The following is a 55,387-nucleotide window of genomic DNA, read 5'->3' as shown; positions in this document are numbered from 1 at the left end:
GGAGGGAAGACGGCGAGTAGCGCAGGAACGAAGCGAACCATTCAACACCGTGAGCGGGAGCGACGCAGCGTTCGCCGTCTGGACCGACGATCGCGCGCAGGCGCGCCAGCGCCGAGCACGCGACGAGGGAAGACGGCGAGTAGCGCAGAAGCCAAGCGAACCAACCAACACCGCGAGCGGAAGCGACGAACCATGAGCACCGTGACCCGCACCCGGCCCAAGCGGCTCGCGCCCGGCAGCACGGTCGCGATCGTCGCGCCGGCCGGCCCGCCGCAGCCCGAGCTCGTCGACCGCGGAGTCGCGGTGCTGCGGGACTGGGGACTGCGCGTGCGCGTCGGTGCGCACGTCCTCGACCGGCATCCCGAGCTGCCCTACCTCGCCGGCCTCGACGCGCACCGCGCCGCCGACCTGCAGCGCGCGTGGTGCGACCCGGAGGTCGACGCGGTGGTGTGCGCCCGCGGCGGCTACGGCGCCATGCGGGTCCTCGACCTGCTCGACTGGGACACGATGGCCGAGTCGACGGCGCGGGCCGGGCCCAAGGTGTTCACCGGCTCCAGCGACATCACCGCTTTGCACGCCGCGATCGGCGAGCGCCTCGGTGTCGTGACGGTGTTCTCCCCCATCACGGCGGGCGAGTCGTTCGACCAGACCGCCCAGAAGTACCTGCGCACCACGCTGTTCGAGCCGGAGTCGATGCTCACGCTCACCGGGCCCGCGGTCGCCACGATGAACCACGGCACCGCGACCGGGATCGTCGTCGGCGGCAATCTCAGCCTGCTGTCGTCGTGCGTCGGCGCGGCGGACCGGGCGCCCGACGGCTCGATCGTGTTGCTGGAGGACGTGCACGAGGAGCCCTACCGGATCGACCGGATGCTCACCCAGCTGCTGCGGTCGGGCTGGTTCACCGGCGTGTCCGGCATCGCCCTCGGCTCGTGGACGGGCTGCGGCGAACCGTCCGATGTGTACGCCGTGTTCGCGGACCTGCTGGGCGGGCTGGGGATTCCGATGGTGTGGGAGCTCGGCTTCGGCCACGTCCCGGCACAACTCACCATCCCACTCGGCGTGACGGCGACCCTCGACGCGGACGCCGGCACACTCACCCTCGCCGAGCCCGCCCTGAGCTAGCCGCGCCGACCGTACGATCGCGACATGTCCGTCTTCCGCACGCCTCAGGTCATTCTCTTCAGCGAGGACCTCCCGCGGGCCGTCGCCTTCTACGCGCGGCTGGGCTTCACCGAGACATTCCGGGTGCCCACCGACGGCGAGCCGATTCACGTCGACCTCGCCCTCGACGGATACCAGATCGGCATCGCCTCGGCGGTCTCCACCCCGCGATGACCATGGCCTGGATCCCATGACCGAGGGCCAGCGTGCGGCGGTCGTCCTCTGGACCGACGACACCGCATCGGCGTACGGCGACCTGGTCGCGAGTGGTGCCACTCCCCTGGCGTCCCCGCACGTCTGGCTCGATCGTCTGCTGATCGCGTGGATCGCCGATCCCGACGGCAACCCGATCCAACTCGTCCAGTCGCTGTGAGGATCCTTGGCTCAGGCGACGGGATCGCGCGGGCGGTGGTTCGCCACCGCCTCCCGGAGCGCCGCGCCGGCGTCCGTGACGAGCGGATCGCCGTGGCCGAAGCACGCCGTCTCGACGTCCAGCTCCGCCAGCCGGCGGAACGCGGCCAGCTGCCGGTCCTCGTCCTGGTTGAACACGCCCAGTATCACCTCGCCCGCCGGGCTCCTGGCGATCGTGTCGCCGGTGAACAGGATCCGGTGCCGGCAGGTACACGGCGACGCTGCCGGGCGTGTGTCCCGGGACGGCCAGCACCCGCGCCCCACCACCGAAGTCCTGCTCCTCCCCACCGGTCAGCGCAACGTCCACTGTGGTCGGTGGGGTCGGCGGGAGACCCAGCGCGCCGATCTGATCCCACAGCGCCGCGTCGAACTCCGTGAGCACCGGCTCGGGGCGTCGTGCCTTTCCGGTGACGAACGCGGCGTCGGCCTCGTGCACAATGGACCGGGGCGCCGTGCCACGCGCGGACCTCCGCCGCGGCGCCGGCATGATCCTCGTGCCCGTGCGTGATCACGATCCACTCGACCGCGGCTCGGTGATCTCCATGCCCCCCGCTAGCGGTCCGCCGATTCGCCCCTCGGTTCGCTGTCAGCGCATACGATCGCGGGATGGACGTCCTGCGCCGCCGCAGCCTGCTCACCGCCGGACTCGTCACGGGCGCGGCCCTCAGCGGCTGTACCGCCGAGGCGCGGCCGGGGACCCGGTCCGCCGCGTTCGACCCGGACGACTGGGACTCCGTGCGCGCGCAGTTCCCGCTCGACCCGGACCTCGTCCACCTCGCGGCGTTCGTGCTCGCGGCGCACCCGAAGCCGGTCGGTGACGCGATCGACCGGCACCGCGCCGGGCTCGATCGGGACACCGCGCACTACGTCCAGGAACAGCACCAGGCCGAGGACGAGGTCCGCCGCGCCGCCGCCGGCTACCTCAACACGGAGCCGGCGAACATCGCGCTCACCGACAGCACCACGATGGGGCTCGGCCTGCTCTACTCCGGCCTGAAGCTGCGCCCCGGCCAGGAGATCCTGACCACCGAGCACGACTTCTACGCCACCACCGAGGCCCTGCGCCTGACGAGCGAGCGCACCGGTGCCACCGTCCGCCGCATCCGGCTCTACGACGAGCCGTCCGCCGCGAGCGAGGCCGAGATCGTCGCCCGGCTCCGCGCCGCGATCGGGCCGCGTACCCGCGTGGTCGCGGTGACCTGGGTGCACTCCGGCACGGGCGTGCGGCTGCCGATCCCGGCCATCGGCGAGGCCGTCGCCGAGGCCAACGCCGGCCGCCCGCCCGCCGACCGCGCGCTGCTGTGCGTCGACGGCGTGCACGGGTTCGGCGCGGTCGACACCGACATCGGCGACCTGCGCTGCGACTTCCTCGCCACCGGTACGCACAAGTGGCTGTTCGGGCCGCGCGGCACCGGGCTGCTGTGGGGCCGGGAGTGGGACGCGCTCGCCGCGCTCATCCCGACCTTCTCCGGCGACGCGGGCGGGCCCGGTGCCGCGTTCACCCCCGGCGGGTACCACTCCTTCGAGCACCGCTGGGCGGCCCGCGAGGCGTTCGAGTTCCACGGCCGGATCGGCCGCGACCGGATCGCCGCCCGCACCGCCGAGCAGGCCGGCCAGCTCAAGGAGGGCCTCGCCGGGATCGACGGCGTCCGGCTCGTCACACCCGCCACACCGAGCCTGTCCGCCGGGATCGTCTGCTGTGAGCTGTCCACGATGGACGCCTTCGCGGCGACCGCGGCGCTGCGCCAGGAGCACCGGATCGCCGCGAGCGTCACGCCCTACGCGCAGCAGTACCTGCGGCTCGGGCCGAGCATCGTGACCACCCCGGAGCAGATCGACCGGACGATCGAGGCGGTCCGCACGCTCGCCTAGACCGCCCACCGTCCACTTCGGTCACTACGCGTGCGCCGGCTCGGGCAGCGGCGCGCCGGTCTCCAGCAACGTCTTCATGCTCGCGATCAGGTGCGGCCAGCCGCCGCTCTGCTCGAGCCGGCCGCTGACGGCCTTGTACATCTCGGTTTCGCCGGCGAAGCCGTCGTGCGTCACGGTCAGCCTGACCACCGGCCCGGCCTCCTCGATGTCGAACGCGATCTGCGTCTGCGGCTCCTCCCGCAGCTCCGCGAGCCGCTCCGGCGACCAGCCGAACAGCTCCGCGTGTTCGGGCTGGTACTTGTGCCAGCTGTACGCGAGCCGGCGGTGGGGGTCGGACTCGAGGACGACCTGGCCCTGGTCCGTGGCCTGCTCGTCCGGCCCGTGCCGCAGCAGGACCGGCGAGCCGACCCGCCAGTCCGACACGAGCTCGAGGCCGCTCCAGTACCGGCGGGTGAACTCCGGCTCGGTCAGGGCGCGCCAGAGCCGCTCGGGCGTGGTGTCGATGAACGTGGTGTAGACGAACGTGGGATCGCCCATGGGTTCTGCCTCCAATGCGGTCTTCAGGTCGGCCAGCGCGTGCACGCGATCCCGGTCGTAGCGGTGGATCCAGCGTTGTGCGATGGCGTTGATCGGCTCCGCGTTGAGGTAGTGCAGCTTCTCCCGGCCGCGCCACACGACGGACACGAGGTTGGCGCCCTCGAGCACCGCGAGGTGCTTGCTCACCGACTGCCGGGCCAGGTCCAGCCCCGCGCACAGCTCGCGCAGGCTCTGCCCGTTGCGGTCGTTGAGCCGGTCCAGGAGGCGCCGCCGGCTCGGATCGGCCAGCGCCCGGAACACGTCATCCATCAGCCACCTCAACATGCAGCCATTTGACTGCATGACTATAGGCAGCCAATTGGCTGCACGTCAACGGTGGCGGCGAGAAGGTGGCAGCGACGACGGCAGCTGGAATGGGAAGGTGGACCGGTGAGCGAGCCGACCCCGCGCCAGCGGATCCTGGCCGAGTGCGCTCGGCTCGGCCGGCCGGAGGTGGTCGCCCGTTGCGTGCGCCTCCTCGAGGGCGGCGACGTGGCGGACGCGTTCGTGCGCGTGCTCGCTGGCCGCACCGCGTCGTGGTGGCTCGCCCGCCGTGAGGACGAGGAGCTGCGCTACTGGGCGCGGGTGTGGAGCGCCCGCGGGTTGCTGTGGGCGTGGGAGGCCAGCGCACTCCCGGCGTTGCGCATGGCTCTGCACGACCCGGCGTGGCGGGTGCGCGAGATGGCCGCGAAGGTCGTCGCCCACAACGTTCTCGGCGACGCGTTCGACGACGTGGCCCGGCTGCGGACGACCCGGTGCGCCGGGTCCGGGCCGCGGCGACCCGAGCGATCACGACCCTCACGGCGAAGGGCGCGTGAGCACCGCGGGGCACGGCGACGAGCCCGTGCGGCGTGCTCGCGTCGCCGTCAGATGAACGTGCGGTGCGACCAGCGCAGCGGGTCCGGGCGGACCAGCGACACCGCGGCCAGCACGGAGGCCGCGACCGCCAGGAACACCCAGCCCCACACGTAGAGCAGCTGCTCGCCGTCCGCCGAGTACGGCGCCACCATGAACACCGAGATCGCCACGAACACCGCCAGCTGGCGCGGCTTCCACGGCAGTCCGGCCGCCAGCACCAGGCCCCACGACAGGTACCAGGGCAGCAGCGTCGGCGACAGCACCGACACCGCGAGCAACCCGAACGCCGCCAGGCGCACCGCGCCCGGCCCGCCGTCCCGGGCGCGCCACCACATCCGGATGAGGAGCACCAGCAGCACGGTCTGGCCGATGAGGCGGGTGACCGTGATGACCCAGTCGGCCGGCACCTGGATCGCGATGCCGAGGACGCTGTGCAGGATCTCCCCCGACGCGGTCGACATCGACAGCCAGTTCACCAGCTTCGCGGACGCGTTGATCTCGCGGATCCAGCCGTAGTCCACCCCGGCGAGCAGCGAGACCGACCCCAGCACGACCACGAACGTCGCCACCGCGCACGTGCACGCCCGCGCGAAGTTCCGCCACCGCGTCGAGTTCAGGTGCCCGGCCCACACCCACACCAGGAACGGCAGCGCCACCAGCGCGCTGGCCTTCACCCCCACCGCGAGGGTCGCCAGCGCGAAGCCCGCCACATGCCGCCCGTCCAGCATCAGCAACGTGCCCGCAGCCAGACACCCGATCAGCAGTAGGTCGTTGTGCGGGCCACCGACCAGGTGCACCACCGTCAGCGGGCCCGCCAGCATCCCCCACGCCGCCACCGGCAGCCGCCCGCCGAGGTGGCGCACCAACCCGGGCAGTGCCCACAGCAGGAGCCCGAACCCGGCCACGAGCACCAGCCGCATCAGCAGCGCGCCGCCCAGGATGTTCGGGCCCGTCAGCCACACGGTTCCCTTGGCCAGCAAGATGAAGAAGGGTCCGTACGGCGCGGGCTGGTCGAGCCAGAACGGGTGCACGTTCTCGATGAGCTCCGGTGAGCTCAGCACGGTCGGGTCGGCCCGGTACACGTCGAAACCCGCCAGTGCCGTGGCGCCCTGCGCGAGGTAGGAGTACACGTCCCGGGTGAACATCGCGGGCGCGAGCAGCATCGGCGCGATCCAGCACACGGCCGCCCAGACGACCGGCCGGGTGCCGACGCGGCCGGCGAGGACCAGCCTGCCCAGGCGCACCCATGCCCACACCAGCAGCACGACGCCCGCGTAGACGACGACCGTGGAGAGCATCTTCCCGTGCCCGAAGCGCAGCCACGAGATCGGACCGTCCGACATGAACGGGTCGTTCACCGCGCCGGCGGCCGCTCCGAGCCCGCCGAGCAGCATCATGACCGAGCCGACCGTGCCGAGCGCGATCGTGCGTCTCGGGGTGGTCGATCGTTCGGGGGTCGCCGGGGTGTCGCCGGTGGCGCGCTCGATGTCGGCTCCCCCGGGTGCGGCTTCGATTTCCGTGCTCAACGTGCGATTCCAACCGGTGTGAGTGGTTCGTCGTAGGGCTTGAAGACTTTCAATGGATCCGGCCGCAGCAGCGAGACGCCGGCCAGCACCGACACGCCGACCGCGAGCCCGATGAACAGCCAGTCGTAGAGGGCGTCGTCGCCGGCCGGGGTGTAGGTCAGCACCAGGAACACGGCGATCGACACCTGCACGGCGAGCTGGCGGCGCCTCCACGGCAGCGCGGCGGCGAGTACGAAGCCCCAGGTCAGGTACCACGGCAGCGTGGCGGGCGAGAGGATCGCGACGGCCAGCAGCGCGATCGCGGCGCGCTTGACCGCGTCCGGGCCGCCGTCGCGTGCGCGCCACCACTGCTTGACCAGGATGACGACCAGCAGGACGCCGCCGGCGATCCGCAGTGCGTTGACGAAGTACACCTTCGGCAGGTCGATCGCCAGGCCGACGACCTGGTGGACCAACTCACCGGTCCCGGTGGGCAGCGACAGCCAGTTGACGATCGCGGTCGGCGCGTCCAACGCGGCGATCCAGCCCAGGTCCACTCCGGACACGAACGTCGCCACGGCGAACGTGACGACGAAGATTCCGACCGAGCTCGCACAGGCCCGCGTGAAGTTGCGCCATCTCGTGGAGTCGAGGTGCCCGGCCCACACCCAGACGAGGAACGGCAGGGCGATCGCGGCGGTGGCCTTGACCGCGACCGCGAGCGTCACCAGCACGATGCCAAGCACGTGCCGCCGGTCGAGCATCAGCGCGGTGCCGGCGGCGAGGAAGCCGACCATCAGCAGGTCGTTGTGCGGACCGCCGATGAGGTGCACGACGGTCATCGGTCCGGCGATCGCGAGCCACATCGCCACCGGCAGCCGGCCGCCGAGCTGGCGCACCAGCATCGGCATCGCCCACAGCAGCAGGACGACGCCGATCACCAGGCCCAGCCGCATCAGCAGCACGCCGGCGATCATGTTCGTCCCCGTGACCGAGACGACGCCCTTGGCCAGCAGAATGAACAGCGGGCCGTACGGCGCCGGGGTGCTCTGCCAGAACGAGTCGACGTTGTCCACCACCGGCTCGACGTCGAGGTTGCCCGGGCCGACCGCGAACGGGTCGAACCCGTGCAGCGGCAGCGTGCCGTAGGCGATGTAGAGGTAGGCGTCCCGGCTGAACACCGGTGGCGAGAACAGCATCGGCACGATCCAGCACCCCGCCGCGACGAGCACCGGCCGCGTGCCGACCCGGCCGGCGAGCACGTGCCGGCCCAGCCGCATCCAAGCCCAGACCACCAGGAGGAATCCGAAGTAGAGGATGATCGTGGCGAGCATCCGCCCGTGTCCGTACCGGACCCACGACATCGCGCCCCGCCCGATCAGCGGGTCCTGCGCCAAGATCGCCCCCGCACCGAGCGCGCTGACCAGGATCAGCACGCTGCCGATCGTGCCGAGCGCGATCGTGCGCACCGGCAACGGGTGCGTGCGCACACCGGGCTCCGCGTCGGTCGCGTCGACGATGGTCACAGGAGGCGCCCCGGGGGTGGCATCGGTGGTGGTGAACATGGCGGTTCGAGATTACACAGGGGCACTGGTCTGTTTGCCGCAACCGGCGCTTTTGGCGCACGAGGCGTGCCGGACGTGGCACCGCGGGTAGCGATCAAGCCTCGGTCGGTTGAGTCGTCGGGAGGGCGGCCAGCAGCGATCGGGTGTACTCGTGCTTCGGGTCGCGGAGCACGTCGTCCACCGGTCCCACCTCGACCAGCTCGCCGCGGTACATCACGGCAACCCGATCCGCGACGTTCCACGCCAGGCCGAGATCGTGCGTGATCACCAGCCCGGCGAGGTCCAGATTCGCCCGCAGGCGCAGCAGCAGCGCCAGGATCTCGCCGCGCACCGAGGCGTCCAGCGACGCCACCGGCTCGTCGGCGACCAGCAGCGCCGGCTCCAGCGCCAGCGCGCCCGCGATCACCACCCGCTGCCGCTGCCCGCCGGAGAGCTGGTGCGGCAGCAGCGGCATGAACTCCTCGGGCGGGCGCAGCTCCGCCGCTTCCAGCGCGGCGGCCACCTTCTCCCGCTCGCTGCCCGCGACCCGGTGGATGCGCAGGCCCTCCGCGACCGACTCGTACACCGAGTGCCGCGGGTTCAGCGCGCTCGTCGGGTCCTGCAGCACGAGCTGCACCTGCCGCCGGTAGGCCTTCAGCCCACGTGTCGACGTGGGAGCCGCCGCGCCGTCGTAGATCACCCGCCCGCCGGTCGGCTGCTGCAGGCCGAGGATCGTGCGCGCCAACGTCGTCTTGCCCGAACCGGACTGGCCCACCAGCGCCACGATCTCGCCGCGCCGCACGTCGAGATTCACGCCCGCGACCGCGTGCGTGAACTCCCGGCCGCGGCCGGTGAACGTCACCCGCAGATCCTCGGTGCGCAGCAACGGTTCCCCGGACGCCTCCCCCGCCACCGGCGGCTCCGGCAGGCCCAACGGGCTGCTCGTCGCCGGGGCGTAGCGGTAGTCCGGATCGCCGACGGTCGGGAACGCGGCGGCGAGCGCCTTGGTGTGCGGGTGCTCCGGCTCGGCGATGATCGACGCCGCGACGCCCTCCTCCACGATCCGGCCCTCGTACATCACCGCGAGCCGCTGGCAGGTCGACGCGAGCACGGCCAGGTCGTGGCTGATCATGATCAGCCCGATGTCCTGCCGCGCCACCAGGCCGGTCATCAGGTCGAGCACCTGTGCCTGGACGATCACGTCGAGCGCGGTGGTCGGCTCGTCCGCGATGATCAGCCGCGGCTCGCACGCCAGCGCCATCGCGATCATCACCCGCTGCTTCTGCCCGCCGGACAGCTCGTGCGGGTAGGCATCGCCCTTCGTGGCCGGCAGCTCGACCTGGGCGAGCAGCTCGGCCACCCGCGTGCGCAGCTCGGCCGCCGGCGGCGGCGGCTCGCTGTGCAGCAGGATCGGCTCGGCGATCTGGTCGCGCACCCGGCGCACCGGGTTCAGCGCGTGCATCGCCCCCTGGAACACGATCGCCGCGGACGTCCAGCGCACCGCGCGCAGCCGGCCCCACCGCATCGCGCGGACGTCCTCGCCGTCGAGCAGGATCGCCCCGGTGATCTCGGCCGTGGCCGGCAGCAGCCGCAGCACCGACATCGCGAGCGTCGACTTGCCGCAGCCGGACTCCCCCGCGAGGCCCAGCGTCTCGCCGGCACCCAGGGTCAGGTCGACCTCGCGCACCGCCTCGACCTCGCGCGACCCGCCGCGGTAGCGCACGGACAGGTCCTTGAGCTCCAGCAGCGTCGTGTCGTCGGGCATCCGCTCAGCCCTCCCGCAGCCGTGGGTTCAGCACGCCCTCCAGCGCCCGCCCGCACATGGTGAAGGCCAGCACCACGATGCCGATCGCGATGCCCGGCGGCAGCAGGTACCACCAGGCGCCCGCGATGACCGCGCTGTCCAGCCACGCCGAGCGAAGCATGGACCCCCACGACGGCCGCATCGGGTCGGGGTCGCCGAGGCCGAGGAACGACAGCGTCGACTCCGCCACGATCGCGCTGCCCACCGCGAGCGTGGTGTTGACGAACACCAGCGGCAGCACCGCCGGCAGCACGTGCTTGGTGATCACGTGCAGGTGGCCGCCGCCGAGCGCCCTGGACCGCTCGATGTACGGCCGCGCCTCGATGGTCAGCGTCTGCGCACGCACCAGCCGGGCCGCCGACGGCCACGACGTCAGCCCGATCGCCAGGATGATCGTGCCCATCCCCCGCTCCAGCACCGTGGACAGCGCGATCGCCAGCACGAGGGCCGGGAGCACGAGGAAGAAGTCGGTGACACGCATCAGCGTGGCCGACACCCACCGGCCGTAGTGCGCGGCGAGGATCCCGATGATCGTGCCGATCGCGATCGACAGCAGCGTCGCCACGAAGCCGACGGTCAGCGAGACGCGGGCGCCCCACAGGGTCAGCAGCAGCACCGAGCGGCCCGGCCGGTCGGTGCCCAGCCAGAACTCCGAGCTCGGCGGCTCCAGCCGGCCGCCGGTCGCCTCCGTGACGTCCAGGCCCTCCCGGTCGGTCAGCACCGGCGCGAGGATCGCGAGCAGCACGATCAACACGAGCAGGCCGAGGCCGGCCAGCCCGGTGCGCTGCTTGGCGAACTCGCGCCACCCGGCGGCGAACGCGGCACCGCGGCGCCGCCACGCGAGCGTGCGGGCGCTCGGCGTGGCCGGCGCGGTCGTGGCCGGCTCGGTCGGCGCGGTCATGACGCACGCACCCGTGGGTCGAGGACGCGGTACAGGACATCCGCGAGCACGTTCATGGCGATCACCGCGCCCGCCAGCACGATGAACGTGCCCTGCAGCAGCGGCAGGTCGCGCCTGCTCAACGCGTCGTAGGTGAGCAAACCCAGCCCGGGCCAGGAGAACACGGTCTCCACCGTGACTGCGCCGGCGATCACGAACCCGAGGTGCAGGAACACGAGCGTGACCGTCGGCAGCAGCGCGTTGGGCACCGCGTGCCGGCGGCGGACCAGGTCGTCGCGCAGGCCCTTGGCGCGGGCCGTGGTGAGGTAGTCCGCTCCCATCTCCTCCAGCAGCGAGGAGCGCATGACGAGCTGGTACTGCGCGTAGATCACCGCGACCAGGGTGATCGTGGGCAGCACCATGTGGTGGGCGATGTCGACCGCCTGCGACAGGAAGTCCGGCGGCGTGTCGGAGTCGACGATCCCGGCGGTCGGGAACAGCCCGCTGGTCGCGCCGAGCAGCAGCATGCCGAGCCAGAACGTCGGCGTGGACCACAGCGCCAGCGCGACACCGGTGGAGACGCGGTCGAACCGGCTGCCCCGCTGCCACGCCGACCGGGTGCCCAGCCACAGCCCGAGCGCCACGGCGATCAGCGTGGCGACGCCGACGAGCAGCAGCGTCGGCCCGAGCCGCTCGCCGATCTTCTGGGTGACCGGCACCCGGAACACGTACGACTCGCCGAGATCGCCGTGCAGCAGGTTCCAGACGTAGGTCCCGAACTGCTGGTACAGCGGATCGTCGAGGCCGAGCTGCCGCTTGAGGTCCGCCATCGCCTCCGGGGTGGCGGGCCGCCCGCGGAACATCGTCTGCACGACGTCCCCGGGCAGCACCCGGAACAGCAGGAACCCCAGCACGATCACCAGTGCGAGGCTGATCAGGCCGCCACCGATCTTGGTAAGCACGTAGCGGATGGCTCCGCCACCACGGGTGGGTGGCGGAGCCTCCGCGAGTGCCTCCACTAGTCCGCCTCCCCGGAAATTTCCCCCGTGGTCACGCTGGGGACCGAAGGGTTCGGCTTGGTCACGTGCTTGTGGCTGGGTTGCGTCACGTTCCCCTGAGGTTGCGTTGGTCCGTGGTCGGCACGAGACCGCAGATGATGATCCACGAGACGGGCTCTACTCGCGGTCTTCGGCGGTCTGCCGCCGGCTGCGTGCGAACAGCAGGCCACCGACGAGCAGGATCACCACGACGCCGCCGACGATGCCGAGGATCAGCCCGGTGCTGCTACCGGAGTCGGCCGCCGCCTCGCTGGTGCCGGCGCCGGACGTGGTCATCCGGCCGTTCTCGTCGAACGCCGGCACCGGACCCTCACCATTGGGCGTGGCGCCGTAGTAGCCCCAGTAGCCCTGCTGGTTCATGATCACGCCGCCGTCGGCGGGCTGCAGCGGAAAGCCCTCGAAGGCGGCCTTGCGGTAGGCCTCCAGTGCGTTGTCGTAGCCGAAGATCACCAGGGTGGCCCGCTCGTAGAGCACCTGCTGCATCTGCTTGACGATGTCGGCCCGCTTGGCGGGGTCGAACTCCTGCAGCTGCTGGGCGTAGAGGTCGTCGTACTCCTTGTCGCACAGGAACGAGTCCGGCGTGCCGCCCTCGCCCTGCGCGTTCGGCCGGTTGGCACAGGTCTGCAGCGACAGCACGTAGTCCGGGTCCGGGTTGGCGTTCCAGCCGGAGAACGCGAGGTCGAACTCGCCGCGGGTGGTGTCCTGGTTGACCTGGTCGTCCGATCGCGGCTGCAAGGTCACGTTGAGGCCGATGTCCTTGAGCCAGCCCACGATGAACGGCCCGGCGTTCTCGTCGACGACGCTCTCGGCGTGCGCGAGCAACCGCAGGTTGAGCGGCTTGCCCTGCTTGTCCAGCCGGACACCGTCCGGGCCCTTCCGGTAGCCGGCCTCGTCGAGCATCCGGTTCGCCTCGTCGAGGTCGAACTCGCGCTTGATGTCATCCGGTGGCGACCACGCGTAGTCGGTGAAGACCGGCGGGACGTAGCCCTTGGCCTCCTCGGCGTAGCCGCCCCACACCTTGTCCACCAGCGTCTTGGAGTCGATGGCGGTGGCGATGGCCTCGCGCAGCTTGATGTCCTTGAGGGCCGGGTTGCCGTTGCCGATCGGCTTGCCGTCGTTGGTGGCCGCACCGGGGTTGATCAGGATCTCGTTGAACCGCCGGTTCTTGGCGTTGTTGAGCGCGATGTCCGGGTTGCCCTTGAGCGCGTCGAACTGTGTCGGGCTGAGCCGGTTCACCAGATCGACCTGGCCGCTCTGCAGCGCGGTGACCGCGGCGTCGGAGTTGCGGTAGTAGATGAAGTGCACCTCGTCGACCATCGGCGGGCCGCGCCAGTAGTTCTCGTTGGCCTTCATCTTGACGAACTGGGCCTCTTTGAACTCCGTCACGGTGTAGGGCCCGCTGCCCACCATCGGGAACTCCGGCTCGGCGCCGATGTCGGACATCTTCGACCAGATGTGCTCGGGCACGATCGGGATGTCCAGAGCGAGCATCGTCGCCTGCGGCACCTTGGTCTTGATCACCAGGGTGTAGTCGTCGGTCGCCTCCACCGACTCCCACTGCGAGACGTAGCTGCCGTTGGCGGTCGCCGCGGCCTCGTCGGTCAACATCTGGTTGAACGTGAACGCCGGGTCCTTCGCGGTCAGCGGCTCACCGTCGGACCACTTCACGTCCTTGCGCATGTGGAAGGTCCAGGTGAGCTTGTCGTCGGAGGTCTCCCAGCTCTCCGCGAGGCTCGGCTGTGGCTTCTGGTCCTTCTGGCTGTAGACGGTGAGGTAGTCGAAGGCGGTGCGCAGGATGTCCGTTCCCGTTCGCGTGATGCTGATGAACGGGTTGAGCGAGTCGATCTCCTGGGTCACGCCGACCTTGAGGATCTTGGGCTGCTGGGCCGCAGCTTCCCGCTCCGGCGCGGTTGCCGCGCTGGCCGGGGCCCCCAGGGGCACCGTGACCAGGGCGGACACGAGAAGTGTGATACCGAGTCCGACACGCCTCGATCTCACGATGATCACCTCTTCCTATAGTTGAGAGGAAGTAACCACCTACGGGCCGAAAAAGTCAATCTGTGTCGGCCGCGACATCGAGACGGGTACCAAGACGTAACGTGGGGCCCGTGCGGATCATGATCTCAGCCGACATGGAAGGCGCCACGGGCGTCACCTGGACCGCCGACGTCGAGGCGGGCACCGAGCCGTGGCAGCGGTTCCGGAAGATGTTCACCAGGGACGTCAACGCGTGCGTCGAGGGCCTGTTCGCGGGCGGTGCGTCCGACGTGCTGGTGAACGAGGCGCACTCGTCGCAGCGCAACGTCCTGCTCGAGGAGCTCGACGGGCGGGCGCGCATGCTCACCGGCCGGCACAAGCCGCTGTCCATGATGCAGGGCATCGACTCCGGGGTCGACGGCGTCGTCTTCCTCGGCTACCACGCCGCCGCCGGGCTCGACGGCGTGCTCTCCCACACGTACCTGCCGAACCAGATCACCGGCGTGTGGCTGGACGGCGTGCGGGCGAGCGAGGGCCGGCTCAACTCCGCGCTCGCCGCCGAGCACGGCGTGCCGGTCCTCCTGGTCACCGGCGACGATCTGACCTGCGCGGACGCCGCCGAGTACGACCCGGATGCGGGGACGGTCGCGGTGAAGGAGTGCGTCAGCCGCTACGCCGCGATCTGCACGCCGCCCGCGGTCACCGCCACGATGATCACCGACGCGGCGCGGCGGGCGATGGCCCGCGCCGGACGTTTCGCCGGCGCGGTCGCCGGACACCGGATAGAGGTCGAGTTCGGCGCGGCGCACCTGGCCGCGGCCGCCGCGGTGGTGCCGACGGTGGACCAGCTGGACGTCCGGCGCGTCGGCTTCGACGCCGCGTCGATGACCGACGCGATGAAGGCGTTCAAGGTGGTCACCGCCATCGCGAGCGGTGCCGTGGAGGGCAGCTATGGGTGAGCCGACCGAGCGGAGCTTGCCGGAGTGAGCATGGATTCCGTTGAGGACCTGTGTGCGCAGCTGATCAGGTTCGACACGACCAACCTCGGGGGCGGCGAGTCCGAAGGGGAGCGTGAGGCGGCCGAGTTCATCGCGTCGCACCTGGCCGCGGCCGGACTGCGGCCGGCGCTGCTGGAGCGCTCGCCACGGCGCAGCAACGTGGTCGCCCGCGTGGCCGGGTCCGACCCGTCGCTGCCGCCGCTGCTCGTGCACGCCCACCTCGACGTGGTGCCCGCCGACCCGGCCGAGTGGACGGTGCCGCCGTTCGCGGGCGAGATCCGCGACGGGTTCGTGTGGGGCCGCGGCGCGGTGGACATGAAGGACATGTGCGCCACCGTGCTGACCGTGCTGCACCGGTGGGCCACACAGGGCCGCGGGCCGCGCCGGGACATCGTGCTCGCGTTCGTGGCCGACGAGGAGGACCGCGGCGACTGGGGCGCCCACTGGCTCGTGGCCGAGCACCGCTCGCTGTTCGACGGCGTCGCCGCGGCCATCGGCGAGTCCGGCGGGTACACGGTCCGCGCGTCGTCGGCGGGCGGCGAGCCGGTGCGCCTCTACCCGGTGGCGACCGCCGAGCGCGGTACCGCGCACCTGAGGCTGACCGCCAACGGGCGGGCCGGGCACGGCTCGCGGCGCAACGACGACAACGCCGTGCGCAAGCTGCTCGCCGCCGTACAGCGGCTCTCCGAGCACCGCTGGCCGGTCGTGCTGACCCCCGCGGTCCGTGCGTTCTTCGAGCGGGCCGGCGCGGCGCTCGGGGCCGAGGTCGACCTGTCGTCGGACGAGGCGGTCGAGGAGACGCTGCGCCGCTTCGGCCCCGCGGCGAAGATCGCGGAGAACACCGTGCGCAACAGCACGACGCCGACCGTGCTGGACGCCGGCCACAAGGTGAACGTCATCCCGGGTGTCGCGCAGGCCCAGGTGGACACCCGGGTCCTGCCGGGCACCCAGGACGAGCTGCTCGCCGAGGTGGACCGGCTGCTCGGCCGGGAGGTCACCCGCGAGCTCCTGGTGAACCAGCCGCCGGTGCAGGCGCCGGTCGACTCCCCGTGGTTCGCCGCGATGACCGCCGCGCTCGAGGCCGAGGACCCCGGTGCCGTCGTGGTCCCGTTCTGCATGGGCGGCGGCACCGACGCGAAGGCCTTCGCGGCACTGGGCATCGACTGCTACGGGTTCGCGCCCCTGTGGCTACCGGAGGACTTCGACCACCGGCTGATGGCCCATGGCGTGGACGAACGCGTCCCGGTGGCGGGCCTGCGCTTCGGCACCGACGTCCTCGACCGCTTCCTGTCCACGGTCTGACGCCGGTCAGGGAGTCAGGGCCATGTTGACGGTACGCACCGATCCGGGCGACATCACCTCGATCACCAGCTCGACACGCGCTTCGCCGACGACGCGAACTCTCCCCCAGCACGCGGCTTCTCGCTCGGGTCCGGTTGAGCACAGGACAACCCGTCCCGACACGTCCACTTCGGACGGTTCGGATCAGTGGCTCGTCACACACGTGTCGCGGGCAGGCCGGTCGGGTTGACCTCCGGCAGCATGCCCGAGCGCCACAACGAGTCCACCGATGGCCGCAGCGCGGCCAGCACCCGCTCGACGGCGTCCTCGCCCAGCCCCGCCAGCCCGCCGGTCCACGCCCGCTCGTCGGTCCGCTCCTCGATCGCATCGAGGAACTCCGCCCCCCACGCGGTCAGCGTGCCGTCCTCGGCCAGCATGCCTCGCCCCCGCAGCGCGCGGGCGGCCGCGTCCCACTCCGCCACCGGCCAGCCCCGCACGGACCGCATGAGCTCGGCCGGGAACCTGCCCGCACCGACCTGCAGCACGAGCGCCTCGAGCCCGGTGACGCCGGCCGCCAGCAGCGCCGCCACGTGCCCGTCGCCGCGGTGCTCGCGCAGCGTCGTGGCGAGTTGCCACACCGCCGCCACCGGGTCGTCCGGCAGCGGCAGCTCCGCGTTCGCCGCGTACAGCGCGCGGCCGGTCGGGTCCATCGAGGCGGCCACCGGCGCCAGCGACGACACGACGTCCGCCAACGCCGCCTCGTCCACCCCGGCCATGCGCAACGCGGCGGTCGACACCGCGGACCGGGCGGCCAGGCACGCCGCCGGCTCGGCCCGCGACCACGCGTCCGGCAACGCCTTGAAGACCATCGACGGCTCGAACCCGGCGAACGCGGCGACCACCACACCGGGGCCGACCGGTCCCAGCGGTGCGGCGCGGAACGCGAAGTAGGTCATCCAGTAACCGCGCAACCCGATCTCGACCCCGGCGTCGCGGACGCCGGGCGCGAAGTAGACCACGCCGTGTATCGGTTCCAGAGCCGTCCACAGACGGCGGGCGGGGTGCATGGGTACCTCCTCGGGTGTCTGGTGCGGTGGCCGGGAATGTTGGTGGGCCGTCGAGAGACCCGGCGAACGTTCCCGGCCACCGCACTGAGATCATGCGCCACCGGCGGCCGGTCGAGGGTGTGAGGAGCGTCGCGGATGAGTGCTCGGGGTTTCTTCTCCTCGTTCGAGAACACCGACCCGCCGCTGACCTGGATCGACGTCGCCGACATCGACGACAAGGGCGCACCCCGCGTGTCCGGCGCGACCATGAGCACTCGCGAGGGCGGCGGCCCCGGCAAGCCGTACGCCGCGAAGCCCGGGGTCGGGTTCACCGGCACGCGCGCGCTGCGTTACCAGGGCACGCACGCCGCCCGCGGCACCGCGAGCGTTGTGAACAAGCTGTTCCTCGTCGACATGCTCGTCGCGCGCGACACCGAGCTGTCCTACGTGATCTTCCCCGAGCTGCTCGGCGACGACCTGCGCTACCCGAGCACGTACCTCGTGGTCGACCTCGCCTTCGACGACGGCACCCGGCTCTCCGAGCTCGGTCTCACCGACCAGCTCGGCTTCGGCTGGAACCCCCGTGCGCAGGGCGAGTCGCGGGCGCTCGCGCCCGGGCAGTGGAACAGGCGGGCCGTGCGGATCGGCGGGGTCGCCGAGGGCAAGGTCGTCGTCAAGGTGCTGCTCGGCTACGACAACCCGGCCGGGCCCGCCGAGTTCGCCGGCTGGGTCGACGACATCAGGATCGTCGACCAACCCAGGCCCGAGCCGCGCCGCCCGGTCGATCACGTGCTCACCACCCGCGGCACCAACTCCACCAAGGCCTACTCGCGCGGCAACACGTTCCCGGCGACCTCGGTGCCGCACGGGTTCAACTTCTGGACCCCGGTCACCGACGCCGGCGCCAAGGACTGGATCTACACCTACCAGCGGCACAACGACGACAAGAACCTGCCGTCCCTGCGGGCGTTGTCGGTCAGCCACCAGCCGAGCCCGTGGATGGGTGACCGGCAGACCTTTCAGGTGCTTCCCTCGGCCACCACCGGCAAGCCCCGCGCCGGCCGCCGCGCGCGGGCGCTGACCTTCCGGCACCACAACGAGATCGCCCGCCCGCACCACTACGGCGTCCGGTTCACCAACGGCATCCGCGCCGACATCGTGCCCACCGACCACGCGGCGCTGCTGCGGTTCACCTTTCCCGGCGAGGACGCCAACCTGATCTTCGACAACATCGGCCGGCAGGGCCGGCTCGTCCTGGATCCGGTCGGCGGCGCCGTGTCCGGCTACTCGGATGTCCGAAGTGGACTTTCTGTCGGCGCGACCCGGATGTTCTTCCATGCCACGTTCGACCGCGCGATCGTGGGCGGCGGGCACCTGTGGCGGTGGTTCTTCACCCGCAGGGTCACCGGCTACCTGCGGTTCGAGCCCGACCCGGCCGGCGAGACCACGGTGACGATGCGCATCGCCACCTCGTTCATCAGTGCGGCCCAGGCCAAGCGCAACCTGTGGCTGGAGATCTCCGACGACGACACGTTCGAGACCGTGCGCGAGCGCGCGGCGCGGGCGTGGGACGAGCGGCTCGGGCACATCGAGGTCGAGGGCGCCAGCGAGGACCAGCTCGTCACGCTGTACTCCAACCTCTACCGGCTGCACCTCTACCCGAACCGCATCCACGAGAACACCGGCACGGCCGAGGCGCCGGCGCCGGCCTACGCGAGCCCGTTCACGAAGCCGGCCAGGAAGAACACGCCCACGCAGACCGGTGCCGCGGTCGTGTCCGGCAAGGCGTACGTGAACAACGGGTTCTGGGACACCTACCGCACCACGTGGCCCGCCTATGCGCTGCTCGATCCTGTCCACTGTGGAGAGTTGGTCGCCGGGTTCGTGCGGCAGTACGCGGACAGCGGGTGGATCGCGCGCTGGTCCTCCCCCGGTCACGCCGACCTGATGACCGGCACCAGCTCCGACGTGGCGTTCGCCGACGCCTACCTCAAGGGCGTGCGCGGCTTCGACATCCAGGCCGCCTACGAGGCCGCGCTGCACAACGCGACGGTCGCCCCGCCCGATGCCGCGGTGGGCCGCAAGGGGCTCGAGCGGTCGATCTTCATCGGGTACACGCCGACCTCCACCGATTACGGCCTGTCCTGGACGCTCGAGGGCTGCCTCAACGACTTCGGGATCGCGAACCTCGCGGCGATGCTCGGTGACAAGGACAACCACGAGTACTTCCTCGACCGGGCACTGCACTACGTCCACTCGTTCGACCCGGACACCGGGTTCTTCCAGGGACGGCGGGACAACGGCCGCTTCCGGTACGGCGCCAACCAGTTCGACCCGCGCGCGTGGGGTGGCGACTACGTGGAGACCAACGCGTGGAACACCGCGTTCAGCGTGCCGCACGACGGTGCCGGGCTCGCCGGCCTGCACGGCGGCCGGCACGCGCTCGCGGCGAAGCTGGACGAGTTCTTCGCGACGCCGGAGACCGGCCGGGCCCGCGGGAGGTACTGGCGGCCGATCCACGAGATGGCCGAGGCACGCGACGTGCGGATGGGACAGTACGGGCACAGCAACCAGCCCTCGCACCACATTCCGTACATGTACGCCTACGCCGGCGCCCTGTGGCGCACCCAGGAGAAGGTGCGCGACGTGCTGGCCCGGCTCTACGCCGGCAGCGAGATCGGCCAGGGCTACTACGGCGACGAGGACAACGGCGAGATGTCCGCGTGGTGGTTGTTCAGCGCGCTCGGCTTCTACCCGCTGCGGGTCGGCAGCGCCGAGTACGTGATCGGCTCACCGCTGTTCCGCAAGGCCACCGTGAAGCTCGGGGGCGGCGCGGAGATCGTGGTCAACGCGCCGAACAACGACCCGGCCAACGTGTACGTGCAGAGCCTGCGGGTCAACGGCGTGTCCTACGACAAGGCATACCTGCCGCACGAGCTGCTCGCCAACGGCGCAGTGCTCGACTTCCAGATGGGCCCCGCGCCGAGCGGCTGGGGTTGCGGGCCGGACGCGCTGCCCCCGTCGATCACGGCGGCGGACACGCTGCCGCGGCCCATGCACGACATCACCGACGCGGGCTTCGGCGAGGGCAGCGACGGCGTGAACGTGGCCCCGCTCTTCGACGACACGAGCCGTACGCAGGTGGTGTTCAACACGCCGACCGCGTGGATCAGCTACCGGACCACGGTGGATCCCGTGACGGTGCGGTTCTACACGCTGACCTCGAGCACCCGCCGGGACGACCCGCGCAGCTGGACACTGCGCGGGTCGATCGACGGCTCGAACTGGGTCGTGCTGGACGAGCGGAGCCGGGAGACATTCCCGTGGCGCCGCCAGACGAGAGCGTTCGCCGTGGCCGACCCAGGCCCGTACGTCCACTACCGACTGGACATCACGGAGAACACGGGCGCCCCGACGGTCAGCCTCGCCCAGCTGGAGCTGCTCGCCCGCTAGGTGTGCTGTCCGGGGGACCACGATCCGTCAGACGTGCCCCCTAGGTCCGGCCCGTGGTGCGGAACCGGACGTAATCCTTGTTGGCCGCGCCGAACGACAGGATCAGCGCGACGATCGGCATCACGGCCAGCAGGACCGGCACGATCGGGTCGGCTCCCCGGATCAGCCAGTACACGCACAGCACGAGCTGCAGGCCGGTCGCGATCACGAGCAGCGGGCCCGCCGTGCCCGACAGCACCTTCACGCCGGCGTAGACGAGCAGGCCGACGCCGACCAGCTGCACGATCGAGACGATCCACGCCTCAGCGAGACCGGCGCCGATGTCCACGCCACCCGCGCTCGTCTCGAGGTCGTCGGCCACGTTCTCGATCGCGGCGAGGCCGATCATCAGGATGCCGGTGGTGATCAGCGTGACGCCGGCCTGGACGAAGGCCAGCACCGCGGTGGCGGTCGTGTTGCCGGGTCGGGCGACGGGCCCGCCGCCGTATTCCTGCGGCGCCTGGGGCATGCCGCCGTAGCCCTGCTGGTAGCCCGGCGCGGGTGGCGGCCCACCGCCGCCCGGGTGGCTGCCGCCGGGCTGGTTGTCTGGATGGGTCATGAGCTCTCCGTTACATACCGCGGACGTCAGCCGCGGCGGGACTGCAGGAACTGGGTGACGTGGGCGCCCAGGGCCATCACCATGATGATCACCGGCATGATCGCGAAGAAGATCGCGGAGCCGATGGCGACGGCCTTCACGTCCTCCACGAAGTCGATCCCACCCGAGTCGGTGGCACCGAACCGGATCAGCCAGACGAGACAGATCGCGAGCTCGAGGGCGGCACCGGCGACCAGCATGGTCCGTCCCTTGCCGCCCATGATCTGCACGCCACCCCAGATGAGCAGCACGATGCCGATGGTCTGCGCGAGCGCGACGATCGCCTGCAGCGCGAGCTCGCCGCCCTCGAGGTTGGCCACGCCGATCCACACCAGGATCGTGGTGATCGTGGTGATGCCGGCCTGGATGTAGGCGAGCACCGCCGCGCCGGTCACGACGCCCGGGCGGGCGACCGGCCCGCCGCTGTACTCCTGCGGCGCCTGGGGCATGCCGCCGTAGCCCTGCTGGTAGCCCGGCTGGTAGCCCGGCGCCTGGGGGGCCTGCGGGAGCCCACCGCCACCCGGCTGCATTCCCCCACTGTCCGGATAGCCGCCTGGCTGCTGGAACCCGCCACTGCCCGGGTAGTTCCCGCCAGGCTGCTGGCCGTATGGCTGTGTCATGAAAACTCCTCGTAGTCCGCCACGGCGGAGCGAAATGGTGCCCGCATACTGGCACAATCGTCGGTCAGAACTCGCCGGTTTCACCCAGATCGTGACGGGTGTCGTCGGGAGATGTCGACGATCATGCCGAGCGACCGGTCGGTCCCCCAGGGACGGCGTCCCCGGCCGGCGGCTCGTCCCCCTCGGACTCCGGCTCGGGCGGCACGATACTCGCCAGCTCACCGCCGTTGTCGTTCAGCCGGAGCACGAACGGGCGGGTCTCGGTGTAGTGGATCGCCGACACCGACGCGGGGTTGACCACGATCCGCTGGAACGAGTCCAGGTGCTGGCCGAGCGCGTCGGCGATGATGGCCTTGAGCACGTCGCCGTGGCTGCACAGCAACCACACCGCGCGCGGGCCGTGCTCGGCGGCGATCCGGGCGTCGTACGCGCGCACCGCGCCCACCGCCCGCGTCTGCACGTTCGCCAGCCCCTCGCCGGCGGGGAACACGGCGGCCGAAGGGTGCTGCTGCACCACCGACCACAGCTTCTCCTTGACCAGGGTCTTGAGCTCCCGCCCCGTCCAGTCCCCATAGTCCACTTCGGACAGCGAGTCCTCGGTGACCGGGTCGAGCCCCCGCGCGCGAGCGAGCGGCTCGACGGTCTGCTGGCAGCGCAGCAGCGGCGAGCAGACGATGCCCGCGAGGGGCACCTGCGCGAGCCGGTTCACCAGCGCGGCCGCCTGCGTGCGCCCGGTGGCGTCGAGCTCGACGCCCGGCGACCGTCCGGCGAGGACGCCCGATCCGTTGGCGCTGGAGCGGGCGTGCCGGAGCAGTACGACGATGGCCACACCACGACCTTACGTGGCGGTCAGGCTTCGAGGACGCCGCCGGCCAGCAGACCGAACAGCGCCACGCCGACGAACACCCGGTAGACGCCGAACCCGTTGATGCTGTGCCGCGCCACGAACCGCAGCAGCCACGCCACGGAGGCGTACGCGACCACGAAGGACACCGCCGTGCCGACGATCAGCGGCACCGCTCCCACGCCCGTGCCGAGCGCGTCCCCGAGCTCGTAGATCCCCGCGCCGGTCAGCGCCGGGATCGACAGGAAGAACGACAGCCGCGTCGCGGTGACCCGGTCCAGGCCGAGCAGCAGCGAGGTGGAGATCGTCGCGCCGGACCGGGAGAAGCCGGGGAACAGCATGGCGAGGATCTGCGACGAGCCGACGAGCATCGCGTCGGTGATCGTGACCTCCTTCTCGCCGCGCCGCTGCGTGCCCTTCTTCTCCGCGAGCCACATGACCCCGCTGCCGACGATCAGCGAGCCCGCCACGATCCACAACGACGCGAGCGGGCCCTTGATCAGGTCCTGGGCGAGGACGCCGACGAGGACGATCGGGATCGTGGCGTAGATGATCCACCACGCGAACTTGTAGTCGTGCTCGGTGCGGGCGGCCGGGTTCGCGAGACCGTGCCCCCACGCCCGCGCGAGCCGCACGATGTCGCTGAAGAAGAACACCAGCACCGCGGCGATCGCGCCCACCTGGATCACCGCGGTGAAGCCGACGACGGCCGGGTCGTCCACCGGGATGTCGAGGAAGCCCTCGGCGATCTTCAGGTGGCCGGTCGAGGAGACCGGCAGGAACTCCGTCAGGCCCTCGACGACGCCGAGAATGACCGAGTCAAGGACACTGATCGTGGTAGTCAAGAACCGTCCTCGCCATCAGGTCGGCGAACCGGGCCCACCACCCGGTCAGTCGCCGACGCCAGCCTTGTCCAGAGCGTCCACCGCGACCCGCAGCGCCGCGACGCTCTGCTCGAGATCTTGCAGTACGGGGGTGACGGTCAGTGTGGTGACCCCCGACTCGGCGAGCGCCTGCATCCGCTCCGCGATCCGCTCCCGCGGTCCGAGCAGCGACGTCGCGTCCACGAAGCCCAGCGGGACCGCCGCCGCGGCCCCCGCGTAGTCCTTCTCCAGGTACCGGTTCTGGATCTCCGCCGCCTCCGCCTCGTAGCCCATCCGGCACGCGAGGTTGTTGTAGAAGTTCTGCTCGCGGCTGCCCATGCCGCCCACGTACAGCGCCGCGTAGTGCCGGACGAGATCGGCCGCGGTCTGCCAGTCGTCGCCGACGACCAGGGGCGAGGTGGGCACGACGTCGAAGCCGGCCATGGTCTTGCCGGCCTTCTCCCGGCCCTGCCGAATGAGCTCGAGCGACTCGCGGGCGTACTCGGGCGAGTAGAAGATCGCGAGCCAGCCGTCCGCGACCTCACCGGTCAGCTCGAGGTTCTTCGGGCCGATCGAGGCCAGGTAGACCGGGATCTCCTCGCGGACCGGGTGCACGATCAGCTTCAGCGGCTTGCCCGGACCGTCGGGCAGCGGCAGCGTGAAGTGCTTGCCCTCGAAGGTGACCCGCTCGCGGCGCAGCGCCAGGCGCACGATGTCGACGTACTCGCGGGTGCGGGCCAGCGGCCGGTCGAACTTGACTCCGTACCAGCCCTCGGACACCTGCGGCCCGGACACGCCGAGGCCGAGCCGGAACCGGCCGCCGGAGAGCGTGTCGAGCGTCGCCGCGGTCATCGCCGCCATCGTCGGCTGGCGTGCGGGGATCTGCAGGATCGCGCTGCCGACGTCGATCCGTTCGGTGTGCGCCGCGACCCACGCGAGCACCGTCGGCACGTCGGAGCCGTAGGCCTCCGCGGCCCACGCGACCGAGAACCCGAGCCGGTCGGCCTCCTTCGCCAGCTCGAGGTTGTTCGCGTCGTTGCCGGCACCCCAGTAGCCGAGGTTCAGTCCGAGTCGCATTCGCCGACCATACCGACGCCTCGGTCGGTGCCGACTGTGTCGGTTGCCACCCGTCCGCCACCCGTTGCGGGGAGCCTGCCAGCGACAACGGGGTCGTCCGCTTAGGCTTCCCCGGTGGAGCAGAGACACCTCGGGCACAGCGGGCTGCGGGTGTCCAGGATCGGCCTGGGCACGATGACCTGGGGCCAGGACACCGACGCCGACGAGGCCGCCAGCCAGCTCGTCGCGTTCGCCGACCTGGGCGGCACGCTCGTGGACACCGCGGACGTCTGCAACGACGGCGAGGCGGAGCGGATCCTGGGCACGCTGCTCGACGATCTCGTCCCCCGGCAGGACATCGTGCTCGCCACGAAGGCGGTCGCCCGGCGCGACGAGGGCCCGTTCGGCGGCGGCGCGTCCCGCGGCGCGCTGCTCACCGCGCTCGAGGGGTCGCTGCGCCGGCTGCGGGTGGACCACATCGACCTGTGGCAGCTGCACGCCTGGGACGTCGCGGTGCACATCGAGGAGACGCTGTCGGCCGTCGACGCGGCGGTGTCGAGCGGCAAGGTCCGCTACGCCGGGGTGTCGAACTACGCCGGCTGGCAGCTCGCGACGGCCGCGCAGCTCCAGCGGACCAAGCCGGCCGGCGCGCCGATCGTGTCGACACAGATGGAGTACTCGCTGCTGGAGCGGGGCCTCGAGCGCGAGGTCGGCCCCGCGGCCGGGCACCACGGGATCGGCCTGCTCGCGTGGGCGCCGCTCGGCCGCGGGGTGCTCACCGGCAAGTACCGCGCCGCGACGCCGGCCGACTCGCGCGGCGCGTCCACCCACTACGCGCCCTACGTCGACTACCACCGCACCGAGCGGGCCGCGCGCATCGTGCAGGCCGTGGTGACCGCGGCCGACGGGCTGGCCACCTCGCCGCTGTCGGTGGCGCTGGCCTGGGTGCGCGACCGGCCCGGCGTGGCGTCCGCGGTCGTCGGCGCGCGTGACACCGGGCAGCTGCTCGGCTCGCTGGTATCCGAGGAGCTGACGCTGCCGGCCGCGATCCGGGCGGCGCTGGACGACGTGAGCAACATCGAGCTCGGCTACCCGGAGACCAAGCTCGGCTGAGCCGATCCGTTCGGCTGAACACGCCCGGCTCGGCTCGCGGCGGCCCAGGCCGGCCGGGATCGTGTCCGCATGAACCTCAGCCGCCGTACCCTGCTGGCGTTCGGCACGGCGACCGCGGCCGGCGTGCTCGCCGCTCCCGCGCATGCCTCTCCCCCGCCTGCCGCTTCCCCGCCTGCCGCTTCCCCGCCTGCCGCTTCCCCGCCTGCCGCTTCCCCGTCGAGCCGCGACGCGTGGTCCCGGCTCGTCGCCGGCAACGCGCGGTTCGCCGCCGGCCGCCCCGTTCATCCCCGCCAGGACCCCACGTACCGCCGCGGTCTCGTCGGCGGGCAGGAGCCGTTCGCCTGCGTGCTCGGCTGCGCGGACTCCCGGGTACCGCCCGAACTGCTGTTCGACCAGGACCTCGGCGACCTGTTCGCCGTGCGCGCGGTCGGCGAGGTGCTCGACGACGCGGTCGTGGGCAGTGTCGAGTACGCCGTCGAGCACCTCGGCGTGCGGGCCGTCGTCGTGCTCGGGCACTCCGGCTGCGGCGCGGTACGCGCGGCGATCGAGCTGGTGCATGGCACGAGCGAGGTCACCGGCTCGGTCAGTACCGTGGCGCGCGCGATCGAGGCGACGGTGCGCGCCACACCCCCTCGGCCGGACTTCCTCGCCGCCTGCGTGCGCAACCAGGCGAGCGGCGTGGCCGAAGAGCTGCCGCGCCGGTCGAGCATGATCCACGAAGCGCGCGTGGAGATCATTCCGGCGGTCTACGACCTGGACAGCGGGCTCGTCCGCCGGCACTGACACGGCATGACACGCTGTCACCGGTGCCGCGGCACACTGACCCGAAACAGGGGTTAGCGTCGGGGCCGGTAATGGAGCATGCTGGAGGGAACGTCCCGACGGCGTGACGCAGGGTGTCCGACCATCGTGCGCCACGACCCTCGGGTCGCCGTACGTGTCGGAGGTCGATGTTGCGTCGCTTGGTTGCCGTGGTGCTCGGGTGCTGCGCCGCGGTGGGGACGGCCTGCTCTTCCGGTGAGCCCAGCGACGAGTTGATGGTGTCGGACAACCCGACCGCGGCGACGGCGGCGCGGTCGCCGGCGGCCACGGCCGAGCCGGCGGGGACGGTGCACGCGCTGGCCGGCACGCCGACATCCATGATCGTCGACGCCGACACCCGGCTGCTCGCGGTCGCCGTCGACGAGCCGGCGGCCGTCCTGCTCTACCAGATCGACGAGGCCGGCGGGCTGGCCGAGCCCACCAGGGTCGGGCTGCCCGGCCCGGTTGACGCGCTGACCCTGGACCGCCCGGGTGGCCCGCTGCTGGCCGCGGCGGGCTCGTCCGGCGAGCTGATCCGGATCACGCTGCCCGACGGGGAGGCGGCACCCGCGCCGATCCGCGGCGAGCCGGTGAGCGCGGCCTCGCTCGGCGACCGCACGCTCGTCGCGGTGCGCGACCGCAAGGCCGTGGCCGTGCTGGGCGGGCAGCGGATCTACCGGATGATCAGCGGCGGGCTCTACAGCGCCGACCAGGTGCTCTCGACCGGTGACGACGCGGTCGTCCTCGACCGGCTGCGCAACGCGTTGTTCGAGCTCGACGTGCGCGCCGGCTCGGTCGACGAGGGCCTGCGGGCCGGTGAGGGCGCGACGAACGCCGTGACCGACCGGTTCGGCCGGGTGCTCGTCGCCGACACCCGGGGCGACGCGCTGCTGGCGTTCTCGCTGGACCCGCTGCTGATGCGGCAGCGGTACCCGGTGCCCGGGGCGCCGTACGCGCTCACCTACGACCCGGAGCGCGACCTGGCGTGGGTGACGCTCACCGCGACGAACGAGGTCGTCGGCTTCGACGTCGCGGGTGGCCAGCCCGAGGAGAAATACCGCTTCCCCACCGTGGAGCAGCCGAACAACGTTGCCGTGGACCCGATCAGCGGGCGCGTGATCGTCGCGTCCGCCACAGGAAAGGGAATTCAGGTGATTGCCGTATGAGTTCAGACGGGGTGATCGACGGGGACTGGGAGTACCGGCCGTTGCGGCTGCCCCCCGGGGTGTCGCGGCGCGCAGCGGCCACACAGCTTTCCATCCACGCGGAGTTCAACGGCTGGGAGCTGTCCAACGTGCGGCTCTACTCGGACGGGAGCCGACGGGTGCTGCTCAAGCGGCGGCGCTCCGTCGGCCTCCTGCCCGGGCTGGCTACTTGAGGTTCTCCCCGACGTCCTGCCACACCGTGCGAGCACCGGCGTCCCCGACGCGGTAGATGTGGATGCCGGTGCCGATCGAGAGACCGACGGTCGCGAGCATCGCCACGACCAGGGCCACCGTCAGGCCGGTCGAGCGCTTGGTCGCGGTCATGGTCTCGGTCGCCACCGAGCCGCCGCCGTCGTCGATCTCCGGGGCGGCCGGCGTACGCGTCTGCCGTTCGCTCATGGTGTGCACGATCATGAGGGCGGCCACGGAGACCGTCAGGCCGAGCGCCCACCAGATCATGATGTCGGCCAGCTCCTGGTGCCGGTCGATGAGCGGGTTGCCACCGCCGAGCCCCGTCTCCAGGTTCTCGCCGCTCGTCGTGGCCACGGGCACGAGCGCCGTCGCGACCGCGGCGGCCGCGACGGTCAGCCAGCCGAACCGCCGGCGCACGGCCGGCCAGACGGCGGTCAGGATCGCGCCGAGCGAGGCGATCGGCAACAGCACCACCACGAAGTGCACGATAAGTGGATGCAGCGGGAGGCCGGTGATGAGTTCGGGCACGATTCCTCCGGTTGGGGTCCGAAACGTCGGGTGCTGATTCTGGTGGCTCGGCGTCACTGTGGTTACGCGGCACGCCAGTAAAAGGTTCAACTACCCGACTTTCGGAGGGTCAGCAGGCGCGGAGGAAGCGGTCGAGCACGCGGGTCCCGAACCGGACCGCGTCGACCGGGACGCGCTCGTCGACGCCGTGGAAGAGCGCGGTGAAGTCGAGGTCGGGCGGCAGCCGCAGCGGGGCGAAGCCGAAGCAGCGGATGCCCAGCGTCTGGAAGTGCTTGGAGTCGGTCCCGCCGGACAGGACGTACGGGATCGTCCGCGCGCCGGGGTCCTCCGCCACGACCGCCGCGGTCATCGCGTCCACGAGGTCCCCGTCGAAGGTCGTCTCCACGGACGGCAGGTGCGTCACCCACTCGCGCTCGACGTCCGGCCCGAGGATCTCGTCGAGCTCACGCTCGAAGGCTTCCTCCCGGCCGGGCAGCACGCGGCAGTCCACCACGGCCTCGGCGACGGACGGGATGACGTTGGCCTTGTAGCCGGCGGTCAGCATCGTCGGGTTGGCCGTGTCCCGCAGCGTCGCGCCCACGACGCGGGCGAATGGCCCGAGCTTGGCGACGGAGCCGGCGAGGTCGCCCTCGTCGAACTCGATCCCGGTGAGCTCGGTCATCGAAGCCAGGAAGGCCCGCACCGAGTCGGTGACGACGAGCGGGAACTGGTGCTCCCCCAGCCGCGCGACGGCGGCGGCGAGCTTGGTGACGGCGTTGTCGTCGTGGATCATCGACCCGTGGCCCGCGCGCCCCCGCACACGCAGCCGCATCCAGGCGATCCCCTTCTCGGCGATCTCGATCGTGTACGCGCGCAGGTCGTCGGCGAGCGTGATCGAGAACCCGCCGACTTCCCCGATCGCCTCGGTCACGCCGTCGAACAGATCGGGCCGGTTCCGGACCAGCCACTGCGCCCCGAGCGCCCCACCAGCCTCCTCATCCGCGACGAACGCGAAGACGAGATCGCGCGGCGGCGTAACCCCGTCCCGCATGAACCGCCGCGCGACGGCCAGCATCATCCCGATCATGTCCTTCATGTCGACCGCGCCACGCCCCCAGATGTACCCGTCCCGCACGGCGCCCGAGAAAGGGTGCACGGACCACTCGGTGGGATCGGCGGGTACGACGTCGAGGTGCCCGTGGATCAGCAGCGCTCCCCGGTCGGGATCCGCACCCCGCAGCCGTACGAAGACGTTGCTCCGCCCCGGCGCTCCGGAGTCGAGCGTCGTGACCTCATACCCGACCTCGGCGAGCTGCTCCGCGACGTACTCGGCCGCCACCCGCTCGCCCACGGTGGTGTCCGGTTCGCCGGTGTTGGAGGTATCGATACGGATGAGCTCACTGGTGAGCCGAACGGCCTCGTCCTGCGCCTGAGCGGTGGTGTCACTGGTCACGGGCCCTTCCTACCATCGCCCAAGCCCAGTTGGGCGCCCCCCAACCCGTCCGATACGCTATGGCCCACACCTGGTCCGAGTGGCGGAATGGCAGACGCGCTAGCTTGAGGTGCTAGTGCCCGACAAGGGCGTGGGGGTTCAAGTCCCCCCTCGGACACCGATTCACGGGTAATCTCCCGGACATCACCAGCGCTCCTCCCAGCCGATGACGGCATTCTTTGCAGTGCTGTCACGCCGTCCTCCCTCGTGCGGGGGTGGTCGGCGTGACAGAGAGCAAGATCGCGCCGCTGATTCCTCCCACCCTCGCCCGTGGCTCCGGCCAGCGACTCCTCGCAGGCCGCGCTAACCAACTTCAGGTCGGTGAGTTACTGGCACGGCCGCGGGTCGGGTCGCTCGTGTACGGCATGGGCCGCCTCGACAGCGACGGCCGCGTGGCCAACCGCTCCACCATCGAGGCCCTGGGCTGGGTGGCCGGTGACCGCCTGAGCATCGCACTGGTCGACGGGTCGGTGGTCGCGCACCGCGACCCGACCGGGGCGTTCGTGATGGGCGCCAAGCCCTACCTCGTGCTCCCCGCCCCACTGCGCCGCCGCGACGGCTTGGGCAACCGCAGTCTCGTCCTGGCGGTCGCGGACCCGAACCACGATGTACTGGTGGTGCACCCGCTCGCGGCCCTGGACACGATGATCACCACCTACCACGCCGCACTCACCACCGTGACCAGCAGCTCTGCCGGAGTGGGAGGTGCGCGATGACACAGTTCACTTCCTCCGCGACCAGCAGCGAGGTCCCTGTCGGTGGGGCGGCGGACCGGGAGGTGGTCGCGGCCGCGCGGATGCTGCTGGCGCGCATGAACGTCGACCCGGCCGACCTCATGGCCGACCCCGCCGACCGGCCACCGGTACCCACGTTCGAGGAATACATCTCCCAGGTGGAGGCCGCCGTCTCCCCCGGTACCGCCAAGACCTACGGGTCCTACTGGAATCGGATCCGCGCGAAGTGGGGCTCCCGCACTCTGCTGGAACCGACGCCGACCGAGATCAAGCAGTTTGCTGAGGACATCAAGGCCAACGCCGTTCAACGCCGCAACTCACGCGGTGGCCGCGGTACTGCGGAGAACTTCATCGCCGCTCTCCGCTGCATCTACCGGCACGCCGAAGACGACGAGCTGATCAAGCCCGACGAGAACCCGGCCCGCAGGACCGCCAAGCCCCGCCGTCAGGGGTCAGTACGGCATGCCCTGTCCGCCACCCAGATGAGTGAGGTCAACTTCTACGCTGGTACCACCGGTGACGACCCGGAACTGGACACGCTGCTGCTGCGGTTGCACACCGAGTCGGCCTGCCGAACCGGCGGCGCCCTGGCCCTGCGCCCCCGGGACCTCAACACCGACCAATGCCTCATCTACCTCCGGGAAAAGGACGGCACCGCCCGCTGGCAACCCGTCTCCCGGTCGCTGATGACCGCCCTGCTCGACCACGCCGAAGCCCGCGGCGCGGCCGGTGATCCGAGTGGGCAGTTGCTGCGGTACCGGAACGGCAACCCCATCACCCACCGCCGCTACGACCACCTCTGGGTCCGCCTCGGCCGCTACCTGCCCTGGATCACCACGCTCAACGTATCCGCCCACTGGCTCCGACACACCACGCTGACCTGGGTGGAACGCAACTTCGGATTCGCCATCGCCCACGCCTACGCCGGACACTTCGACGAAGGAGACACCAAGAACGCCACCATGACCTACGTCAAAGCCGCCGTCCACGACGTCGCCACCGCACTATCCGCCCTCACCGGCGAGCCACATCCGCTCGCTGCCTGACCGACCGCTGGTACTGGTACCGGTCCCCTGGCGGGCCCGGTACCAGTACCAGCACTACGCGTCCGGCCGTGTCGATCCTGCTTGGCTACGCCCGACGGTCATAGGATCGGCCCGTGCACACCCAGCACCGGTCCACATCCGCCACCGATCGCCCGGTATCGGCGACAAACCTTTCTGGGCAGAACCCCGCCAGCCGCAGACGGGTGACCTCGTGGACACCACCTAATCGTGTAACAGTTCGCCAACGCACGTGTAAGGACCGGTTACGGAATCCCGCGGGTACCCGACTGCATGGAACAAGAGCGATTGCGGGTGATCATGCATCTTGTCCTCATCGATAACAGTCGGCGACGGAACCCTTCCCTCCGGGGTCTCAGGTGCCTGATGGCGATCCGCGCTGTTGTCATCTCCGAGCAACCCCTCTCGGCATACGCATCGGCACGTGCGGACCGGCTTCCAGCGCTTGAGGGCTGCGGTGGCCGTGATCATCCGAGATGGAAACCCTCGGGTCCCGTTGCCGTTGGGTCTCCTATGCAGGAGGAGGGTCAGACTCGTCTGTTATTGAGTGGAATGCGGTGCGTCGAGCTCGTTGAGCGATCTATTGTTGGGCGGATAGGTGACGGACTATAAGCTGTGGTGCGAGCCCCCCAAGGTCGTTTCTGTGGGCTCCCACACTATCGGCGTCCTCGTGTCGATAGACGACGAGATCGGCATCGGAGCCGTCGCAGTCCACCTGCCTAGTCGCTACGCCGAGACCGAGTCGCTGGCCCGTATCGCGGACCGGTTCGGCAAAGCCAAAGTCTCTGAGTTCCTACGAAATAAGTTGCCGCGGACCCAAGGTGCACGGTCGGGGGACCTCGGCGAGATCCTCGCCACCGCCTACCTTGAGGAAGACTGCGGCTACACCGTCGGCCCCAGCCGCTTGATCCACCGCGATCATCAAGAGTGGGCAATGCGTGGCGACGATGTCCTCGGGGCCAAATTCGACGCCGCGTCGATGGTCCTCTTGATCAAGGGTGAGGCGAAGAGCCGCGCAAAAGCACGAGCCTCGGTTGTGGAAGAGGCCAGGGAAAGTCTGCAGCGAGAAGGCGGACTTCCCTCCCCGCATTCGTTGACTCAGTTCGCTGAACGTTTGCTAAACACGGTCGACGACGCGTTAGGCGAAGCCATCCTCAAGCTTCAGCTCGAGCACGGCGTCCGGCCTGGGATTGTCACCCACCTTATGTTCCTCTTTGCCGGTAACGACCCGAGCAGGCACGTCCAGACGAACCTAGTGTCGCGTGTCGTTGATTCGTTTACGTCTGTGGGTGCGGGAGAATCACCGCATGTATGTGGCCGAGGCGTTGCGGTTGCGTGAGGGTGATCGTGGGCGGCTGGAAGCGATCGTGCGTGCGCCGACCGCGTCTGCGGGGGTGGCGCGGCGGGCGAGGGTCGTGTTGCTGGCCGCGGACGGGTTGGCCAATACCGAGATCGCCGAGCGGACGGGTTTGAGTCGGCCGACAGTGCTGAAGTGGCGCGACCGCTACACCCAGGCAGGTATCGATGCTCTGGTTGATCTGCCCCGCCCGGGTCGTGTGCCGGAGATCGACGAGGTCGCGGTGCTGGCGGAAACGCTGGCGGACAAGGGGAAGCCGCCGGTCGAGCTGGGTGTGACGCATTGGTCGGCCCGGTTGATGGCCGACCGGTTGGGGATTTCCTTCGCCAGCGTGGCCCGGATCTGGCGGAAGTGGAACATCCAGCCGCACCGGGTCGAGACGTTCAAGTTCTCCACCGACCCCGAGTTGGAACCCAAGCTCCGTGACGTGGTCGGCCTCTACCTGGACCCACCCCGGGGTGCGGTCGTGGTCAGTGTCGATGAGAAGAGTCAGATCCAGGCGTTGGACCGCACCCAGCCGATGCTGCCGCTGCGACCCGGTTTACCCGCCCGGCAGACCCACGACTACGTCCGGCACGGCACCACCACCCTGTTCGCCGCGCTGGAGGTCGCGACCGGCCGGATCAGCGTGGATGCCTGCTACCCGCGGCACACCAACGAGGAGTTCCTGGCTTTCCTCAAGCAAGTCGCCAAGGCTCACCCCAGGGTCAAGCTGCATGTCATCTGCGACAACTACGGCACCCACAGCCACGAGAACGTGACCGCCTGGGTGGCCAAACACCCGCGGATCACCTTGCACTTCACTCCGACCAGCTGCTCGTGGCTCAACATGGTCGAGATCTTCTTCGGCATCATCACCCGCCAAGCCATCCGCCGCGGCAGCTTCACCAACGTCGGAGACCTCGAACACGCCATCCGCGCCTTCATCGACGCCTACAACGACCGCGCGAAACCCTTTACCTGGACCAAGACCGCAGACGAACTCATCACCAAGATCAACCGTAAATAGATCTCAGACACACGACACTAGACACTCGCTCCACAGTTGCAGTGCCCGCCCGAGTTCAATCCCACCCCGGTGGACGGCGGTGTCAAGCCTGTCGAATGTCCTGATATGTGCGAGCAGGTCCAGTTCCGAGCCCAGCGGCTGCGCGCCTTGGTCCGGCCACAGGGATTGTCGGTGTCCTGATCTAGTCTGCGGTGCATGTCGAACTCCGCAGGGTACCGGCACGAACGGCGGCCGGATCGGGCAACGCGGTCTCGCGGCGGCCCCGGCGCGTTACCTGACAAAAGCCTTGTCGACGATTTGATGACGTCGTCGATCGATGACACCAAGGTGGCCGCGTTACTGGGCGCCGAGGAGATCGATCCGGCCTTGTTGATCGAGATGTTGCTTCCGGTGCTTTGGCTCAGCCGTGTGAAGGCGTTCGAAGGGAACTCGTCCGTCGAGGGCTCCATGGTGCTGCATCACGCCTACGAGCAACTTGGCATCGCCTCCCACGTGTACACCGTCACATTGTCGATCATGAATCCCACGAACGATCGGTCGGCGGAGTACGGCCGGCCCGACCCGCGCTGGAACGACGGGATTCTGGACGGACACTGCGTGTTGTGGCTGCCTCAGTCGGGGCGGATGATCGACGCGACGGTGGAGCAGTTCTCGGCGGCGCCCGATTCTGCATCCGCGCCGGTGGTGGGCCGCCTTGCAGGTTCGAATTCGTCGGCGTGGGCCTCTCCTGAAGGTGGGCTCGCGGCGGGTACCTGGATCGATGTCCTGGGTGCCGTCGGCCCCATGCACTACGAGCTGACGGATCTGGAGTACCGGGATCTCGTCACCTCGTCTCTGACGCTGGAGGACAACGAGCGGTATCAGCGGGCCGGGGTCAACCTCGCCAGTCGCGCATTGACTCTGCTGCGTGTCGGTCCGGTCGCCGAGCGAGTGCGCACGGTGCCCTACCCGCAGCTGCACGCGTTGCTCGACGCGGTCGACAACGCAGAGTTCGTGGTCGAGCCCACGGGGGACTTCTTCTTCACGGTCCGCGACGGCGACATCGAACACAGCTTGCGTCTCGACGCGATCCCTCTCGCTGCCAGCGACGCAGTGATGTCCCGCTATCCAGAGGATCGTGCGCTGCGACCCGGCCCTGACCTGGTCAAGGAAACGCTGTCGGACGTCGCCACCGACGCCAGGGTGTTGTCATCCGCGACCCCAGCGACAGGAGGCGGCGATGTCCCCGTCGTGCTTTTCGAACCACGTGCCGCCGTCGGCATGCGGTCGCGCAGCTTCGGGACGCGCGAAGCGCAGGCGGAAGGCATCATCATGGCAGGGTTCAGGCGGTTCCTACCGGACTCCACCGCCGCACCTCGATTGCAGTCCTGGTCGGTCAGGCGAACACCGGAAGGACTCGAGTTGTGGGATGAAGGTGGCATCTGGGCCCGTGCTGAACTGTCGATCGACGACGAATGGGTCGCGGCTGCAGAAGCACACAGAGTGGTCCGCGTGGTCTATGGGGTCTTCGTTGGGGTGCGGATCCCTCGTGGGCGTGTCTCCTACACCGATGCCGATCGTGAGGCCGAGCTCCTTCACGCCAGGCGTTCAGGCATCGTCGCCGTGGCCGAGGTCCCGTGGGTCGGAGGTCGGAAGGCATCGAGGTCGCGTTGGCGGCTCTGGAACCGGCGTGCTGCGTCCGGCCGGGCTGGACGGGGGATGTTGTGAGTGGCGAGTTCGGTCTGGCCGGTTATCGGTTCCAATATCACGTCATCGTGCTGACCGCGCTGGAGCTGTGGTGCGGATCGGATGACCAAGGCGTCGAGTCCATCGTGATCGAGGGGCGCCCTGGGGCCGAGAGGGTCGACTACGAGCTGATCGGGCGCGTCAGCACCGATGACGGGGTCGTTCAGGTGAAGAGTCGCTGGGGTGCCAAGGCGTGGTCGCCCACCGAACTGCTTGGCCTGCTCATGTCGCTGGAGCGGGACGCGAGCGGGTCCGCGCGGCTGGAGCTCGTCGCGAACGGGACGTTCAGCTCCAAGGCGCGGCAGTTCATCGAACTGCTCGACCGAACGCACAGCCTCCCTGACGAGGACTTGGCGCGAACCGTGCAGCAGCTGACGACCACGCGGAAAGCAAGCGTCGCGATGCTGGAAGCGTTACGGCGGTCGTCGGTCCGAATCCAGCCATACGGGATGTCCGAGCTACGCGAACGAGTACAGGTCCAACTCAGGCGGGTTCGCTCGGCGGCCGGACAGGAGATCGGCGGTCAGGCGGCCGAACTTCTGCGCGCCCACCTGCTCGGGTTGGCCATGGACAAGTCCGAAGCCGACGACATCGCAGGTCGTACGTGGCATCGTGGCGACTTCCTGGAAGCGGTGGGTGCGTCACGAACAGATCTCGAAGCTGCCCTCGCGGCCAGATGGGGAGTGCCTATCCGGCTCGTCGATCGCGAGCACGCCGTACGACGTGACGGGCTCCTTCAGGAGGTGACGAACCACCTCGCGACGGAGGACGGGCTGCACACGACGGACGGACGAGTTCGGACGTGTGTACTGACCGGTCCCGCTGGTATCGGCAAGACCACGTTGGCCCAGCAGTACGCCCTCGACAACGCCGCCGAGTTCGACTGGATCTACCAGCTCACCGCATACGGTGACGACGACGCGACCGCGACTGGAGACGTCCTCGGGGAAGAACTGGAGCAGTTCGCCACCTGGCTCCAGGGCAGGGGCGTCGCGATCCGGCGCGGTCCGCACCGGTCACTGGTGGACGCCGCGCGCGCGGTTGCCGAGGCTCTTGCTGGGAGCTCGCGGTCGTGGCTCCTGATCGTGGACAACGCGACGACAGCCGACACGATCGCCTCGCTGCTGCCTGCCTCCGGCTACGGGGCGGTGCTGATCACCACCCGAAACAGCGCCTGGCACAGCCCACACCCCACCGTCGCAGTCGGCGCACTCACGGCGGAGCAAGGACGTGCCCTCGTCCTGAACAGGCTCGCGGACCTGGCCTTCGCCGGCTCGGATGCCGACGCGTTGTGCACGACCTTGGACTGCTTCCCGCTGAGCCTGGTCACAGCCACCAGCTACTTGCGCAGCACCAGGGAATCCATCGACGACTTCCTCGAGACCCTCGGTGACGAGGTGCGCAGACTCGACGCGCTCAACTTCCCGCTCCAACACCTGGACGACTACCCGCGCACCGCAGTCGCGGCGGTGAACCTTGCCCTACAACGACTGCGCGCGAGGGAAGGCGACCTTCCCGCCGACGCGATCGCCGTCCTGGGTCGCGCCAGCGTTGTCTTCCCGGACCGGATCCCGGTGCGGCTCCTGGCCTCCGACCGCGGCACGTTCAACGCCTCGGTCGCCGCGCTGGCAGAACTGTCGCTGATCGACCGCTGGCAGGACGACGCCAAGCGGGACTGGGTGCGTGTGCACCGAGTCGTCCAGGACGTCGTCCGCGCCGAACTCGGCACACACCCGGACGAGCTTCGAACAACGTTGCTCGCCGTCGAGTTGGCCGCCACTGACCTAATGGTCGAGTGCCTTCAAGCCCTGGATATGGTGATCGGCGGGGCGTTGCGTCTGCACGCGATCACGCTCGCGGAACGCCTGCTGCAGTACGGCGAGCAGAGCTGGCAGGCGACCACGGCGATGTTGTCCAACGCGGCGTCGATCGCGAAGCTCCAGGGTGATCTCGCCGACGCCCAACGCCTCGTCAAAGAGGCGCTGGACCTGATACCACCCGACGACTACGACCCCCAAACAGCCGGCCGACGTGGGAAGACCCTGGCCATGCTTGCTAACCTGCAACTCGAGCACAATGAGACCGACGCCGCACGAACTACCCTGGAAGCGGCTCGACGCGCCCACGATATGCACCGGATCGTTCCCGCGCACTTCGAGGCGTTGGTCGAGTGCATGGCACTTCAATGTCGGGTCGAAGCGTATCTGGCTACGGACGAGGCTGATGTCCGTGCGCAGTTCGAGAAGGCGAAAGCCCTCCCCGAGCCCACGCATCAGGCCGCGGTGGTGCGGGCCTCCTGCCTGGTCGTGATCGCACGGGAGATGACCTGGAGTGCGGGAGTGCGTGCCGACTTCCAGGACTGCGCCGAACGATTGCTCGCCCTGATAGGCCAAGGCGACCACAAGGAACCAGGCGTGACTGCGATGGCGCACTTGGCCCTGGCTGAAGCGCACGGGTCGGAAGGCGCGGTGGACGCGGCCTTGCGGCACTTCCGACAGTTCAAGCAGATCGTGTCTGACATTCCTGGGATCGATCCGGCGTTCCGGGTAGACGAGTCCATCGAGCTCGCTTTGGGTCTGACCGGGGTGTGCCTGGACAAGATGACGGGATTCCCATACCGCGATATCAACAGCCTCGTCCAGATGCTCCTCGCGGACATCGACGACCAACTCGCCGAGGTCGACTGGAGGGCGACACAACGCGACTGGATGACCATCAGGGTTAGCTCCCTGAAAGCCCTTCACGCGGCGCAGAACGGTCATGTCGACGAGTACCGGCGGCATGCCAGGGAGGCGAAGCATCTCGTCCGCCGGTATCGGAAGAAACTGCCCGGCAACGTCGAAGCCATGGCCCGGAACATTCGCATGGCCGCGCCTCTCGCGGAGTCTCAACACACCCGCAGGCAAGGTCTGCAACCAGGAGAGAGCCTGTCGAACTCGCTATCCGCGCCGGTCAGGCCCCGATACAAGCCGGAACGCTGTCGTCACTTCGATCTGCTGCCGACCCGACCGGCAATGCCTGACGTGGAGATCGGCGTCGATGTCGAGACACCTGCGGCTGGAACCGAACTCGTTGTCGACCGGGTGCACGCGATCGCCACGCACGGCGCGCTGCTCGACGAACTCATCGGCGACGACCTGCCGCACGCGCAGGAGGTTCAGGACGCGTTGTGGGAGCCTGCCGGGAAGCCGCAGGACTTCGTCGACCACCTCATCGGCGCTTGGCGCATTATCGACACAGTGTCCTACAAGATCATCGAAGTCACTGGGGAGTCGATCGAGGACGTGCGAAGCAGGTGCGAGGACAGCCTGATCCGATCCCATCACGACGACCTGGTCGACACCGTGCCGACGCGTGCCATCCTCAAGTGCCTGAACAACAGTTGGTTCCCGGAGCTGAACGAGATCCTGACGCAGGGGGACCGGGAGGGGATGGTCCGCATCCTCACCGACCTCGTCGGGGTTGAGTGGCGACTGGCCAAGGAATTCGCCAGCCTGACCGGTGCCTCCGTAGCGGAGGTGATCGCCCAGATACGCGATCTGGCGATGGCCTTCGACGGTACGGTGGTACACCCAGGCGGGAACTCGTACGACGTCGCGACCGGAACGATCAGAACTGGCCGCCTCATCACCGGCCGGACCGCGCAGGTCTGGCTCAACGACCCGGAAGCCGGCACCGTTGATCACGTCTGGATACTCGATAACGGCGGCACCGGGAAGTCCAGCGCACTGCGCGTCGTGCTGCTGGAGGCGGTCGGGTCCGGGATGTTCTGCATCTTCCCGTCCGATCCGCGAAACGAGCACAGCTTCGATCGCCTCTGGAACTCGTGGGTCGAGACTCCAGCGTGGATCGCCACCAACATCGCGGACACGGTGAGGAACCTTGAAGCCGCGGTAAGGATAGTCAAGGCCCGGACTGCAGCGGAGAATGTGCCGAGCCCGACCGCGAAGCGTCCCGGAGTCCTGTTCGGAATCGACGACGCGGATGACGTCCTTCGGCTCCCCCGGGGTCGGGAGTTGATCGACTTCATCGTGACGCACGGTCCAGCTGTCGGTGTCGGAATGGCTATGGTCATCCGGGACATTGACTGCGTGGACGGTGACGAGGTCCTGTGTCGGGCGATTGCCGATGCGCGCAGCAGAACCTTCGTCGGCGCGGTCATTTCCGACAAATGGGAAGAACTGCGCTCGGCTTACCGCAGTCGACCCCAACATGAATGAGGTCTGCGGCTGCCACGACCCGGAACAGTTGGTCTTCATAGCCGACGACGTACTCGACCGAGTCGAGGAGCACGGCGACCTGTTCGCACACTTTTGATGAGACCAGCACGATCTGCCCGCTCCGCTGAGAAGTACGGTCACGCTGACATGCTGCCGGTTATCGGACGAGGTTGCTGCGTTGCTGCCAGAGCCATGACCGCATGGGGTCGCGTCAGTGCCACGGCGCTCGCGGCGAAGAAGTCGGCGAATCGACGTGCGCTCTGCTCGGTTTGTTCACGGTGCCACGCGCTCATCGCATTATCGAAGTCTTCACGGACAACAGGAGAGATGTTGGGTAGATTTCGCTCCGTCAGCGCAGCGACGAGCGAGTTCCATAGCTCGTAATAATTGATTCCGTGCACAGCGCTCGCGGCATCGATCTCTTCTAGGGCGGGGTCGATGAGTTGCCTGAGTCGAAGTCGGGCCGCCTCTACGGTGGATGTTTCTGGTGTGCCCGCACGGATGTCGTCGAGCGATCCTCGGAACTGCGCCAAGATGTTGTGCAACGCGTCATCGTGAGTTCGGTCAAGGGGTGTGACAGGGAGGCTGACGGTCTGCACATACGCGATCGCCTCCGGCAACACGGCGAGCGAGAGCGAGCCGACCGACTCAGAGACATTCAGGTATCGGATGGCGGAGAGGCCACTCTGTCGAAGGTCCGACGTGGTCAGTTGCGCGGCTGATTCGTGGTTCTCGTCGCGGTACCCGTCGTTGACACGGTCAGGAGGAACGGCGAGCGTCACTCGGTGCAGGTAGAACTGAGCTGCTCCATCGTCTTGGTCGCTCATCCGACGCAACATGTTCTCGATCGCGGACTCGTAGGTGCCGACGTGCAGCGCCTGATTGAGCTGTTGCTCGATGAGCGCCTCGGAATGGCCAGCCGGGAGGTAGTGCGCGGTCGCGATGAGTTTCGCCCTTTGGTCGTTCGCGTAGGTGGCCGAGGGCCAGTCGAGGTGAGTGCTGGTGTGGTACCAGGCCACGCGATTGATCTGTGTGTTGTTGAGGACCGGGTCGTCTGGGTTTCGCAACGCGGCGACTCTCGGCCCAAAATGGATGGTGCCGCCGCAGTGTTCGCACGGCATCAGAGCGTCGATGGTCGACTTGATGTGGTAGTCCGCAGCAGAGATGGACGAGATCTCGCCGCAGTCGCAGTTCATGCGGTAGCCGTAGTTGAAGTCGCTGTGTTGCTCGTCCAGGGCAGGAGCGGCGGGCCCTTCGCAGTCCATGTCACGAGGTTACTTGGAGCGGTGCCGCGGCTCATCAACATGCTGAGTGGACAGTTGTGCGCCTTGCCGGCCTCCGCGAGCAGGAGCGCGACTTGGCGGCGCGCCGCTGAACCTCGTCGCGGGAATGCGGCCTCCCTTCTACTTCGCCTTGCGGTTCAACTCGATCGCGGTCACCGCCTCGGCGTGCCGTTCGTTGACAATGTTCGCGGCGCTGATGAGAGTGCCTTCCTCTCGACGATAGGTGCGTTCCTGTCCACTGCGGAACGACAGCCAGTCGAAGCTGCTGTTGATCCACGTGTCGTCGAAGATCAAACAATGCGGTAGGGCGTCGCGGAGCCGGACCAGGGTAAAGTTGGGGAAGCGCTCGTCGAGCTTCCGGAGACGATCGACGGCTTCGGTGTCGTGCTCGTCGTCGGGGTGGCCGAGGCCGTAGGCGATGTACGCGACCAGTCCTCGGCGGCGGAGCATGCTCTCCAGCTCGGCGATCAGGTCGGGATCGATCACCGCGCCGCGCAAACGAGACGTGATCAGCAGGAAGCGGCGCCGGGCGTCACGCAGCCCGTGCGCGAGCAGTTCGCGATGCTCGAAGGCGGGCACGGCGCGCACGGCGAGTGCCGCCAGCTCAGCACGAGCAGTGGTGCTGTCGTGGGAAGCGGCATCCCCGGTTGAGGCGGGGACGCCGGGCGGGGTGTTGTCGGCCCTTCTTTGCAGGCCTCGTACGGTGTCGTAGGGCGTGCGCTGATCGAGGAGTTGGGCAGGCAGTTCGGGTTCCCCGACGGGTGCGGCGACGGTGATGCCCAACTTCTCGACGCCGCCCGCTTCAAGCAGGGCTCGGCTGTGTGCCTCGCTGGCGAGGTCGTCGACGACGACGCTCAGGCGCACCTCGTCGAAGTCGAGAGCGGAGTACACCAGGAGCACGACCGGCAGATAGCGGCGCGGTTGGCGGGTGACCGCTTCCACCGCCAGTACCTCCAGCTTGGCTGACGACCTGGGGCGCCGAGGTGGCGTCGGCTTGGGATCGTCCTCGGTGTCGGTGATCAGCATGTTCAACGTGCGCGGTGTCACATCCTGAGTGGTCACCTCGCGCGTACGGATGGAGGGCAAAACCACCAGACCATCAGCCCTGGCTTCGTCGCGGGTGATGATGTCGGATTTAGTGTGCTCGGTGGGAACCCACCGCAGGCGGTCGAAGGTATAGGGCTGTTCGACGCGTTGGGGGGTGGAGGTCTCCAGGTCGGTCACCGCCTTGATACCGGCGGCGGTGAGGCTGACCGAGCGCAGGCCCGGCTGGCCGGGTCGGCTGCGTAGGCGGTAGTCGAGCGTCTCGGCGGAGAGCTGCCCCGCGACAGCGGTCTGGACGACATCGTGGTCCACACCGAGCACCGCGGCGATGTCGGGAATGGTGTCCACACCATGCTGGCACAGCCGGAGGACGAACTCGTCAACGACGGGCAGTGGTTTGCGTTCCAGGGCCACCAGGTCGAGGGTGAGCCAGGAGACGGGGATCGCGGCCTCGACCGCGGTCACGAGCTGGAAGCCGGAGTGCAGCTCGCTGTAGCGGCGTGCGGCGATGGTGGTGGTGTCGGTCATGCTTGGGCCGTCCTGATCCGGCAGGTGTCGGGATGTTTGCGCATGTAGGTCACTACGTCGTTCAAGGGACCGGGGCGGGTTTCGCAGAATGGTGCGTCGCCTACGAGGACCAGGCCATGTCGGGCCCGCGACAGAGCTACGTTGACTCGTCGCCAGTCGCGTGGGCCGAGGAAACCGATCGTGCCCTGGCGATTGCTGCGCACGATCGAGTAGAACGTGACGTCGCTTTCGCGGCCTTGGACGGCGTCGATGGTGTTGATCTCGACGTCCAGCAGCGTCGAGGGAGGTCCTACTACCGCACGCTGCAGCTCCTCCATCTGCTTGCGGTAGCCAGTCAGTACCAAGACACGCAAGGGTCGGCCGTCTTCGCTGTGGACGGTGCCGTCGTCCAGGGCGGTGCGCAGTTCGGCCAGCGCTCGTTTGATGACCTGGACCTCGTAGCGGTTGAGCACATCGTGGCCGTTGCGTGTTTCCCGGCGCCGGTCGGAGCGAGCGGTGTCCAACCAGGTGACCGGCCGATACAGACTTTCCCATCCGGGCAACTCGGAGTTGGTCACCGAGCCCAGCGTGCCCTGGTAGAAGCAGGCGGATACGAGGTCACCGATGCCAGGGTGCATCCGGTACTGGTGGCTGAGTTGATGGCGGGCCACATCCGGGGCCTGTTCCAGCAGGTCACGGAACAGGCTTCGCTCCACCTCGACACGTTCCAGGCCGTGGCGCTCCATCAGTTTCTCGTTGTCCAGTACCTCCTCCTGCATCGGGGGAAGCTGATTCGGGTCCCCGACGAGTACCCAGCGCCGAGAGCGGGACAGCGGCACGAGGGTCTCGGTGGCGGTGGCCTTGGACGCCTCGTCGAGGATGCACAGGTCGAACTCCAGTTCCCGCACGGCGGGGTGGGCGAGGAATCCGAGGCATGTACCAGCGACGACCCGAGCCCGCCGCAGCAGGACCGCTTCCAGGTCTCGGCTGGACTCGATCCGCTGCAACCACTCCGCCTGCAACCGCAGGATGCCGACCAGCTTCTCCAGTCGGGGATCGTCGTTGACGACTTCCTTGAAGACTGCGCGCAGGGCAGCAACGGTCGGCGCTGGTTCAAGCCTCCTCAGCGCTTCTGCTTGAACCTCGTCGAGCAGTTCGGCGGCGCGGGTTCGCAGGCTCTGGACCCGTTCGGCTGACCGCTCCGCGAGGTCGGTCAGCGCCGTCATTTCCGAGACGATCTCTTCCTCGTCCTCGGAGGGCCTGTCCTCCGGTGCTGTGTTCTTGGATGTGCGCGGCTTGGGTTGGCGAGGCGAACCGCCGAGTGCCCGCAGCTTGGCCTCCGCCGCGGTTTGGTCCTTCAGGGCGGCGATGCATTCCAAGAGGGTCGCCGCCCCCTGGACATGGGCGAGTTCCACTGCCTGGTCTGCGGCCAGATGCCGCAGATGGCTATCCGCGCGGTCACGGATCTCCTGAACCCAGATCGGCATGCGCTGTTCCAGCATGTGCTGTCGCGCCTGAGCGGCGATCCGCTCATGGGAGCGGCCCAGCCGGACCAGGTTCTCCAGGCCAGCGTCCGCGAGCCGCACGAGCGCGTTGTCCACCGCGACATGTGTTTGGCTGACCAGCAGGATCCGAGAGGCGGGGTTGCGGCGCAGTTCCTGACGGACCAGCTCGGTGATGAAGGTGGTCTTGCCGGTTCCAGGCGGTCCTTTCAGGAGGAAGAAGTCCTGGCTGCCCAGCGCCCGACCAAGCGCGGTCCGCTTGTCGGAATCCAGCCGGTCGTCGAACCACTCCGCAGTAGCGGGAACGGCACGCTCACCGATGCGAGTGGGATCCAGCAGCAGTTCACGCAGCAGAGGGCGCACCGCGATCCCGGAACGCACGTTGACCACGGCATCGCGCTGGCGAGCCAATGCCGCCTTCGCCGGCCCGATATCCAGGACAAGCTCGCCCGCAGACGGCAGATTCTGAGGTTTTCGCTGGTAGGCGAGGGTGAGAACAGTGCCCTCCTGGGCGATGACCACACCGGTACCGCCGGCGATGCGCTCCCGCCCGGACCCATCGGCGACCTCGACACGGCAGACCCGCTCCTCGCCCAGCACGTCGACGGCAGGCGCCACAGTCAGGTGGAAACGCACCCTCTTGCCGTCAACCTCGGCCGAGGTGTAGCGGAAGGCTCCGGTGCGGGTGCGTTCCAGGTCTTCCTTAGCTGTGAGCAGGGCCATCCACTTGTCGAACATGCGGTTCTCATCACGCTGCCGCTGTTCGTCTTTCAGCCGCAGGTGGTGTTCGTCGAGGGCGGCGAGCACCATCTCCATTGCCTGCCGGGCAGCAGCGGGTGGCTGTCGCCTGCTGGTCCAGGTGATCTCCTCGGCAACGGGCCACCCACGACGCCGCATAGCCTCCAACGCGGCCTCGCTCTCCTCGTACACCCGAGAGACAACGAACGTTGGTTGGTCTGTTAGGACCACCAGACGCAGGCGATGTCGTTCACCCACCAGGTCGAGGGTGTCGGGCATCGGCAGTCCGGTTTTGGGGTCCGTGCCGCGGACCAGGTGAGTACCCGGGACGATTTCCGCCCGCAACGCTCGCTCGAGGGCCTCGGCGTCGCGGTCCAGGGGCGGCGAGACCAGACCCCGCGCGGCCTGGTCCTTGAAGTCCAACTGAGCCAGGCGCGGCCGCAGCCACTTCCGGTTGCGGCGAGTCTGGATCTCGTGGAGCCGCTCACGCAGCACCATCGCATCACGCGGGCGGGCCGCCTGATCACGACTGGTGCACTGGCGCAGTAGCGCCTCGACCTCCGGAGGCACATCGATCTCGTCGAGGGCGGCATCGAGATGGGGATAGTCGGTGAGGGTTCGACCCGTCAGGCATGTCGCAGCGGTGGCGGCGAAACCCCACACGTCCCTACTTGCGCGGCCTAACCCATCAAGCTCGGGCGGGGCGTAGGGACGAGAGACGAACTCCGCGACAGTCGCTTCGGTGAGATGACTGCGGATCTTGCTGATGCCGAAGTCAGCCAGCAGCGGCGTCTGGTCGTCACTGATGAGGATATTGGCAGGTTTGACGTCGCGATGTACGACATCGCGCTCGTGGGCGTATGCCAGCGCGTCGAGCAGAGCCAGGCCGTACGTGTTAGCGAAGTCATCCCACCCGAAATCCTCCGGCGGTGGGAGAACATCTCGCAGCCGCTTTTCCACCCACGGAAAAACCAGGAAGAAGGCGTCCTCACCGGCGTCTTCTCCGTGGTCGAGCAACGAGACAATATTGCGGTGAGTCAGCCTCCCTAACGCTTCCACTTCGCGCTGAAAAAACACGCGGTGCGTATCATCGGCGTCAGCCCGCAAAATCAGCTTTACCGCCACCACGCCTGCGGTCTGCTGGTCAATGGCCTTCACGACGCGAGAGGCACCACCCACACGCTGCGCCCCACCGGGTTGCTGATCCTCCGGCATGACCACGTACCGGCCCGCCACCACGCGCATCACGATCTCCCCTTGGCAGAAGCGAGTACGAAACTCTACAACGCGTCGGCTGGTGTACCCGTATCAACACGCCATTGGGTGACGTCGAGTCCAGCGATCCTTCGTTCGGGTGCGTTGCCCTGGTCCGGAGGCTGGCGGTGATGAGCAATTCCGCCGCTGGCCAGGCCGTGTCGGCGCGTACCGGGTTGGTCGATAGGCTCCGGCCATGCCGCTGCTCTACGCGTTTCAGGACCTGGCCGGTGATTGGCACGGCCACCCGGACGACGACATCGACTGGGACAAGCCGGCCGTCGCCAAGTTGACCATCATCGACGAGCGGTCCCCGTACATCGGTCAAACGCTCACCGTCTGGTCGGCCGCCATGGAGGGCTCCAGCCCGCCCGGCTCGTACGTGACCCTCGACCACGGCTGCCGGCTGTGCATGACCGTGGCCGTGGAGAATGAGATCTACCCGTGGACTGAGGGCGAACGGCAGCCTCGGCAGCGTGAGTACGCAGGGATTGTGGAGCCGTGGCGAGGTGCCTCCTACGAAGCCCCGGATGACAAAAACTGAGCGTTCCCAACGCTTCCTGGACGCCATCCGCCCGCTTAAGGGGCTAGCCTAACGCTAGCCACTCCACCGGGCGTATCGAGCCCTCTCAACGGCAGCAACCAGCGAAGCGATTGGGCGATGTTTCGTTCAGTAGTCGCGCGGGACGCATCCGTCACGGCCCTCACCTTCGGGGCGGCGAGCCATCAACCTTCACCGACTCCGGGATGACCGTTGTTTTTGAGGGCGCGCCGTTGGGAGCCAACCATATTCACCGCAGGCTGGGCGGGAGGCCAGGTTGGTCAAGCAACCGCTCCATGCCCAGAAGGCCAGCGTCCAGGCCGATCTGGGCGAGCCAGTCGTCAACCTGAGCATCAAGATCCCGCCGTTCGCGCAGGTCGTATGCAGGGTTCGATACCGCGTCAGCGCCGTGGGAACCGCCGCGGTCGATCATCGAGGTCAGTCCCTCTGTCTCAAGGAGATCCTTCACGTCTGGTTTGGAGCGAAAGGCCAAGCTGGGCGGTTGTGGCAGCACCACCGGGTCGACCCCGGCGATCCCTGCCACCGCGTTCACCACATTGGGATCCACCAGCGCGGCCAACAATACGGTCACAAGTGAACGCAACCGCAGCACCGACAGACGCCACGACCCCTGATCGGCATCTGAGTTCGACGAGACCCAGTTGGTCTGTTCACGCAGTTCCGTGGCAGCAACGATGTCGAGCGTCAATGTGAGCTCGGATGCGGGTGCGCCGTAGGTCTCTGGCAGCTCCAGCTCCAGCACTACGTCCACGAGATCGGAGAGGCCGCTCCTGACTAGCCGGACTCTCCGGGCGCGGTTCAAGCCTCTCCGGTGAAATGATCGACTCGCCTCGGTCATACCGACGTCTCTGCTCCAACCTCGCAGAGTTTGAGTGAGCGACGACTCCTCGAGCGCGTCGCCGAGATCGCGCACGGCACGTTCCGACAAAGGCTGCCACCCGGCGGCAGGCCCGACTGGGGATCGCAGACCGCTGCGCAGGATGAAGAGAGCGTCCATCCGGCTGTGCGCGGACGCGAGTTGTGGAACAGGCAGCGGCGCCGCCCACGTGGCTCGCTGCGGCACCTCGCTGAACAGTTGCGCAAGCCGCATACGGTCAGCTGTCGCGTTGCGACCGTTCAGACGAATCGGTGCCGCGCCGTCCAACAGCACGGGCCGGGGTGCGATGGCCGAAAAAACCCGAATCACCAAGAGATATCGGCCGGTCTTCTCGGGCAATGGCAACACCAGAATCTCTGGCTCCCACGGCGGCTCCAAACGCGTGTGACAGCCGCTCGCAACCTGCGTGACGGCATCTTCCGACACACCAACAAACCGGTCGTCGGCGTCCGGCTTGTCGTTGATCCCGACCACGATCAAGCCACCGTAGCTGTTGGCCATCGCCGCCACTGACTTCACCAGGCTCGGGCTGTACTTCTCCTTGTACTCATGAGTCAGGCTCTCCAGCGGGTTCTGCTTGACCAAGGCACGGACCCGATCGACCGTCACATCAGCTGCAGCACACATGAACAACGAATGCGTTGACACCACCAGCTGAGCATGACACAGGATCGACGGTGATCTTGGGTCTGCCGCACGACCCGTTACCGAGGTGAGGACGACGCCGAGCACGTGGCGATGCTCAGCGAAGAAGCCGTCCAGGACATCAACAAGAGTGTCGATCTTGTCCGAGAGTGAGGACACGGCGAACGGCGTCCGGGGCCAGAGCGCTCCGTCGTCCTCCAGCCGGATCCACGCGGCGCCCGCTGCCCTGGTCTGGTTGGCTTTCTTGTTGAGCGCCCGCATCACCCGATCGTGTTGGTCCTGGTCGAATCGCGGCCATCTCACCGCGCCGCTATCCTCGTCTGTCGAGTTCACCGGCCCAGGCGTGCACCGCAGAACTGCACCGGCGGTGTCTACCTCCACGGGTGCTGCGGTGTGGGCGCACAGCTTGCTGGCTTCACGAATCCGCTGGTACCAGGCTTCGTCGGGTTCCGCTGGGAGGTCGCCCGACCAGGTCACCCCATGCTGACCACCGCCCATCAGGAGGAACATGCTCGGCCTGCTCCATGCGACGGGTGCGCTCGATCAACCGGTTGTCCAGATCGATCGCTCGGTACTCGAGGTACACGTCGGTCCCGCCTCGCACTGCCCGCAGGTCCCCCGGCCTGCCGTCTGGCTTCGCCGGCTCCAGCGTCACACGGGCACCAGCGAGCAGCGCCTGTGCCGCGAGCCGTGCCTGGGCGGCCGCGTGCCGCAGCTCGATCCGGACCGAGTTGCTGCGCATCGTCTTGCGCAACACGCCGATCCCCTCCGCACCCGCGTCCTGCGGGACCTGGACACTGCCCCACCACCCCAGCATCCCGACGAAGGCATCACGCTGTCGCTCGGCCGAGCGGAACAACGACGGACTCACCATCGCCTACGCGACACGGCTCCGTGTATCAACCGGATTCGGCCCTCGGCAACCAGCCGGCCCGAAGAACTCACCCAGCCCGACAACCGTGCGACGCGCGGCCTCCCGACCCAGCGACATGACGTACCTCGCCTGTCAAGGTCGCGGACGAGCACATCTCAGTCCAACTCCTGACGCCCCTGCTCCACGTCGCGCCAGCCCGACATGACCTCCAACCCTTCCGCGCCGTCCACGGCGCGGCTGGAAAAGGATGTCACTACATCCCGACCAACCAGACCAGCACTGCAGAAAGACACAATGGACAGAGATATCACCGCTACGACGCCGAATGCCCTGCGCGCCTTGATGGTCGAAAAGATCAAGAAGTCAGGGCACGCACAACGCCCTGAAGTTGAGCGGGTTCTTCGTGACACACCACGGCACGAGTTCGTCCCGGACGCGGACCTAGCGACTGCCTACAGCCCATGGCAGGCGGTGGTCACCCACCGGTTCGACGGCGGTCGGGCCTTGTCCTGCGCGTCGGCACCATGGGTGGTCGCCGCGATGCTCGACCAGCTCGACGTCCAACCAGGCAACCGCGTCCTGGAGATCGGCGCGGGCACCGGGTACAACGCCTGCCTGCTCGCTCAGCTGACAGGCCGCGCGGACCTGGTTACCACGATCGACATCGACCCGAACGTAACCGAGCAAGCCAAACGTGCCCTGGTCGCCACTGGCAACGGCGACGTGCACGTGATCACCGGCGACGGCGGACTCGGCTACCCGACCACGCCCCATATGATCGGATCATCGCCACCGTCTCTCCGTGGGACATCCCAGCCGCATGGTGGCAACAGCTTGCGTCTGGAGGACGTCTGGTCGCTCCACTGCGGTGGCGCGGCCAGGGCCGCAGCGTCGCCTTCACCTACATCGACGGCCGGCTGGTCTCCGACTCCCTCCACCTGTGCGGCTTCGTGTACCTCCGCGGCGAGCACGAAGGCGAACTCGACGGCTCGATCACCACTGACGGGCTTGGTCACCCTTCACTGGGACCGCGACCAGGCCGTCGACCTCGCTGCACTGCGGGATGTGCTCAACCAGCCGCGGGTCGCTTCCTGGTCCGGGGTCACCATCGCCGGCAACGAGTCCCATGACGGGCTTTGGCTCCGCATGACGGTCACCGACTCGCGCGTGTGCCGACTCAAGGTCGACGCCGACGTCCCACCGGAGGTCTGCGACCCGGTACCTGGTTGGTGGCGCATGGCACTCATCGACGGCGCCACGCTGGCATACCTCACTTACCGACGTAAGGAGACCGGCGACGAGGTGCGCTGGGAGCTGGGCGCCGTCATTACTGCAGTCAGCGGGGCGCGGGTTTGAGGCGGCCAGCGTGGATATGGTGAAAGGAGAGGGTGCGTGGCACCAAGGGGACCGCGGAACTTGTTCAACCTGCTGGTTCGGGACTACCTCCGTGTCACGACTGGTCGTCCTGCGGTGTCGGGGACGCGGGACGGATGAAGGTCGCCAGCTTGTTGTCCATGGGTTCAGGGCCGATATCTGATGCTTCCTCTGCGACGTGGTGAGCCTGACAACAACGTCCGCTTGACCCATCAGATCGAGAGCTGGTAAACGGCACGGTCCTTGCCGGGTCCCTTGAAGTCGGCAATGACGGGAACCCCGTTGACGATGCGATCGCCGCCGGCGTTGGAGAAGCCCATCGATTCCCAGGTGGCTTGTGCGGCCGTGTTCTCTGGTTCAGAGGTGAGGTAGATCCGTGTGCAGTTCCAGGCGGTTGCTTGGTCTCGGACGTGGCCGATCAGAGCTTGGGCGATGCCGGCTCGGCGGTGGTCGGGATGGGCCATGACGTCCTGGATGTAGACCTCGTTCGGGGCGTCCTGGCTGCGGAAAGCGATAACCGCTCCGGCGAGTTCGTCGTTGATGAGGGCGGTGGGGCATGTGGAGGAGAAGAGGGTGGCGTAGAGCCAGTAGTCGGAGGCGGTGCGGGCCTTGACGTAGGGTGCGCCGAGGTCCATGAGCGCGAGGATCTGTGGGATGAGGTCTATGCGCAGCGGCGTGATCTTCATGGTGCTCCTGGTGTCGTATCGCGGACGAGGTTGGTGAGGTGGCGGACGACATCGCTGGGATCAACGGCGTCGGAGACGCTGCGGCCGACGATGAGGATGTCCCAGTCTGGGTCGGCGATAATGTCGTAGTCCGTGGGCCCGAAGCCTCCGGAGACTGCGACGGGTAGACGGGTCCAGGTACGGATGGTGTGGGCCGTGATCAGGGCGTGTCGGCTGCCGATCCCGATGTCGATGTTGGTGGTGATGGTGAATCCGTCAACGCCGGCTCGTTCCATGTCGGTGATCCACTGGCGGGAGAGCAGGGGAAGCGGTGTGTCGAGGAGAATGGGGACTCCTAGGCGCCGTCCCGCTTCAACGGCGGCAGAGACACTGGCGACAGTGGCGGGTCCGATGAGGAGCACGACGTCGGCGCCCGCTTGGGCGGCGAGCACGACTTGGTCTCGGCCCCAATCGGCCGACATCATCTCGGCGATCACGGTCGTGTCGGGTACGTGTCGCTTGATGTGCGTGATAGCGCTGAGTCCAGTCGCCTTGATGAGCGGGTCGCCGACTTCGACGAAGTCTGCCCCTGCGTCGGCAGCTTCGCAGGCCACGGCGGCTGCCTCGTCGAGATCATGTAGGTCAAGCGCGATTTGGATTGAGCGACGATTTCGTAGCTTGCGGAACTCTTCTTGACGGCTATAGGTGAGTGGTTGTGCCGCCGTCGCGGCCAGAGCATCGGATTCGCGCTGTACGAGCCAGTCCTTGCTGCGACGGACTTGGTCGACCATGTGGGTTTCCTGCACGTCGGTGAGTGTGAGCCATCCGGTACGGACCTCCCGGAGCACGCCGAACAGGGCGCGCGGGTCGCTGTTGCCGTTATGTGTGCCATGCAGGAGGTGGAGTCGATGGAGGCCGGGCTGGACATGGGCCGGGCATCGTTGCCAGCTCGGCTCAGTGGCCACGAGGGACAACGCGGCCTGGGCAAGTTCAACGATGGATGCTGCACTATCGCCTGTATTCGGCGCGTTGAGCAACAGTCCCTGTAGGACTCGGTCCCTCACATGCCAGTTCCTGTCCAAGAGGAGCGTCGGTAGGTGAGTCCTGGCCGCGTTGGTCGGCATGTGGGTTAGGGCGAGGGCGGCTGCAGCGCGGACCTTGTAGTCGGTGTCGTTGACAACGGTGCCGACTACAAGGTTGCTGGCTTGGGTAGTCGGGGCGCGTTGGTCGCGAAGCCCTTGCGCGAGCGCGGCGCGGACACGCCAGTTCTCGTGGTTAAGCAGGGAGGTAAGAGCGAGCGCTTCGTTGTCACCGAAGAACAGGAAGAAGTGTCGAGCGACGAAGGTGGCTTCGTCGCCGTGATCAAGGTCGGCCGCAGCGAAAAGTGCTTGGACGGCGCGGGCATCGAAGTTCTGCTCGATGAATCGGCCGGCGCTGTCCCAGATTGCGGTGCCGAACCTGCGGAGTGCTGCGACCAGCCATCGGTGAAAGGCATCGCCGAGGGCGGGCATGAGGGCAGGTGTGGTGAGGAGTGCAGTAGTCAGTTCGTGTGCTGAGTCGTGGTCGCAGCGTTCCGCGCAGGCTCGGAGTACTTCGGACGTGGCAAAGGCGGTGTCGGCGAATTTCAGCATGAGCGGCAGCGTTGTGCTCAGCGAGATCGTCGGAGCGAGTGCCGCGGCGGTGACCACGTCGAGGGCAGTGCTGTTGAGGTGATGTATCACGAACTCGAAGACGTTGCGTACGGTCGCGGAGGTCGTGGCTTGTTCGGCGAGGTCGTTGAGGGCGCTGACGGTGGCCACGGAGCGGCCGTTGCTGGTGAGGAGTTGAGTAAGTCGGGTTGCGAGGAAGTACTCACGAAGGATGTCGTGTACGAACTCGGGACTTCTCCCGGGGATCTGTGTTCGGAGGATCGCCGCTAAGTCTTCGCGGTTTGCCAAGTGCGTTTGATCGCTGGCGGGCTGGGAATTGATCGAGGGAGTCAGTATCGCCGGGATGACCGTCGGCATATCCCGTTGGGCCAGGTTCGCCAATGCGTCGAAGGTTCGATCTATGTCCAGGCCCGCTCCACCCACGAGGCTCCGCATGCAGTGGTCGACCAGAGAGTAGGGGTTGGCGTCGGCGTCCGCGGTCGTTGGTCCGGCCGCGAGGAGGAGTCTCAGGTAGAGCGGTAGTCGAGTCAGCTGCTGCACTGGATGCGGCAAGGCGTCGAAGCTGGCCGTGTCGGCGGGCTTCGCGCTGTTCCAGGTCGCTCGCGCATCTACCGTGGTCCAGTGCGGGATCACGTATGGTTCGGACTCCAACCGCGGTCCTGGCCGGTGGAAGATCGAGGCGTTGAGCACGGGATGCGCGGCGGTCTGGATCTGAGGTGGGGTGCGGATAACAAGGACAAAGCGCAGGAACGCTGATTGCACCTGCCGGAGAATGATGTCGATATGGCGGGCCATCGGGTCGAACTGTTCTTGAGCAGTTATTCCGTCGATGACGATCAGACATGGCCTCGGCAGCTTTGCAGCTTCGCCTTCCAGGGTGAGTAGCGAGTCCTCTCCACCAGAAATAGACGCGTAGCGCAGGATCTCTACAGCAAGGTCAAAATGCCGTGGTGCCCACGAAGTTGAGGCGTGCAGTTGGAAATCTACTTCGGAGCCGAGGACGTTGACCAGATAGTGAGTGAGTCGACTCTTGCCACTTCCCGCAGGTCCGTTGATCAGGTAGACCCGAGACGGAGCCTGCACGAACGCCCGTACGCGATCACTGGCATCGAGCGGTGGGCGGTAGGGCAGGTCGGCCTGAAGTTGGGCCTGCATCGCGTCCAGCAAGGCGAACGTCCGCTCGGAGGATCCGCTCGCTAGCCCACCAGGCTCGTCTCGTCCCGAGCCGAGGGCTTGAGCGAACCGCTGTCGGACATCGTCGGGCGCCCGAGCAAGGTCAGTATCGAGCACGTCCTGCGTGTGGTGACGCAACCGTGCCTCGCTACCACGGCTTTCCCAGTTTGCGACAGCAGCGTCGTTGAACCCGAGGTGGCGGGCGAACTGGCGCACACTCATACGCCGAGCAAGGCGCAAAGCTCGGGCTTCGACGCCGGACCATTTCACGATCGTCACCAACGCCGCTCCCCCAGGTTTCATTGCCAGCTGACGCCGCAGTGCATCGACGTCGGCACACACGGTTACACCCGACTCTAGGACAACACTAGGACGCCAGCCCCTCCCCTGCCTGCCCCGGCCTCATGCAGCCTGTTCGAAGGGGCAGATGTCGACCAGCGCACTACGTCACACCGGCGAGCGGGCGTTCAACCGGTGCACCCAGCCGCCCGCTGCGCGTGGCTGTCGACTTCATGCGTGAATCTACAAAGGAACTGATTTATGACCACTCCGGCGATACGCACCGAAAACACCGGCACGACAGCCAACGGGACGCTCCCTGCAGATTCGACAAAGCTTGCGCTATTTGACCTAGATGGCGTGTTGTTTGACACATTGGCAGTGATGCGTGTCGCTTGGGACCGAGTCCGCGCCGAGTATGGTTTTTCGGCATCTTTTGAGGACTACGCCGACCATCTTGGGCGACCATTTGACGACATTCTCGGCATGCTCGGCCTTGATCTTCCACAGGACTCTTCCGCGCGTGTCCTGGACACCTACCAGGCCGTGTCGGCCGAACACGCCGACCTGGCCGTCCCATGTTCTGGTGTGGTCGACACGCTTTGCCAGTTGGACTCCCGACAGCTTCTCCTGGGCGTCGTCACCTCGAAGCCAAAGGTCTCCGCTCTTCCGCTGTTGGATCGGCTTGGGTGCGAGTGGACGGTGATCCGCACGCCAGGTTCGGAGCGCGGCAAGCCCGCCCCGGATTCGCTGCTGTTGGCGGTTACCGATGTCGGGGTTGACCCCCGCGAGGCGGTGTATGTCGGGGACATGTCGGTGGACCAGCAGGCGGCGGATCGTGCGGGCATCCCCTACCTGCACGCCAGTTGGGGCTACGGCACGCCTGCAACGACGGACGCGGTGGTGTTGTCCCATCCGCAGGAGCTAATCACGGCGCTCACCGATCCCAGTAGACGAGAGGTCTTGTCTGCATGAGCACGAGCCCTTCTGATCTACTCATCTACGACGACGAGCGTCCTGGCCCTGTTGGCAGTTCCACATCGCCATATTGGCGTATCGCCCAGGACGACGCCGCGACGCTGCCGACCTCCACAC

The 55,387-nt window shown here is 68.4% G+C and carries 45 protein-coding genes, 1 tRNA gene and 1 pseudogene; 23 read left to right on the top strand and 24 right to left on the bottom strand.

What is annotated here, in order from left to right:
• Positions 1 to 192 precede the first annotated feature (192 nt).
• From ACRDTB_RS13745 to ACRDTB_RS13735, 3 genes are read left to right on the top strand one after another with little or no spacing between them, the layout of a single operon-like run.
• Positions 193 to 1,125, top strand: a complete 933-nt coding sequence (locus ACRDTB_RS13745) for a S66 peptidase family protein (RefSeq protein WP_431430578.1) — start codon at positions 193 to 195, stop codon at positions 1,123 to 1,125.
• A 24-nt stretch (positions 1,126 to 1,149) separates the two neighbouring features.
• Complete coding sequence (locus ACRDTB_RS13740; RefSeq protein ID WP_431430577.1) at positions 1,150 to 1,338, top strand: VOC family protein; 189 nt, start codon at positions 1,150 to 1,152, stop codon at positions 1,336 to 1,338.
• A 16-nt stretch (positions 1,339 to 1,354) separates the two neighbouring features.
• The gene (locus ACRDTB_RS13735) at positions 1,355 to 1,537 is read left to right on the top strand and encodes a VOC family protein (RefSeq protein ID WP_431430576.1); all 183 of its coding nucleotides are present in this window, start codon (positions 1,355 to 1,357) and stop codon (positions 1,535 to 1,537) included.
• A gap of 11 nt (positions 1,538 to 1,548) precedes the next feature.
• On the opposite strand, the gene ACRDTB_RS13730 is transcribed toward ACRDTB_RS13735, so the two are convergent.
• Positions 1,549 to 1,839 carry an MBL fold metallo-hydrolase gene (locus tag ACRDTB_RS13730; RefSeq protein ID WP_431430581.1) on the bottom strand — a complete coding sequence of 97 codons (291 nt, stop codon included), beginning with the start codon at positions 1,837 to 1,839 and terminating at the stop codon, positions 1,549 to 1,551.
• A complete protein-coding gene (locus ACRDTB_RS13725; protein WP_431430575.1) occupies positions 1,722 to 2,087 on the bottom strand; it encodes an MBL fold metallo-hydrolase in 366 nt (121 codons plus the stop codon). Before ACRDTB_RS13725 ends, ACRDTB_RS13730 begins: the two co-directional genes overlap by 118 nt.
• A gap of 94 nt (positions 2,088 to 2,181) precedes the next feature.
• Between ACRDTB_RS13725 and ACRDTB_RS13720 the strand changes: the two genes are divergently transcribed.
• Positions 2,182 to 3,447 (top strand): aminotransferase class V-fold PLP-dependent enzyme, encoded by a 1,266-nt coding sequence (locus ACRDTB_RS13720; RefSeq protein ID WP_431430574.1) that lies wholly within the window; start codon positions 2,182 to 2,184, stop codon positions 3,445 to 3,447.
• Between the two features lie 24 nt (positions 3,448 to 3,471).
• Here the strand turns inward: ACRDTB_RS13720 and ACRDTB_RS13715 are convergent, their stop codons facing one another.
• Positions 3,472 to 4,293 (bottom strand): ArsR/SmtB family transcription factor, encoded by an 822-nt coding sequence (locus ACRDTB_RS13715; RefSeq protein WP_431430573.1) that lies wholly within the window; start codon positions 4,291 to 4,293, stop codon positions 3,472 to 3,474.
• Positions 4,294 to 4,413: 120 nt separating this feature from the next.
• On the opposite strand from ACRDTB_RS13715, the gene ACRDTB_RS13710 reads away from it, so the two are divergent.
• Positions 4,414 to 4,995: a hypothetical protein gene (locus tag ACRDTB_RS13710; RefSeq protein ID WP_431430572.1), complete on the top strand. Its 582-nt coding sequence runs from the start codon at positions 4,414 to 4,416 to the stop codon at positions 4,993 to 4,995.
• On the opposite strand, the gene mptB (ACRDTB_RS13705) is transcribed toward ACRDTB_RS13710, so the two are convergent.
• The 6 genes from mptB (ACRDTB_RS13705) to ACRDTB_RS13680 form a co-directional block, all read right to left on the bottom strand.
• The gene (gene mptB / locus ACRDTB_RS13705; RefSeq protein WP_431430571.1) at positions 4,890 to 6,407 is read right to left on the bottom strand and encodes a polyprenol phosphomannose-dependent alpha 1,6 mannosyltransferase MptB; all 1,518 of its coding nucleotides are present in this window, start codon (positions 6,405 to 6,407) and stop codon (positions 4,890 to 4,892) included. The two genes, ACRDTB_RS13710 and mptB (ACRDTB_RS13705), sit on opposite strands and share 106 nt — an antisense overlap.
• On the bottom strand, positions 6,404 to 7,912 hold the full coding sequence (gene mptB / locus ACRDTB_RS13700) for a polyprenol phosphomannose-dependent alpha 1,6 mannosyltransferase MptB (RefSeq protein ID WP_431430570.1): 1,509 nt from the start codon (positions 7,910 to 7,912) through the stop codon (positions 6,404 to 6,406). The genes mptB (ACRDTB_RS13705) and mptB (ACRDTB_RS13700) overlap by 4 nt, the downstream gene beginning before the upstream one ends.
• Before the next feature lie 133 nt (positions 7,913 to 8,045).
• The gene (locus tag ACRDTB_RS13695) at positions 8,046 to 9,695 is read right to left on the bottom strand and encodes a dipeptide ABC transporter ATP-binding protein (protein ID WP_431430569.1); all 1,650 of its coding nucleotides are present in this window, start codon (positions 9,693 to 9,695) and stop codon (positions 8,046 to 8,048) included.
• A gap of 4 nt (positions 9,696 to 9,699) precedes the next feature.
• On the bottom strand, positions 9,700 to 10,635 hold the full coding sequence (locus ACRDTB_RS13690; RefSeq protein WP_431430568.1) for an ABC transporter permease: 936 nt from the start codon (positions 10,633 to 10,635) through the stop codon (positions 9,700 to 9,702).
• Positions 10,632 to 11,633 carry an ABC transporter permease gene (locus ACRDTB_RS13685; RefSeq protein ID WP_431430567.1) on the bottom strand — a complete coding sequence of 334 codons (1,002 nt, stop codon included), beginning with the start codon at positions 11,631 to 11,633 and terminating at the stop codon, positions 10,632 to 10,634. The genes ACRDTB_RS13690 and ACRDTB_RS13685 overlap by 4 nt, the downstream gene beginning before the upstream one ends.
• A 156-nt stretch (positions 11,634 to 11,789) precedes the next feature.
• Complete coding sequence (locus ACRDTB_RS13680) at positions 11,790 to 13,631, bottom strand: ABC transporter substrate-binding protein (RefSeq protein WP_431430566.1); 1,842 nt, start codon at positions 13,629 to 13,631, stop codon at positions 11,790 to 11,792.
• A gap of 149 nt (positions 13,632 to 13,780) precedes the next feature.
• On the opposite strand from ACRDTB_RS13680, the gene ACRDTB_RS13675 reads away from it, so the two are divergent.
• Complete coding sequence (locus ACRDTB_RS13675; RefSeq protein WP_431430565.1) at positions 13,781 to 14,608, top strand: M55 family metallopeptidase; 828 nt, start codon at positions 13,781 to 13,783, stop codon at positions 14,606 to 14,608.
• Between the two features lie 30 nt (positions 14,609 to 14,638).
• Positions 14,639 to 15,949, top strand: a complete 1,311-nt coding sequence (locus ACRDTB_RS13670; protein ID WP_431430564.1) for a M20/M25/M40 family metallo-hydrolase — start codon at positions 14,639 to 14,641, stop codon at positions 15,947 to 15,949.
• Between the two features lie 194 nt (positions 15,950 to 16,143).
• Here ACRDTB_RS13670 and ACRDTB_RS13665 read toward each other — a convergent pair whose 3' ends face one another.
• The gene (locus ACRDTB_RS13665) at positions 16,144 to 16,995 is read right to left on the bottom strand and encodes an SCO6745 family protein (protein ID WP_431430563.1); all 852 of its coding nucleotides are present in this window, start codon (positions 16,993 to 16,995) and stop codon (positions 16,144 to 16,146) included.
• Between the two features lie 135 nt (positions 16,996 to 17,130).
• Between ACRDTB_RS13665 and ACRDTB_RS13660 the strand changes: the two genes are divergently transcribed.
• A complete protein-coding gene (locus tag ACRDTB_RS13660; protein ID WP_431430562.1) occupies positions 17,131 to 20,427 on the top strand; it encodes a GH92 family glycosyl hydrolase in 3,297 nt (1,098 codons plus the stop codon).
• Positions 20,428 to 20,467: 40 nt separating this feature from the next.
• Here ACRDTB_RS13660 and ACRDTB_RS13655 read toward each other — a convergent pair whose 3' ends face one another.
• From ACRDTB_RS13655 to ACRDTB_RS13635, 5 genes are all read right to left on the bottom strand, one after another.
• Positions 20,468 to 21,025 (bottom strand): hypothetical protein, encoded by a 558-nt coding sequence (locus tag ACRDTB_RS13655; protein WP_431430559.1) that lies wholly within the window; start codon positions 21,023 to 21,025, stop codon positions 20,468 to 20,470.
• Positions 21,026 to 21,051: 26 nt separating this feature from the next.
• The gene (locus ACRDTB_RS13650) at positions 21,052 to 21,684 is read right to left on the bottom strand and encodes a hypothetical protein (protein ID WP_431430557.1); all 633 of its coding nucleotides are present in this window, start codon (positions 21,682 to 21,684) and stop codon (positions 21,052 to 21,054) included.
• A 121-nt stretch (positions 21,685 to 21,805) separates the two neighbouring features.
• Positions 21,806 to 22,513: a histidine phosphatase family protein gene (locus ACRDTB_RS13645; protein ID WP_431430555.1), complete on the bottom strand. Its 708-nt coding sequence runs from the start codon at positions 22,511 to 22,513 to the stop codon at positions 21,806 to 21,808.
• A gap of 20 nt (positions 22,514 to 22,533) precedes the next feature.
• Complete coding sequence (locus ACRDTB_RS13640) at positions 22,534 to 23,373, bottom strand: undecaprenyl-diphosphate phosphatase (RefSeq protein ID WP_431430554.1); 840 nt, start codon at positions 23,371 to 23,373, stop codon at positions 22,534 to 22,536.
• A 45-nt stretch (positions 23,374 to 23,418) separates the two neighbouring features.
• Positions 23,419 to 24,468, bottom strand: coding sequence for an LLM class F420-dependent oxidoreductase (locus ACRDTB_RS13635; RefSeq protein WP_431430552.1), 1,050 nt, complete (start codon positions 24,466 to 24,468; stop codon positions 23,419 to 23,421).
• Positions 24,469 to 24,582: 114 nt separating this feature from the next.
• Between ACRDTB_RS13635 and ACRDTB_RS13630 the strand changes: the two genes are divergently transcribed.
• From ACRDTB_RS13630 to ACRDTB_RS13615, 4 genes are all read left to right on the top strand, one after another.
• A complete protein-coding gene (locus ACRDTB_RS13630) occupies positions 24,583 to 25,560 on the top strand; it encodes an aldo/keto reductase (RefSeq protein ID WP_431430551.1) in 978 nt (325 codons plus the stop codon).
• A gap of 69 nt (positions 25,561 to 25,629) precedes the next feature.
• A complete protein-coding gene (locus tag ACRDTB_RS13625) occupies positions 25,630 to 26,343 on the top strand; it encodes a carbonic anhydrase (RefSeq protein WP_431430550.1) in 714 nt (237 codons plus the stop codon).
• Between the two features lie 167 nt (positions 26,344 to 26,510).
• Positions 26,511 to 27,527: a YncE family protein gene (locus tag ACRDTB_RS13620; protein WP_431430549.1), complete on the top strand. Its 1,017-nt coding sequence runs from the start codon at positions 26,511 to 26,513 to the stop codon at positions 27,525 to 27,527.
• Positions 27,524 to 27,739, top strand: a complete 216-nt coding sequence (locus tag ACRDTB_RS13615; RefSeq protein WP_431430548.1) for a DUF5703 family protein — start codon at positions 27,524 to 27,526, stop codon at positions 27,737 to 27,739. The genes ACRDTB_RS13620 and ACRDTB_RS13615 overlap by 4 nt, the downstream gene beginning before the upstream one ends.
• Here ACRDTB_RS13615 and ACRDTB_RS13610 read toward each other — a convergent pair.
• Positions 27,732 to 28,286 (bottom strand): DUF2231 domain-containing protein, encoded by a 555-nt coding sequence (locus ACRDTB_RS13610; protein WP_431430547.1) that lies wholly within the window; start codon positions 28,284 to 28,286, stop codon positions 27,732 to 27,734. The genes ACRDTB_RS13615 and ACRDTB_RS13610 overlap by 8 nt on opposite strands.
• A gap of 109 nt (positions 28,287 to 28,395) precedes the next feature.
• Positions 28,396 to 29,718 (bottom strand): M20/M25/M40 family metallo-hydrolase, encoded by a 1,323-nt coding sequence (locus ACRDTB_RS13605; RefSeq protein WP_431430546.1) that lies wholly within the window; start codon positions 29,716 to 29,718, stop codon positions 28,396 to 28,398.
• A 73-nt stretch (positions 29,719 to 29,791) separates the two neighbouring features.
• Here ACRDTB_RS13605 and ACRDTB_RS13600 point away from each other — a divergent pair.
• The 7 genes from ACRDTB_RS13600 to ACRDTB_RS13570 all read left to right on the top strand — a co-directional run bounded on the left by ACRDTB_RS13600 (position 29,792) and on the right by ACRDTB_RS13570 (position 39,866).
• A tRNA-Leu gene (locus tag ACRDTB_RS13600) sits at positions 29,792 to 29,875 on the top strand.
• Between the two features lie 106 nt (positions 29,876 to 29,981).
• Positions 29,982 to 30,473: a hypothetical protein gene (locus ACRDTB_RS13595; RefSeq protein ID WP_431430545.1), complete on the top strand. Its 492-nt coding sequence runs from the start codon at positions 29,982 to 29,984 to the stop codon at positions 30,471 to 30,473.
• Positions 30,470 to 31,537, top strand: a complete 1,068-nt coding sequence (locus ACRDTB_RS13590) for a tyrosine-type recombinase/integrase (RefSeq protein WP_431430544.1) — start codon at positions 30,470 to 30,472, stop codon at positions 31,535 to 31,537. The genes ACRDTB_RS13595 and ACRDTB_RS13590 overlap by 4 nt, the downstream gene beginning before the upstream one ends.
• Before the next feature lie 616 nt (positions 31,538 to 32,153).
• A complete protein-coding gene (locus tag ACRDTB_RS13585; RefSeq protein ID WP_431430543.1) occupies positions 32,154 to 32,894 on the top strand; it encodes a Hachiman antiphage defense system protein HamA in 741 nt (246 codons plus the stop codon).
• Positions 32,863 to 33,921, top strand: coding sequence for an IS630 family transposase (locus ACRDTB_RS13580; protein WP_431430542.1), 1,059 nt, complete (start codon positions 32,863 to 32,865; stop codon positions 33,919 to 33,921). The genes ACRDTB_RS13585 and ACRDTB_RS13580 overlap by 32 nt, the downstream gene beginning before the upstream one ends.
• A gap of 300 nt (positions 33,922 to 34,221) precedes the next feature.
• Positions 34,222 to 35,628, top strand: a complete 1,407-nt coding sequence (locus ACRDTB_RS13575; protein WP_431430541.1) for a hypothetical protein — start codon at positions 34,222 to 34,224, stop codon at positions 35,626 to 35,628.
• Positions 35,625 to 39,866, top strand: a complete 4,242-nt coding sequence (locus ACRDTB_RS13570) for a hypothetical protein (protein WP_431430540.1) — start codon at positions 35,625 to 35,627, stop codon at positions 39,864 to 39,866. The genes ACRDTB_RS13575 and ACRDTB_RS13570 overlap by 4 nt, the downstream gene beginning before the upstream one ends.
• Before the next feature lie 137 nt (positions 39,867 to 40,003).
• On the opposite strand, the gene ACRDTB_RS13565 is transcribed toward ACRDTB_RS13570, so the two are convergent.
• From ACRDTB_RS13565 to ACRDTB_RS13555, 3 genes are all read right to left on the bottom strand, one after another.
• Positions 40,004 to 41,131, bottom strand: a complete 1,128-nt coding sequence (locus tag ACRDTB_RS13565; RefSeq protein ID WP_431430539.1) for a hypothetical protein — start codon at positions 41,129 to 41,131, stop codon at positions 40,004 to 40,006.
• A 138-nt stretch (positions 41,132 to 41,269) separates the two neighbouring features.
• The gene (locus ACRDTB_RS13560; RefSeq protein WP_431430537.1) at positions 41,270 to 42,721 is read right to left on the bottom strand and encodes a hypothetical protein; all 1,452 of its coding nucleotides are present in this window, start codon (positions 42,719 to 42,721) and stop codon (positions 41,270 to 41,272) included.
• Positions 42,718 to 46,185 (bottom strand): AAA domain-containing protein, encoded by a 3,468-nt coding sequence (locus tag ACRDTB_RS13555; RefSeq protein WP_431430579.1) that lies wholly within the window; start codon positions 46,183 to 46,185, stop codon positions 42,718 to 42,720. The genes ACRDTB_RS13560 and ACRDTB_RS13555 overlap by 4 nt, the downstream gene beginning before the upstream one ends.
• A 205-nt stretch (positions 46,186 to 46,390) precedes the next feature.
• Between ACRDTB_RS13555 and ACRDTB_RS13550 the strand changes: the two genes are divergently transcribed.
• Entirely contained in the window at positions 46,391 to 46,738 is a 348-nt protein-coding gene (locus ACRDTB_RS13550; protein WP_431430536.1) for a hypothetical protein, read from the top strand.
• Positions 46,739 to 46,985: 247 nt separating this feature from the next.
• On the opposite strand, the gene ACRDTB_RS13545 is transcribed toward ACRDTB_RS13550, so the two are convergent.
• Positions 46,986 to 48,539: an AlbA family DNA-binding domain-containing protein gene (locus ACRDTB_RS13545; protein ID WP_431430534.1), complete on the bottom strand. Its 1,554-nt coding sequence runs from the start codon at positions 48,537 to 48,539 to the stop codon at positions 46,986 to 46,988.
• Positions 48,540 to 48,693: 154 nt separating this feature from the next.
• Positions 48,694 to 49,095 carry a hypothetical protein gene (locus ACRDTB_RS13540; RefSeq protein WP_431430533.1) on the bottom strand — a complete coding sequence of 134 codons (402 nt, stop codon included), beginning with the start codon at positions 49,093 to 49,095 and terminating at the stop codon, positions 48,694 to 48,696.
• Positions 49,096 to 49,353: 258 nt separating this feature from the next.
• Between ACRDTB_RS13540 and ACRDTB_RS13535 the strand changes: the two are divergent.
• Both ACRDTB_RS13535 and ACRDTB_RS13530 read left to right on the top strand, forming a co-directional pair.
• Positions 49,354 to 50,282: pseudogene (locus ACRDTB_RS13535) on the top strand (methyltransferase domain-containing protein).
• 16 nt (positions 50,283 to 50,298) lie between these two features.
• Entirely contained in the window at positions 50,299 to 50,508 is a 210-nt protein-coding gene (locus ACRDTB_RS13530; RefSeq protein WP_431430532.1) for a hypothetical protein, read from the top strand.
• 230 nt (positions 50,509 to 50,738) lie between these two features.
• On the opposite strand, the gene ACRDTB_RS13525 is transcribed toward ACRDTB_RS13530, so the two are convergent.
• Both ACRDTB_RS13525 and ACRDTB_RS13520 read right to left on the bottom strand, forming a co-directional pair.
• Complete coding sequence (locus ACRDTB_RS13525) at positions 50,739 to 51,212, bottom strand: GNAT family N-acetyltransferase (protein ID WP_431430531.1); 474 nt, start codon at positions 51,210 to 51,212, stop codon at positions 50,739 to 50,741.
• Complete coding sequence (locus ACRDTB_RS13520; RefSeq protein ID WP_431430530.1) at positions 51,209 to 54,292, bottom strand: orotidine 5'-phosphate decarboxylase / HUMPS family protein; 3,084 nt, start codon at positions 54,290 to 54,292, stop codon at positions 51,209 to 51,211. The genes ACRDTB_RS13525 and ACRDTB_RS13520 overlap by 4 nt, the downstream gene beginning before the upstream one ends.
• Positions 54,293 to 54,553: 261 nt before the next feature.
• Between ACRDTB_RS13520 and ACRDTB_RS13515 the strand changes: the two genes are divergently transcribed.
• Positions 54,554 to 55,267 (top strand): HAD family hydrolase, encoded by a 714-nt coding sequence (locus ACRDTB_RS13515; RefSeq protein WP_431430529.1) that lies wholly within the window; start codon positions 54,554 to 54,556, stop codon positions 55,265 to 55,267.
• Positions 55,268 to 55,387 lie beyond the last annotated feature (120 nt).

Origin of the sequence: Actinophytocola sp. (assembly GCF_050699935.1) — a bacterium.
In the GTDB taxonomy this organism is placed as follows: Bacteria; Actinomycetota; Actinomycetes; order Mycobacteriales; family Pseudonocardiaceae; genus Actinophytocola.
The sequence above is the reverse complement of the archived record's forward strand: the minus strand, read 5'-3'. Positions and strand labels throughout refer to the sequence as shown.

What these genes read in the sequence shown, in the direction of transcription:
- ACRDTB_RS13565 (WP_431430539.1), bottom strand. Translation starts at nt 41,131, where the DNA reads ATGGACTGCGAAGGGCCCGCCGCTCCTGCCCTGGACGAGCAACACAGC.
- ACRDTB_RS13735 (WP_431430576.1), top strand. Translation starts at nt 1,355, where the DNA reads ATGACCGAGGGCCAGCGTGCGGCGGTCGTCCTCTGGACCGACGACACC.
- ACRDTB_RS13580 (WP_431430542.1), top strand. Translation starts at nt 32,863, where the DNA reads ATGTATGTGGCCGAGGCGTTGCGGTTGCGTGAGGGTGATCGTGGGCGG.
- ACRDTB_RS13560 (WP_431430537.1), bottom strand. Translation starts at nt 42,721, where the DNA reads ATGACCGACACCACCACCATCGCCGCACGCCGCTACAGCGAGCTGCAC.
- ACRDTB_RS13625 (WP_431430550.1), top strand. Translation starts at nt 25,630, where the DNA reads ATGAACCTCAGCCGCCGTACCCTGCTGGCGTTCGGCACGGCGACCGCG.
- ACRDTB_RS13620 (WP_431430549.1), top strand. Translation starts at nt 26,511, where the DNA reads ATGTTGCGTCGCTTGGTTGCCGTGGTGCTCGGGTGCTGCGCCGCGGTG.
- ACRDTB_RS13660 (WP_431430562.1), top strand. Translation starts at nt 17,131, where the DNA reads ATGAGTGCTCGGGGTTTCTTCTCCTCGTTCGAGAACACCGACCCGCCG.
- ACRDTB_RS13695 (WP_431430569.1), bottom strand. Translation starts at nt 9,695, where the DNA reads ATGCCCGACGACACGACGCTGCTGGAGCTCAAGGACCTGTCCGTGCGC.
- ACRDTB_RS13545 (WP_431430534.1), bottom strand. Translation starts at nt 48,539, where the DNA reads ATGCGGGCGCTCAACAAGAAAGCCAACCAGACCAGGGCAGCGGGCGCC.
- ACRDTB_RS13515 (WP_431430529.1), top strand. Translation starts at nt 54,554, where the DNA reads ATGACCACTCCGGCGATACGCACCGAAAACACCGGCACGACAGCCAAC.
- ACRDTB_RS13720 (WP_431430574.1), top strand. Translation starts at nt 2,182, where the DNA reads ATGGACGTCCTGCGCCGCCGCAGCCTGCTCACCGCCGGACTCGTCACG.
- ACRDTB_RS13740 (WP_431430577.1), top strand. Translation starts at nt 1,150, where the DNA reads ATGTCCGTCTTCCGCACGCCTCAGGTCATTCTCTTCAGCGAGGACCTC.
- ACRDTB_RS13540 (WP_431430533.1), bottom strand. Translation starts at nt 49,095, where the DNA reads ATGCTGGGGTGGTGGGGCAGTGTCCAGGTCCCGCAGGACGCGGGTGCG.
- ACRDTB_RS13575 (WP_431430541.1), top strand. Translation starts at nt 34,222, where the DNA reads ATGACGTCGTCGATCGATGACACCAAGGTGGCCGCGTTACTGGGCGCC.
- ACRDTB_RS13745 (WP_431430578.1), top strand. Translation starts at nt 193, where the DNA reads ATGAGCACCGTGACCCGCACCCGGCCCAAGCGGCTCGCGCCCGGCAGC.
- ACRDTB_RS13590 (WP_431430544.1), top strand. Translation starts at nt 30,470, where the DNA reads ATGACACAGTTCACTTCCTCCGCGACCAGCAGCGAGGTCCCTGTCGGT.
- ACRDTB_RS13670 (WP_431430564.1), top strand. Translation starts at nt 14,639, where the DNA reads ATGGATTCCGTTGAGGACCTGTGTGCGCAGCTGATCAGGTTCGACACG.
- ACRDTB_RS13555 (WP_431430579.1), bottom strand. Translation starts at nt 46,185, where the DNA reads ATGCGCGTGGTGGCGGGCCGGTACGTGGTCATGCCGGAGGATCAGCAA.
- ACRDTB_RS13655 (WP_431430559.1), bottom strand. Translation starts at nt 21,025, where the DNA reads ATGACCCATCCAGACAACCAGCCCGGCGGCAGCCACCCGGGCGGCGGT.
- ACRDTB_RS13690 (WP_431430568.1), bottom strand. Translation starts at nt 10,635, where the DNA reads ATGACCGCGCCGACCGAGCCGGCCACGACCGCGCCGGCCACGCCGAGC.
- ACRDTB_RS13635 (WP_431430552.1), bottom strand. Translation starts at nt 24,468, where the DNA reads ATGCGACTCGGACTGAACCTCGGCTACTGGGGTGCCGGCAACGACGCG.
- ACRDTB_RS13615 (WP_431430548.1), top strand. Translation starts at nt 27,524, where the DNA reads ATGAGTTCAGACGGGGTGATCGACGGGGACTGGGAGTACCGGCCGTTG.
- ACRDTB_RS13525 (WP_431430531.1), bottom strand. Translation starts at nt 51,212, where the DNA reads ATGAAGATCACGCCGCTGCGCATAGACCTCATCCCACAGATCCTCGCG.
- ACRDTB_RS13550 (WP_431430536.1), top strand. Translation starts at nt 46,391, where the DNA reads ATGCCGCTGCTCTACGCGTTTCAGGACCTGGCCGGTGATTGGCACGGC.
- ACRDTB_RS13665 (WP_431430563.1), bottom strand. Translation starts at nt 16,995, where the DNA reads ATGCACCCCGCCCGCCGTCTGTGGACGGCTCTGGAACCGATACACGGC.
- ACRDTB_RS13715 (WP_431430573.1), bottom strand. Translation starts at nt 4,293, where the DNA reads ATGGATGACGTGTTCCGGGCGCTGGCCGATCCGAGCCGGCGGCGCCTC.
- ACRDTB_RS13530 (WP_431430532.1), top strand. Translation starts at nt 50,299, where the DNA reads ATGACGGTCACCGACTCGCGCGTGTGCCGACTCAAGGTCGACGCCGAC.
- ACRDTB_RS13650 (WP_431430557.1), bottom strand. Translation starts at nt 21,684, where the DNA reads ATGACACAGCCATACGGCCAGCAGCCTGGCGGGAACTACCCGGGCAGT.